This is a genomic window from Rhodovulum imhoffii, assembly GCF_003046545.1.
Lineage (GTDB): Bacteria > Pseudomonadota > Alphaproteobacteria > Rhodobacterales > Rhodobacteraceae > Rhodovulum > Rhodovulum imhoffii.
This window is the reverse complement of the sequence record NZ_QAAA01000016.1, coordinates 1-50,897: the sequence shown is the minus strand read 5'-3', so window position 1 is coordinate 50,897 and position 50,897 is coordinate 1. Positions and strand designations below refer to the sequence as shown.

General features: G+C 62.6%; 51 protein-coding genes and 4 pseudogenes. 26 read left to right on the top strand and 29 right to left on the bottom strand.

Annotated elements, in window-relative coordinates; all coding sequences use genetic code 11:
• Positions 1 to 83 precede the first annotated feature (83 nt).
• The 3 genes and pseudogenes from trbG to C8N32_RS15550 all read left to right on the top strand — a co-directional run bounded on the left by trbG (position 84) and on the right by C8N32_RS15550 (position 1,961).
• Positions 84 to 1,040: a P-type conjugative transfer protein TrbG gene (trbG, locus tag C8N32_RS11780; protein WP_107893184.1), complete on the top strand. Its 957-nt coding sequence runs from the start codon at positions 84 to 86 to the stop codon at positions 1,038 to 1,040.
• Positions 1,037 to 1,891: pseudogene (locus tag C8N32_RS11775) on the top strand (TraB/TrbI/VirB10 family type IV secretion system protein); the annotation flags it as partial. The gene trbG and the pseudogene C8N32_RS11775, both read left to right, overlap by 4 nt.
• A gap of 1 nt (position 1,892) precedes the next feature.
• Positions 1,893 to 1,961: a DUF2274 domain-containing protein gene (locus tag C8N32_RS15550; protein WP_420853807.1), complete on the top strand. Its 69-nt coding sequence runs from the start codon at positions 1,893 to 1,895 to the stop codon at positions 1,959 to 1,961.
• 104 nt (positions 1,962 to 2,065) lie between these two features.
• On the opposite strand, the gene C8N32_RS11765 is transcribed toward C8N32_RS15550, so the two are convergent.
• The 5 genes and pseudogenes from C8N32_RS11765 to C8N32_RS11745 all read right to left on the bottom strand — a co-directional run.
• Complete coding sequence (locus C8N32_RS11765) at positions 2,066 to 2,620, bottom strand: L,D-transpeptidase (protein WP_107893182.1); 555 nt, start codon at positions 2,618 to 2,620, stop codon at positions 2,066 to 2,068.
• A 74-nt stretch (positions 2,621 to 2,694) separates the two neighbouring features.
• A complete protein-coding gene (locus C8N32_RS11760) occupies positions 2,695 to 3,321 on the bottom strand; it encodes a DsbA family protein (protein ID WP_107893181.1) in 627 nt (208 codons plus the stop codon).
• The gene (locus tag C8N32_RS11755; protein ID WP_107893180.1) at positions 3,318 to 4,190 is read right to left on the bottom strand and encodes a TlpA disulfide reductase family protein; all 873 of its coding nucleotides are present in this window, start codon (positions 4,188 to 4,190) and stop codon (positions 3,318 to 3,320) included. The genes C8N32_RS11760 and C8N32_RS11755 overlap by 4 nt, the downstream gene beginning before the upstream one ends.
• Entirely contained in the window at positions 4,187 to 4,999 is an 813-nt protein-coding gene (locus C8N32_RS11750) for a cytochrome c biogenesis protein CcdA (RefSeq protein WP_244905919.1), read from the bottom strand. The genes C8N32_RS11755 and C8N32_RS11750 overlap by 4 nt, the downstream gene beginning before the upstream one ends.
• A 29-nt stretch (positions 5,000 to 5,028) precedes the next feature.
• Positions 5,029 to 5,469 (bottom strand): annotated as a pseudogene (locus tag C8N32_RS11745) (MOSC domain-containing protein); the annotation flags it as partial.
• A 91-nt stretch (positions 5,470 to 5,560) separates the two neighbouring features.
• Here C8N32_RS11745 and pdxR point away from each other — a divergent pair.
• Positions 5,561 to 6,973 (top strand): MocR-like pyridoxine biosynthesis transcription factor PdxR, encoded by a 1,413-nt coding sequence (pdxR, locus tag C8N32_RS11740; RefSeq protein WP_107893179.1) that lies wholly within the window; start codon positions 5,561 to 5,563, stop codon positions 6,971 to 6,973.
• A gap of 423 nt (positions 6,974 to 7,396) precedes the next feature.
• Here the strand turns inward: pdxR and C8N32_RS11735 are convergent, their stop codons facing one another.
• On the bottom strand, positions 7,397 to 8,401 hold the full coding sequence (locus C8N32_RS11735) for a site-specific integrase (protein WP_201132386.1): 1,005 nt from the start codon (positions 8,399 to 8,401) through the stop codon (positions 7,397 to 7,399).
• 246 nt (positions 8,402 to 8,647) lie between these two features.
• On the opposite strand from C8N32_RS11735, the gene dusA reads away from it, so the two are divergent.
• Positions 8,648 to 9,592 (top strand): tRNA dihydrouridine(20/20a) synthase DusA, encoded by a 945-nt coding sequence (gene dusA, locus C8N32_RS11730; protein WP_242509528.1) that lies wholly within the window; start codon positions 8,648 to 8,650, stop codon positions 9,590 to 9,592.
• A 59-nt stretch (positions 9,593 to 9,651) separates the two neighbouring features.
• Positions 9,652 to 10,476, top strand: coding sequence for a sulfite exporter TauE/SafE family protein (locus tag C8N32_RS11725; RefSeq protein WP_107893188.1), 825 nt, complete (start codon positions 9,652 to 9,654; stop codon positions 10,474 to 10,476).
• Here C8N32_RS11725 and C8N32_RS11720 read toward each other — a convergent pair.
• Genes C8N32_RS11720 through ccmI form a run of 3 tightly spaced genes read right to left on the bottom strand, consistent with a single transcriptional unit; the run spans position 10,473 to position 12,354 of the window.
• The gene (locus C8N32_RS11720) at positions 10,473 to 10,652 is read right to left on the bottom strand and encodes a DUF1289 domain-containing protein (RefSeq protein WP_107893176.1); all 180 of its coding nucleotides are present in this window, start codon (positions 10,650 to 10,652) and stop codon (positions 10,473 to 10,475) included. The genes C8N32_RS11725 and C8N32_RS11720 overlap by 4 nt on opposite strands.
• Positions 10,649 to 11,128: a Holliday junction resolvase RuvX gene (gene ruvX / locus C8N32_RS11715; protein ID WP_107893175.1), complete on the bottom strand. Its 480-nt coding sequence runs from the start codon at positions 11,126 to 11,128 to the stop codon at positions 10,649 to 10,651. Before ruvX ends, C8N32_RS11720 begins: the two co-directional genes overlap by 4 nt.
• Positions 11,125 to 12,354 (bottom strand): c-type cytochrome biogenesis protein CcmI, encoded by a 1,230-nt coding sequence (gene ccmI, locus C8N32_RS11710; RefSeq protein WP_107893174.1) that lies wholly within the window; start codon positions 12,352 to 12,354, stop codon positions 11,125 to 11,127. The genes ruvX and ccmI overlap by 4 nt, the downstream gene beginning before the upstream one ends.
• A 191-nt stretch (positions 12,355 to 12,545) precedes the next feature.
• On the opposite strand from ccmI, the gene C8N32_RS11705 reads away from it, so the two are divergent.
• From C8N32_RS11705 to rarD, 9 genes are all read left to right on the top strand, one after another.
• Positions 12,546 to 13,799, top strand: coding sequence for a sarcosine oxidase subunit beta family protein (locus C8N32_RS11705; protein WP_107893173.1), 1,254 nt, complete (start codon positions 12,546 to 12,548; stop codon positions 13,797 to 13,799).
• A 136-nt stretch (positions 13,800 to 13,935) separates the two neighbouring features.
• Positions 13,936 to 14,118, top strand: a complete 183-nt coding sequence (locus C8N32_RS11700) for a hypothetical protein (RefSeq protein WP_107893172.1) — start codon at positions 13,936 to 13,938, stop codon at positions 14,116 to 14,118.
• A gap of 54 nt (positions 14,119 to 14,172) precedes the next feature.
• Positions 14,173 to 14,487: a sarcosine oxidase subunit delta gene (locus tag C8N32_RS11695; protein WP_107893171.1), complete on the top strand. Its 315-nt coding sequence runs from the start codon at positions 14,173 to 14,175 to the stop codon at positions 14,485 to 14,487.
• Positions 14,484 to 17,471, top strand: coding sequence for a sarcosine oxidase subunit alpha family protein (locus tag C8N32_RS11690; RefSeq protein ID WP_107893170.1), 2,988 nt, complete (start codon positions 14,484 to 14,486; stop codon positions 17,469 to 17,471). The genes C8N32_RS11695 and C8N32_RS11690 overlap by 4 nt, the downstream gene beginning before the upstream one ends.
• On the top strand, positions 17,464 to 17,994 hold the full coding sequence (locus C8N32_RS11685; protein WP_107893169.1) for a sarcosine oxidase subunit gamma: 531 nt from the start codon (positions 17,464 to 17,466) through the stop codon (positions 17,992 to 17,994). Before C8N32_RS11690 ends, C8N32_RS11685 begins: the two co-directional genes overlap by 8 nt.
• Before the next feature lie 98 nt (positions 17,995 to 18,092).
• A complete protein-coding gene (locus C8N32_RS11680) occupies positions 18,093 to 18,698 on the top strand; it encodes a superoxide dismutase (protein ID WP_107893168.1) in 606 nt (201 codons plus the stop codon).
• An 87-nt stretch (positions 18,699 to 18,785) separates the two neighbouring features.
• Positions 18,786 to 19,241 (top strand): ester cyclase, encoded by a 456-nt coding sequence (locus C8N32_RS11675; RefSeq protein WP_107893167.1) that lies wholly within the window; start codon positions 18,786 to 18,788, stop codon positions 19,239 to 19,241.
• A 48-nt stretch (positions 19,242 to 19,289) separates the two neighbouring features.
• On the top strand, positions 19,290 to 19,727 hold the full coding sequence (locus C8N32_RS11670; RefSeq protein ID WP_170106795.1) for an ester cyclase: 438 nt from the start codon (positions 19,290 to 19,292) through the stop codon (positions 19,725 to 19,727).
• A 53-nt stretch (positions 19,728 to 19,780) separates the two neighbouring features.
• The gene (gene rarD, locus C8N32_RS11665) at positions 19,781 to 20,689 is read left to right on the top strand and encodes an EamA family transporter RarD (RefSeq protein WP_107893165.1); all 909 of its coding nucleotides are present in this window, start codon (positions 19,781 to 19,783) and stop codon (positions 20,687 to 20,689) included.
• Here the strand turns inward: rarD and C8N32_RS11660 are convergent.
• Positions 20,626 to 21,183, bottom strand: a complete 558-nt coding sequence (locus tag C8N32_RS11660) for an LOG family protein (protein ID WP_107893164.1) — start codon at positions 21,181 to 21,183, stop codon at positions 20,626 to 20,628. The two genes, rarD and C8N32_RS11660, sit on opposite strands and share 64 nt — an antisense overlap.
• A gap of 129 nt (positions 21,184 to 21,312) precedes the next feature.
• On the opposite strand from C8N32_RS11660, the gene C8N32_RS11655 reads away from it, so the two are divergent.
• On the top strand, positions 21,313 to 23,139 hold the full coding sequence (locus C8N32_RS11655; protein WP_107893163.1) for an ABCB family ABC transporter ATP-binding protein/permease: 1,827 nt from the start codon (positions 21,313 to 21,315) through the stop codon (positions 23,137 to 23,139).
• A 10-nt stretch (positions 23,140 to 23,149) separates the two neighbouring features.
• Here the strand turns inward: C8N32_RS11655 and C8N32_RS11650 are convergent, their stop codons facing one another.
• Positions 23,150 to 26,665, bottom strand: a complete 3,516-nt coding sequence (locus C8N32_RS11650; protein WP_107893162.1) for an efflux RND transporter permease subunit — start codon at positions 26,663 to 26,665, stop codon at positions 23,150 to 23,152.
• Positions 26,662 to 27,786, bottom strand: a complete 1,125-nt coding sequence (locus tag C8N32_RS11645; RefSeq protein ID WP_107893161.1) for an efflux RND transporter periplasmic adaptor subunit — start codon at positions 27,784 to 27,786, stop codon at positions 26,662 to 26,664. Before C8N32_RS11645 ends, C8N32_RS11650 begins: the two co-directional genes overlap by 4 nt.
• Before the next feature lie 161 nt (positions 27,787 to 27,947).
• On the opposite strand from C8N32_RS11645, the gene C8N32_RS11640 reads away from it, so the two are divergent.
• From C8N32_RS11640 to der, 3 genes are read left to right on the top strand one after another with little or no spacing between them, the layout of a single operon-like run.
• Entirely contained in the window at positions 27,948 to 28,589 is a 642-nt protein-coding gene (locus C8N32_RS11640; protein WP_107893187.1) for a hypothetical protein, read from the top strand.
• 22 nt (positions 28,590 to 28,611) lie between these two features.
• Positions 28,612 to 29,937, top strand: a complete 1,326-nt coding sequence (locus tag C8N32_RS11635; protein WP_107893160.1) for a PQQ-like beta-propeller repeat protein — start codon at positions 28,612 to 28,614, stop codon at positions 29,935 to 29,937.
• Between the two features lie 43 nt (positions 29,938 to 29,980).
• On the top strand, positions 29,981 to 31,441 hold the full coding sequence (gene der / locus C8N32_RS11630; RefSeq protein WP_107893159.1) for a ribosome biogenesis GTPase Der: 1,461 nt from the start codon (positions 29,981 to 29,983) through the stop codon (positions 31,439 to 31,441).
• On the opposite strand, the gene C8N32_RS11625 is transcribed toward der, so the two are convergent.
• Positions 31,432 to 32,157, bottom strand: coding sequence for a DUF3488 domain-containing protein (locus tag C8N32_RS11625; RefSeq protein WP_242509462.1), 726 nt, complete (start codon positions 32,155 to 32,157; stop codon positions 31,432 to 31,434). The genes der and C8N32_RS11625 overlap by 10 nt on opposite strands.
• Positions 32,158 to 32,349: 192 nt before the next feature.
• Here C8N32_RS11625 and C8N32_RS11620 point away from each other — a divergent pair, with 192 nt between their 5' ends.
• A complete protein-coding gene (locus C8N32_RS11620; RefSeq protein ID WP_107893158.1) occupies positions 32,350 to 32,577 on the top strand; it encodes an EF-hand domain-containing protein in 228 nt (75 codons plus the stop codon).
• A 51-nt stretch (positions 32,578 to 32,628) separates the two neighbouring features.
• Here C8N32_RS11620 and serS read toward each other — a convergent pair whose 3' ends face one another.
• The 16 genes from serS to C8N32_RS11540 all read right to left on the bottom strand — a co-directional run bounded on the left by serS (position 32,629) and on the right by C8N32_RS11540 (position 46,644).
• The gene (gene serS / locus C8N32_RS11615; RefSeq protein ID WP_107893157.1) at positions 32,629 to 33,921 is read right to left on the bottom strand and encodes a serine--tRNA ligase; all 1,293 of its coding nucleotides are present in this window, start codon (positions 33,919 to 33,921) and stop codon (positions 32,629 to 32,631) included.
• Positions 33,922 to 33,988: 67 nt separating this feature from the next.
• Complete coding sequence (locus C8N32_RS11610; protein ID WP_107893185.1) at positions 33,989 to 34,504, bottom strand: DsbE family thiol:disulfide interchange protein; 516 nt, start codon at positions 34,502 to 34,504, stop codon at positions 33,989 to 33,991.
• Between the two features lie 19 nt (positions 34,505 to 34,523).
• Complete coding sequence (ccmD, locus tag C8N32_RS11605; RefSeq protein WP_107893156.1) at positions 34,524 to 34,679, bottom strand: heme exporter protein CcmD; 156 nt, start codon at positions 34,677 to 34,679, stop codon at positions 34,524 to 34,526.
• A complete protein-coding gene (locus C8N32_RS11600; RefSeq protein ID WP_170106794.1) occupies positions 34,676 to 35,404 on the bottom strand; it encodes a heme ABC transporter permease in 729 nt (242 codons plus the stop codon). The genes ccmD and C8N32_RS11600 overlap by 4 nt, the downstream gene beginning before the upstream one ends.
• A gap of 55 nt (positions 35,405 to 35,459) precedes the next feature.
• Complete coding sequence (gene ccmB, locus C8N32_RS11595) at positions 35,460 to 36,116, bottom strand: heme exporter protein CcmB (protein ID WP_107893154.1); 657 nt, start codon at positions 36,114 to 36,116, stop codon at positions 35,460 to 35,462.
• A complete protein-coding gene (gene ccmA / locus C8N32_RS11590) occupies positions 36,113 to 36,727 on the bottom strand; it encodes a heme ABC exporter ATP-binding protein CcmA (protein ID WP_107893153.1) in 615 nt (204 codons plus the stop codon). Before ccmA ends, ccmB begins: the two co-directional genes overlap by 4 nt.
• A gap of 46 nt (positions 36,728 to 36,773) precedes the next feature.
• The gene (locus C8N32_RS11585) at positions 36,774 to 37,127 is read right to left on the bottom strand and encodes an Mth938-like domain-containing protein (RefSeq protein ID WP_107893152.1); all 354 of its coding nucleotides are present in this window, start codon (positions 37,125 to 37,127) and stop codon (positions 36,774 to 36,776) included.
• A gap of 5 nt (positions 37,128 to 37,132) precedes the next feature.
• Positions 37,133 to 38,104: a protein translocase subunit SecF gene (gene secF, locus C8N32_RS11580; RefSeq protein WP_107893151.1), complete on the bottom strand. Its 972-nt coding sequence runs from the start codon at positions 38,102 to 38,104 to the stop codon at positions 37,133 to 37,135.
• A gap of 3 nt (positions 38,105 to 38,107) precedes the next feature.
• A complete protein-coding gene (secD, locus tag C8N32_RS11575; RefSeq protein ID WP_107893150.1) occupies positions 38,108 to 39,772 on the bottom strand; it encodes a protein translocase subunit SecD in 1,665 nt (554 codons plus the stop codon).
• An 8-nt stretch (positions 39,773 to 39,780) separates the two neighbouring features.
• A complete protein-coding gene (gene yajC, locus C8N32_RS11570; RefSeq protein WP_107893149.1) occupies positions 39,781 to 40,110 on the bottom strand; it encodes a preprotein translocase subunit YajC in 330 nt (109 codons plus the stop codon).
• A gap of 125 nt (positions 40,111 to 40,235) precedes the next feature.
• Positions 40,236 to 41,513, bottom strand: a complete 1,278-nt coding sequence (locus tag C8N32_RS11565; protein WP_107893148.1) for a pyruvate dehydrogenase complex dihydrolipoamide acetyltransferase — start codon at positions 41,511 to 41,513, stop codon at positions 40,236 to 40,238.
• Between the two features lie 12 nt (positions 41,514 to 41,525).
• Positions 41,526 to 42,875: a pyruvate dehydrogenase complex E1 component subunit beta gene (locus tag C8N32_RS11560; RefSeq protein WP_107893147.1), complete on the bottom strand. Its 1,350-nt coding sequence runs from the start codon at positions 42,873 to 42,875 to the stop codon at positions 41,526 to 41,528.
• A gap of 14 nt (positions 42,876 to 42,889) precedes the next feature.
• Entirely contained in the window at positions 42,890 to 43,894 is a 1,005-nt protein-coding gene (pdhA, locus tag C8N32_RS11555; RefSeq protein WP_107893146.1) for a pyruvate dehydrogenase (acetyl-transferring) E1 component subunit alpha, read from the bottom strand.
• Between the two features lie 83 nt (positions 43,895 to 43,977).
• Entirely contained in the window at positions 43,978 to 44,280 is a 303-nt protein-coding gene (locus C8N32_RS11550) for an FtsB family cell division protein (RefSeq protein WP_107893145.1), read from the bottom strand.
• 112 nt (positions 44,281 to 44,392) lie between these two features.
• The gene (locus tag C8N32_RS11545; protein WP_107893144.1) at positions 44,393 to 45,322 is read right to left on the bottom strand and encodes a class I fructose-bisphosphate aldolase; all 930 of its coding nucleotides are present in this window, start codon (positions 45,320 to 45,322) and stop codon (positions 44,393 to 44,395) included.
• Between the two features lie 128 nt (positions 45,323 to 45,450).
• On the bottom strand, positions 45,451 to 46,644 hold the full coding sequence (locus C8N32_RS11540) for a phosphoglycerate kinase (protein WP_107893143.1): 1,194 nt from the start codon (positions 46,642 to 46,644) through the stop codon (positions 45,451 to 45,453).
• Between the two features lie 149 nt (positions 46,645 to 46,793).
• On the opposite strand from C8N32_RS11540, the gene C8N32_RS11535 reads away from it, so the two are divergent.
• The 6 genes and pseudogenes from C8N32_RS11535 to C8N32_RS15140 all read left to right on the top strand — a co-directional run.
• Positions 46,794 to 47,300: a peptidylprolyl isomerase gene (locus tag C8N32_RS11535; RefSeq protein WP_107893142.1), complete on the top strand. Its 507-nt coding sequence runs from the start codon at positions 46,794 to 46,796 to the stop codon at positions 47,298 to 47,300.
• Positions 47,293 to 47,838, top strand: a complete 546-nt coding sequence (locus C8N32_RS11530; protein WP_107893141.1) for a peptidylprolyl isomerase — start codon at positions 47,293 to 47,295, stop codon at positions 47,836 to 47,838. Before C8N32_RS11535 ends, C8N32_RS11530 begins: the two co-directional genes overlap by 8 nt.
• A 108-nt stretch (positions 47,839 to 47,946) precedes the next feature.
• The gene (locus tag C8N32_RS11525; RefSeq protein WP_107893140.1) at positions 47,947 to 48,357 is read left to right on the top strand and encodes a hypothetical protein; all 411 of its coding nucleotides are present in this window, start codon (positions 47,947 to 47,949) and stop codon (positions 48,355 to 48,357) included.
• Positions 48,358 to 48,430: 73 nt separating this feature from the next.
• A pseudogene (locus tag C8N32_RS11520) lies at positions 48,431 to 49,765 on the top strand (IS1380 family transposase).
• Positions 49,766 to 49,959: 194 nt separating this feature from the next.
• Positions 49,960 to 50,604, top strand: coding sequence for a hypothetical protein (locus C8N32_RS14870; RefSeq protein WP_170106793.1), 645 nt, complete (start codon positions 49,960 to 49,962; stop codon positions 50,602 to 50,604).
• 90 nt (positions 50,605 to 50,694) lie between these two features.
• Positions 50,695 to 50,897, top strand: a pseudogene (locus tag C8N32_RS15140) (IS66-like element accessory protein TnpA); the annotation flags it as partial.

Here is a 50,897-nt window from a genome sequence, read left to right as displayed (position 1 = left end):
TCAAGGATCTGCGTCGGGAGGCCCGCGATCTGAAGGAGGTCGTGGCCGAGCAGGCCCTCGAATTGCGGCTGCTCAAAAAAAGCATGATCGCGGATGGGGGCGACGACGAATGCGCCACCAACCGGGTGCCGCAATTCAGCTATGACGACACCGTGCCGCCGCTGCCGGCGCCGCCCGCGGCCTCTGCCGAGGATCGTCCCCGACCGCTGCATGTTCCACCCACCTGGACCGTGGCGCGCGGCGGCGAGAGGGCGGGCACACCCATTGGCCGCGTCGAGAACGCCAATGCCGCCGCGCGGGTCGAGCCGCGCCGCGAGGGCTATTACAACGCCATTCAGATCTATCCCTGGTCGGAAGGCGCGCTCTATCAGGTCTATGCCGCCCCTGGTCAGATCACCAATATCGCATTGGAACCGGGCGAGCGCCTGACATGCGCGGGACCGATCGCGGCCGGCGATACGACGCGCTGGATCATTGGCGGTACCGAAAGCGGTTCGGGCGCGAACACACGCGTCCATATCCTTGTCAAACCGACCCGCGATGACATCTCGACCAATCTCGTGATCACCACCGACCGGCGGGTCTATACGATCGAGCTGCGTGCCCGCGAGGCACTCTACATGCCCTCGGTCGCCTGGGCCTATCCGGCACCGCCCGCCGGGCAGCGGCGGTCGGTGACCGCCTCGCCGATCCTTCCCGCACCGTCTGCGCGCAATCATCGCTATGGCTTGCAGATACAAGGGGACAGCCCGCCCTGGCGTCCCGTCTCGGTCTTCGACGATGGGCGCCGCGTCTATGTAGTCTTCCCTGCGGGCATCGCTCAGGGCGAGATGCCGCCGCTCTTCGTCCTGGATGCCGATGGCGAGCCGCAGATCGTGAACAGCCGCATCCACCGCAACGTGCTGATCGTGGATCGCCTCTTCGGTGCGGCGGAACTGCGCCTCGGGTCCGGGAGACGTCAACAGGTCGTGCGGATCGCACGTATGGAGGCAAGGCAGGCAGCTGCCGAGCCGGCAGCCGGAAGGGGAGGCGCGTCATGAGCGAAACCGATACCGCAGCCCCCATGCGCCTGCGCGCCGATCCGCCCCGCGTCACGCGCCTGTCCCGCAGGTTTCTGGCCGGCGTCGGCGCGGTCGCCTTGCTCGGCATCGGCGGGACGCTCATCTACGCGCTCCAGACCCGTGAGGCCGGGCCGGGAGGGGGAGTCTACTCCATCGAAAACCGACCGGCAGCGGACGGGCTCGAAGGGCTTCCCTCCGACTATACCGGCCCCGCCCTGGGGCCGGAACTGCCCGGCGATCTCGACCGACCCATCCTCGACGCGCAGGAGCGGGGGCTGCCGGTGGCGCCACCACCAATCACCGACCCCGCCGTCGATCCTGAGGAGGAACGCCGCCGCGCCGAGGAAGAAGCCGCGCGCTTGAGCAACGTGTTCTTCCAGACCGGCCCGCGCCCCGGATCGGCGCCGGGAACGACCATGCCCAGCCTTGCCGATCTCGGGGGGCAACCAGAGGGAACGGCCGGTCAGAACCGTCATGCCGCCTTTCTGGGTGGCCCGGTGGACCGCCAAACCGTCGCCCCGGATCGTGTCATGCCGCCGGCATCACCTTATATCCTTCAGGCCGGGGCCGTGATCCCGGCCGCGCTCATCACCGGCATCCGCTCCGACCTACCGGGTCAGATCACGGCTCAAGTGACCGAGAACGTCTATGACAGCCCGACCGGCTCGCTGCTCCTGATCCCGCAGGGCACCCGCATCATCGGCCAATATGATGACGGCGTGAGTTTCGGCCAACGCCGCGTGTTGCTGGTGTGGAACCGCCTGATCCTGCCGGGCGGCCGTTCCATCGTCCTTGAGCGCCTGCCCGGCGCGGACGCCAGCGGCTATTCCGATGTTGGAGAGGTTCATTGCGACTGATCGCGGTTTTGCGAAGGGGCGGAGACGGGGAAACTCTGCATAAGCATCGCCATCGGGAGCCTCGTCGGTGAGGGCATGATCAGCGATGCCGGGACGGCCCCAAGGGCCAACCCGTTCAGGATGAAATTTCTGCGTTGCATGGCTGTTTCAGACCAGGCGGACCTGTGTTCCGACGGGGCACAGGCTGTAAAGTTCCTCGATCATCTCGTTGTACAACCCGATGCAGCCGTCCGAAGATTTCCGTCCGATCTTTCGCGTGTCATGGGTGCCGTGAATAAGATAGGCAGGCCAGGACAGGTACAACGCATGTGTCCCGAGCGGATTGTCCGGTCCCGGAGGCATATAGTGCAGGTCCGGATTACGCTCCATCATGGATTGGGTGGGCGTCCAGTCAGGGCCAATGCGCTTCCGCACGATACGTGTGTAGCCGCGTTTGGTGAGTTCTTCGGTCATCGGCACCGATGTGGGGAAGATACGATAATCTGTTCCGTCATGGTTCCAGTAGTGGAGCGCGCGCGACACGGTGTCCGCGACGATCGTCGCCTTGCCCAGACTGTCGAAATGATCGCGCCAGTCCTGCATCTCGAAGCTTGACGTATTCCGGATGGTCGTCCGTGCAAGAGCCAGCGACGGAGCTGCGAGCCCCGCTCCCGTGGCGAGGCCGAGCGCGAGCGCGCGACGACGTGTCAGGAGATGTTTCATCGGGATTTCCTTTTCCTGTCAGTGCGTGTTTCGTGTGGACGCGTGTCACCTGACAGTTGCAGCTTAAGTGACGCTTAAGACTCGGCGCGGGCTTTTGCGATGGCGTTGACCAGGGTCTGACGCCCTTGCGCGCCGCTGTAGAGCGTCTTTTCGATGGCAAAGCCGGGTGTTCCTCGGAAACCAAGCGCAATGGCCTGATAGTCATTGCGGCTCAGCAGGCCATCCCAGGTATCGCGCTCGGCCCTATAGGTTTCGTCGGCCTTGTCCACGTCGATAATTGCTCCAACCGTGGATTCCACGTCTTCGATGCTGAGACGAGCCTCGGTGGCCATGAGTGCCCCGTGTACTTCCTCGTAGGCACCCAACGAAACGGCGCCAAGAGAAAGCTGGGCTGCCCTGACCGAAGGAGCGCCGAACAGCGGCCAGTCTTTCATAATGAGGCGCAGATTTCCGTCCTCGGCCACAAGATCCTTCAACATGGGGTGCATCCGTTTGCAGAAGGGGCACTGATAGTCGAAGTATTCGACCAGCGTGACATCGCCATCAGGGTTGCCCTGCACCGGTGCATCAGGGTCGTCTAGGACGGCATCAACCGTTAGCTTTTGCGCCTGGCCAGTCTGGGGCCAGAAGGCAATGGCACCGGCCCCCATAATCAGGCTGCCGGTACCGGCCATGATCAGGTTGCGTCGTGTTAGGATCATTTTGTGTCTCCTATCTGATGGGTTTCTGAGATGCCGCTGTCGCCCATGCCGGGCGCGGCAGTCTTGATCGCGGCGATCTGCGACGTCAGCGCGGCCCGCGAGATTTCCCCGAAATGCACGTATTGAAGGCTTCCAGAGGCATCGAAGAACAAGGTTGAGGGCAACCCCATTGCGTCGAAGCGGGACATAAGGCTGGAGGTCGGGTCGAGAGAGACATGGCGGTTGCCAAGTTCAAGTGTGTCGAGGAATCTGGTCACCTGCAGGCGCGTTTCGCCCTGGTTGGCAAAGATCAGTTCTGCGCCTTCAACGGTGTTTGCCACGTCCATCATCATCGGCATCTCTCGTCGGCAAGGCGGGCACCAACTGGCCCAGAGGTTCAGAACCAGGGGCGTGCCGTTGCGTCGATCCAGTTGAACGGTGCCGCCGGCCATGGTGGGAAAGCCGGTTTGCGGCAGGTGGGCGGTTTCTCCCGGATTCTTTAGGGCGAGTACACCGAGGCTTGTCATCCAGCCGGCAATGGCCGCCGCAAGCATGGGCGCCATGGCCGCCCGTCGGCGCAAAAGCGCCACGGCGGCGACGGCGGCCAGGCCGAAGAAGCCAGCGCCGACCGATACGCCGCCTTGCCAAAGCTTCAGGATATCAAGCGGATGTTGAGAGAACACATCCCATTCTTGCACGACGTATCCCGCACGGGCGGCCAGCAGCCATGAGACCGCCGCTGGAAACGCCCAACTGCGCAGTTGTTCCGCGGTCTCGGGGCTGCGCCGGATTGTCGCCAGATGAAACACCGCGAAAAAGACCAGCGCAGCGATCAAGAAGGCGAAACGCTCTGTTGCGAAGACGAAGGGGCCGAGTTCGATGGCATTCATCTTGTCACCATGCGCAACGAGCGCAGCATTTCCTCACGCCCGGTGTCGCCGACGATCCGGCTGCCGGGGGCTTCGGCGCGGTCTGCATCGAAGAAAACCATGGTCGGAGGGCCCGCTGCGCCAAGTTGATCAAGCAGCGCCTGGCTTTCCGGGCCAAAATCGGTGACGTCAACCTTAAACAGCGTGAGTTCATCGAGCGCGCCACGCACCTCGGCGTCAGCCATTGGGCCGCGTTCGATGCTTCGGCATGTGGTACACCAGTCTGCAGTGACGTATGCCAGAGCAGGCTTGTCGGTATCTGCGAGGGCAGAGTGCAAAGCTTCGGTCGTAAGAATTTCGGCAAACCCGCCATCGGTCTCGGCCGGGGCGACCGCCCGTCCGGCAAAGGGAGCCAGCGGGCGCAGGGGATCGTTTGCACCGACCGCTGCGCCGATCCCCTGAAGAGAACCGGCGAAAAGGATAATCACGCCGACCGCGCGACCCAGACGTCCCGCCATTCCTTCCGATGTTATCTGTGTCAACATAACACCGAGGCCGATCAGCAGGACAGCCCATAGCGCCAGCGTCAACGGACCTGGCAGGACACGCGCGGCGAGCCAGATTGCGAAACCGAGGAAGAGTACACCAAAGAGCGTTTTGGCGGATTCCATCCACGGCCCCGATTTAGGCAGAACGCGGGGGCCGAAGGCTCCGATTGCAAGAAGCGGGACGCCCTGACCAAGGCCAAGCGCGAAGAGGGCCCAGGCGCCCAGGGCCACGTCACCGGTCTGCGCGATGTAAAGCAAAGCGCCCGCCAGAGGTGCAGTCACGCAGGGACCTACGATGAGGGCGGAGGTGAATACCAGCCGGTACGCCCGCTTTTCTGTACACGCTGCGCCATATCGGGCACATCGAACCGCAGATTGAGCTTCCAGCAGGGTTGCCGGCCCTGCGAGACCTGAAGCAGCGCGCCCCCCAGCCGAAAAATATCCCCGACTGCCACGGTGGTTTCGGTCAAGCCGGTGGAGGACAGGTTTTCGCCGAACGCACCGGGTGGCGTGAGGGGCGCCAAATCGCCCAATTCCTTGCGCCATGTTGCGTAATGCTCGAAGGGATAGTGGTGCACAGCCTTCTCGACCCCGCCATGCACCCGCCGGTCGGCCTGCTCATCGCCCTCAAAGCCCTCGAGACCAAGAGCCAGCGGGCGGGTCACTGGCGTCTTGTCGATGCCGCTATGTGCATCGCCGCCGGGCAGGGGGGCAATTGAACCAGTCAGCAGGACAATCGGAGAAGGGTGCATCGGGACCTCTTGTGCTTTTCGCCTCATTGGCAAATTACTGGTCTAGGTAAAAGTGCCAGTATTAAAGAGACAGATAGGCCGGTTTGATAGGATGCGCGCGCTACTCGCCCTTGAACTTGAGCCGGGTCATGGGGGTCCGCTCTTCCTTGCGATTGCTGAGGCGATCGCCGGTGACATCATGCGCGGGCGGTTGCGGCCCGGTGTCCGACTCCCTGGCACCCGTGCGCTGGCGCAAGAGCTTGGCGTGCATCGCAATACGGTGGATTCTGCCTATCAGGAGTTGATTACGCAGGGCTGGCTTCGGGCCGAACCAGCACGGGGCACCTTCGTCGCGCAGGATCTGCCGCAAGGGTTGATGGCGCGAACGGTGCGTCCTGCGCCCGTAGAGCCGGTCGTGCCACCGCCGGTGTTGACCTTCTCCGAGGGCGCTCCCGATCCCAAGCTGGTGCCTGCCAAGGCGCTTGCGAGGGCCTTTGGCCGAGCACTTATGTCACCGGCATTTCGAGCCGGTGCTGATTACGGTGACCCGCGCGGCATGCTATCGCTACGCCAGACGTTGACCACCTATCTTGGGTCTGACCGTGGCGTCGTTACCGATCCGGCGCGGTTAGTGATCACGAGAGGCAGCCAGATGGCGCTGTTCCTCGCGGCAAAGGCGGCGCTCTCTCCTGGTGAGGTTATCGCCGTAGAGAACCCTGGCTATCCACTCGCTTGGGGTGCATTCCGTGCGGCCGGCGCCGTATTGCGCGGGGTGGCTGTCGATGCAGGTGGGTTGAACATAGACGCGCTGGAGGCTGCACTATCCTGCGACCCGCGCATCCGGGCCGTTTATGTGACGCCACATCACCAGTACCCGACGACAGTGACCATGGGGGCGGCACGGCGGCTTCAATTACTGGAGCTGATGAAGCGTCATGGCCTCACGCTGATCGAGGATGACTATGACCACGAATACCGTTTCGAAGGCCGCCCGGTGCTGCCGCTTGCCGCCCGCGCACCGGTGGATCTACCGCTGATCTATGTTGGTTCGCTGTCCAAGCTACTCTCTCCCGGTATCCGGATAGGTTATGCCTTGGCACCGGAGCCTCTACTCTCCCGGATGGCCGAGGCGCGGGCTGCCATCGATCGGCAAGGTGATGCGCCGCTGGAGGCAGCGTTGGCGGAACTCATCCGCGATGGCGACCTCGGGCGCCATGCCCGCAAGGCGCGCAGGGTCTATCGCGCCCGCCGTGACCTGCTGGTGGAGATGTTGTCGGCGCATCTGGGTGACCGGGTCTCCTTTGATCTGCCTGCAGGGGGGCTCGCGCTCTGGCTGCGTTGCGAAGGGGTGTCGGCTGAAGTCTGGGCCAAGCGTGCGGAACAGGCAGGGCTAGCCCTCTTGCCCGGTACGCGCTTTGCCTTTGACCTCTCGGAGACGCAGGCCTTTCGGCTGGGTTATGGGGCTCTGGAAGAGGGACAAATCGCCAGGGCGGTGACAATCCTCGCCCGAAGCTGGCCGGGCTGAGCTACTACGCTGCGATCTGCGCAACTCGACAAAGGCACTACGCATTCCGAGGCGCGCCAAAGAGATTCGATTAGTTCTGACAGGGGGGCATTGTCGAACGACGCGGGAACCAGAATGTCCCCGCGATACAACAGCGGGCTGGGATCAGAACTCGTACGTTCTCATATGCTGCGCGCTCGAGTGTTCCAGATGCGCATCAGCACGGCTTCCAGGGAGGGCGCCCAGCTTAGTCAGATTTCTCTGCCATCGCCCGTGTCGTGGCGATCTAACGCATTCTTCTAGCGAGGCGACGGTGTTGTGGGTGTGTAGAGCGCGCGCCTGACCAGGAGAAGACGCCGCGCCAGAAATTGTTCCATGAGACGTCAATTGCCGCCTCTCATCACTTAAGCATATGGGCCTGAACTGGTGCGAAACGCTCTGGGGTCAAACGGTGTCAATGGTTATCTGGAAGCCCGGCCAGTCTGCATACTTGTCACCAGTTTCGCGGATGTGGGTGTAGCGTTTCAGACTGACCCAGGAACTGTGCCCGCTTACGGCCGCAACGTGGGGAATATTCCAACCCATCTCGAACAGACGTGAGATGCCTTCATGGCGCAGGTCATGAAAGTGGAGATCTTCAATTCCAAGGAGCTTGCAGGCGCGGGTAAAGTTGGCTGTTATTGCATCAGGAGAGTAAGGAAAAATCTCTGACTTGCGCCTAGGCATGCTATCTATGATCCGAATGGCTTCCATCGGAAGGTCGACCCATTTATCGTTACCATGCTTTTCGCCCGGGTGCTTCATGTCACGAACCAGCACCCGATTGTACTCTTTCTGAAAACCGTCCCATGTGAGCCTTGTGATCTCCGCTTGTCGACGTGTCGAGAAGAGCGCGAACATGATAACCTTGTGCATGGGAAGAGCTTGAGGCGTTCTTTTGCGGCGTTCGATGAAGTGCGCGAGCAGGCGGCTGAGTTCATCCAGAGTAGGTCTGCGATTCCGCTGCGCTGAACGCGCTATAATACCCATACGGCGCGCCACCGTGATTGCGTCTCTCATCTCCCGGTCGTCCAGCCGGAAGTCCCACATTGGTCGTGCAATGGCGAATATGGAGGCAAGGTGGCTCGCATAGTTCCCGACGGTTTGAGGTTGTCCGGGCAGAGACTGAAGGAACTCAATGATGTCCTTCGACTTGATGGTGGAGCACGGCAGATCGGCGATAGGGTGGGTTTTGATGGCCCTGAGGACCTGTGCTTTCGTGCGGCCGATCTCCTTCACGGATTCTTCGGTGTAGCGCTCGATCGCTTTGGATAGCGGAGGGTCGGACGCGTTCAGTTTCTCCAACGCCCCAGGTTTGGCAAGCTCTTTCTCGCGCTTCTTTATCCATGCTGTTGCGGCGGGGCGTCTGTCAAAGGTCTTTGTCTCATGATAGGAAGTTCCATCACGCATCACCCGCACGCGTGCAAGGTAGCTGCTGCTGCCATCCTTTCGTTTGCGTGTACTGATTGATCCCGCGACGACCTCCTGATTTGGTACATGGGAATCCTATTTGGTACATTGTGCCAAGTCCAGCGTCGGAAACGGCGTATTTGGTACAGAACGAGCTGGAATGAGACGAAGATGAGATTTTGGTAAGTGACTGAAAAAAATAAAAAACAAGAATTATCAACCGCCTCCCGCCTGTCGATTGCACCCATGATGGATTGGACGGATCGCCATTGCAGGTATTTCCACCGGCTGATGTCCCGGCATGTTCTTCTTTATACGGAGATGGTCACCGCACCTGCGCTGGTGCGCGGGGGGGCTGGGTATTTGCTGACATTCGATCCGGCGGAGCATCCGGTCGCGGTACAGCTTGGCGGATCCGACCCGAAGGAACTGGGGCGCGCCGCGCGGATGTGCTGCGCGGAAGGCTACGATGAGGTGAACCTGAATGTCGGTTGCCCGTCCGACAGGGTACAGTCCGGAACTTTCGGGGCGGTTCTGATGCGCCAGCCGGAACTTGTTGCAGACTGCGTGGATGCCATGATCGCGGCATCCTCGGCGGAGGTCACGGTGAAGTGCCGCATTGGCGTGGACGATCAGACCCCGCAGGAGGTCTTGCCCGCGTTTCTCGAAACTGTCGCCAAAGCCGGTGTGCGCCGGTTCACGATCCATGCGCGCAAGGCGTGGTTGCAGGGGCTTTCCCCGAAGGAAAACCGGGACGTTCCGCCGCTCGACTACGATCTCGTGCTTGCCATGAAACGCGCCTTCCCGCAGCTTCATCTGTCGATCAACGGCGGTATCGCATCGCTGGAGCAAGCGAAGGCGTTGCTGGAGGCGGGGATGGATGGCGTGATGATCGGGCGCGCGGCCTATCATCGACCCGCGGACATTTTGCTCAGGGCGGATGCGGAAATCTTTGCCCGGCCCGGTGCCAGGACCGCCCGGCAGGTGGTGGCAGAGATGAAACCCTATATCGCCCGCCATCTGGCCGACGGGGGGCGCCTGCACAATGTGACCCGCCACATGCTGGGGCTGTTCTCCGGACAACCCGGAGCACGCAAGTGGCGGCGGGTTCTTTCCGAGGGGGCGACACGCCCGGGCGCCGGCCTCGAACTCCTGGATGCTGCACTGGATCAGATACCTGCGGCGGCCTGAAGGTACTGGCCCCCTTGGCGTGGCTGCGCTATGGCTGCCAGAAACTGACGGAGCCTTCGATGCCCGAGACCGCACTACTTTTGCAACTTACGGCCCTTCTCATGTCGATTGGCGCTTTCGCCGGCATTCTGGCGGGGCTTCTTGGCGTGGGGGGCGGCATCGTTCTGGTCGCGGCTTTCTTCTACAGCTTTGGCGCGTTGGGATATGACAGCCCGTCTCTGATGCAGATCTGCCTTGCGACATCTCTGGCCACGATTGTCGTCACCTCTGTGCGGTCGGTTCTCAGCCACAACAGGAAAGGTGCTGTGGACTGGGCGGTTCTGCGGGGTTGGGCGCCGGGGATCGGGGCCGGAGCGATGATCGGGGTGGTTGTGGCCTCGATGCTGGATTCGGTCGTATTGCAGGGCATCTTTGGCGTGCTTGGCGCAATGGTCGGGCTTTACATGGCCTTCGGTCGCGATGGCTGGCGGCTGGGTGCGGTCATGCCCACCGGGCTTCGGCGGGCACTGATTTCTCCGGGTATCGGGTTTCTGTCGGTGCTGATGGGAATCGGAGGCGGGTCGTTCGGGGTGCCGTTGATGTCACTTTACGGCAAACCCATCCATCAGGCGGTGGCGACGGCGTCGGGTTTCGGTGTTCTGATCGCGTTGCCTTCGGTTTTGGGGTTCTTGCTCGTGCAGATCCCGCCGGAGGTTCGTCCACCGCTGACCATGGGGGCGGTGAACCTGCCGGCTTTTGCGATCGTCATCGCCATGACGCTGCTGACCACGCCCCTGGGTGTGCGGATGGCACATGCGATGGACCCGAAACCGCTCAAACGCGTCTTCGCGCTCTTCTTGGTTCTGGTGGCGCTGAACATGCTGCGCAAGGCGGTGGGGGGCTAGGCGTTTGCAATCCGGACCGCGCGGGCAGGCAGGGTTGCCATGATATCGGCGCGTTCGGCGTTGCTCAGGCGTGACCACGCGGCGATTTCGTCGATGGAGCGGTAGCAGCCTTCGCACAGCCGGCTTTCCCGGTCGATTTTACAGATGTCGATACAGGGGGTCAGGGGGGCGGTCATTTCGGGCCTTCCAGATGGCGCATTCGGTCCAGAACCCCCTGAAGGATATATCCGGCGGCGACGTGGTCAATGACCTCTGCCCGCCGACGGCGGGAGGTGTCGGCCTCCAGCAGGGCGCGTTCGGCGGCGACGGTGGAAAGTCGCTCATCCCAGAAGGTGATGGGCAACTCCGTCAGACGGGACAGGTTGCGGGCAAACGCCCGGGTGGACTGGCAGCGCGTTCCCTCGGTGCCATCCATATTGCGCGGCAGGCCCAGGACCAGCCCGCCCGCCATGCGCCCGCCGGCGATTTGCAGCACCGCCTGCGCATCCTGTGTGAATTTCGTGCGGCGGATGGTTTTCAGGGGGGAGGCCACCGTCCAGAACGTATCCGACGCTGCGACGCCGATGGTTTTGGTGCCGAGGTCCAGGCCCAGAAGCGGGCGGGTCCGGGGCAGGGCGGCGGCGAATTCCGCGATGTCTCCGAAAACGCTCATTCAAGAAGACCGGCGGCGCGGGCGGCGTTGCGCAGCGTTTCCATCGCCTCGGGGCTGGCGGAGAAGACCTGCTGCGCCTCCATCCAGATGCCGTTGGCGCGCGCGGTATCGTTCAGGGTCCCCAGTGCGCGGATCAGTTGTGCCCATTCCTGCGGGGTGCCCCCCTGGGTCGCAAGCCGGTCCGACAGGCTGGCAACCATGCCTGCGATCATCTGCTGGCGCTGCTCGGGGGTCATGTCCCCGGCGTTCTCGATATCCGCCGCGCTGGGGCCGCGCAGCGTGGGTTCGGGCGGGAGGGTATAGTTTACGCCAGCGCGCAGGGCGAGATCCTCGATCTGACCGCGGATCGGGCGCACCCACGGATCATCCGGTCCGGAGTTCTGCAAGAGTTGCCGCCAGACGCGGAAGGTGACGTCGGGCCGCCCTGTCTGGGCATGCATAAGGCCCCAGTAATAAAGCGCCGTGCCGTTGTTCGGGTTGCGGTTGAGCGCGTTTGACAACGCCCCTTCCGCCTCGGGAGAAACATAACCCCCGGCTGCCAGTACCATCATGTCCGCCAGGGTGGCGTAATCCATTGCCGTGGCCTCATCCCCCTTGAGCGCGATCACGCGGGCCTGCGCCGCATGGGCGCGGGCGAAATGACCCAGTGCGGCCTCGTTGCGGGCCAGCAACTCGAAGCCGCGCTGATCCTGCGGGCGCTCTGCCACGATGGCACGCAGGCGTTCCAGCATCTCGACATGCTTGGGGTCGGGCCGTTCGGGGGCGGGGGCGGGATCGTTTTCGGCTTCTGCCTCGGTTTGCGAGGGGCGGGAGGCACGCATTTCCTTCGCCATCTCGATGCGCTTGGCCAGTGGCAGGTCCGGGTAGCCCGGCGCGCCCTGATGGGTATAGCCCCAGTAACCGACACCCAAAATCGTAGCCACAACCACGCCCACCGCGCCCAGCGTCAGCGCGGCAGGAGCATCCTGTGAGATTTTTTGCGTTTTCAGGGCGCGGTCGGCTTCCAGAACCCGGCGCGAAACCTCCACCCGCGTACGCTGGGCCTCGTCCCCGGCAATGACACCGCGGGCGAGGTCTTTCTCTATCTCGCGCAACTGTTCGCGATAAACCCGGAGGTCATAGGCTGCCGCTGGCTGTGCCGGCATCCGTCCGCCCCGCAGCAGTGCCAGCACCACGAGCACGGCCACCAGTACCGCAAGCCCCATTGCAACAGCCCAGAACACCATTTTCCGCCCTCTTTCATGCCTTGCCCGTCGATTTATTACGCCAGAGCCTCCGGCGAAAGGGCAAAGCCCGCTTTTCCCTTGCGGCGAGGCGGGTATGTCGCGTTCCCTTTGTGATATGCCGCTGTCGGTCATGGGGGCGTTCCGGTCGCGGCGCATGAATCGGGAAAGCCCGTCAGAGAAGGGGATTCGCCGTGCCGACGAAAAGATACTCGGCCTTTGCCATCGCGCGGGAGGCGTTGCGCCATCACGCCGGATGGGCGCGGGCGTGGGGCAATCCGGTACCGAAGTCTCACTATGATGTGATTGTTGTCGGGGGCGGCGGGCATGGGTTGGCGACCGCCTATTACCTGGGCCGGACCTTCGGCATCGGCAATGTCGCGGTGCTGGAAAAGGGCTGGCTGGGGGGGGGCAATACCGGGCGAAACACCACGATCATCCGGTCGAACTATTTGCAGGATCCTTCGGCCGCGATCTACGAGAAAGCGCGGACGCTTTATGAGACTCTCAGCCAGGAGTTGAACATGAATGTCATGTTCAGCCCCCGCGGTGTGATGATGCTGGCCCAGACCGAACACGAACTGCGCGGCTATATCCGCACCGCCCAGGCCAACGCCCTGCAAGGGGTGGAAACGAAAATGATCCCGCCCGAGCGGGTACGGCAACTGTGCCCGATCCTGAATACCGACGGCCCGCGCTACCCGGTTCTGGGGGCGCTCTGGCAGCCGCGCGCGGGGACGGCGCGCCATGACGCCGTGGCCTGGGGCTATGCGCGGGGCTGTAGCGGGATGGGGATCGACATTCTCCAGAATTGCGAGGTCACCGCGATCCGGCAAAAGGGCGGGCAGGTCACCGGTGTGGAGACCTCGCGCGGCGCGATCACATGCAAAAAGCTGGCGATCGTGGTGGCCGGCCATTCCGGTGTGCTGGCCCGGATGGCGGGGTTCCGTCTGCCGGTGGAATCGGTCGCCCTTCAGGCGATGGTCAGCGAGCCGGTCAAACCCTGCATGAATGTCGTGGTGATGGCCAACACCGTGCACGGCTACATGAGCCAGTCCGACAAGGGAGAGATGGTGATCGGTGGCGGGGCGGATGGGTTCAACAACTACACTCAGCGCGGCAGCTTCCACCATATCGAGGAAACCGTGCGTGCGCTGTGCGAAACTTTTCCGATCATCAGCCGTCTCAAGATGCTGCGCCAGTGGGGCGGTATTGTGGACATGACCGGGGACCGGTCGCCGATCATTTCGAAAACGCCCCTTGGGGGCTGTTTCGTCAATTGCGGCTGGGGGACAGGCGGATTCAAGTCGATCCCCGGTTCCGGCTGGGCCATGGCGCAGATGATTGCCCGTGGAGAACCGGGGCCCCTTGCCGCGGAGTTCGGGCTGGAACGTTTCCGGGAGGGGCGCTTCGTCGACGAAAGCGTGGCCGCGGGGGTGGCCCATTGATACGGACGCCTGGGATATCCACATTTAGGCACGGCATGGGGTCCAGTGTCGCAGCAGGGCCCCTGGCACGTTTCGTCGTCTTGACCCGGGATGCCTATCGCCTAAGTTGCCGCAAGCCAAGTGTGGAGATTTGCAAATGTCTGAACAGGATTCGACCGAATTCGAGCTTCTGCCGAAGAATGCCCCCATCTATCTGGGTCTGGCCTTCGGGCTGCTGGTTCCGCTGCTGCTGGGCCTCTTTGGCGGTGTACTTTACAGCGGCCATGGCGTCGGGTCTGATCCGGCCAGCAGTGTGGCTGTCTACCCGCAGCCGGAGTAACGGCGCCTTTCCGGCCCTCCTCCGGCGGTTTTTCGATCCGGCCGGAGGGGTGCGATGCTTTACCTGAAATGCCCGTATTGCGGCCAGATGGCCGATGAGACGGAGCTTGCCTCCGGCGGGCAGGCCCATCTGCGCCGCGAGGGGCCGGACAGCTCCGACAGCGCGTTCGAGGCGTATCTTTTCCTCAGAGACAATCCCAGAGGCGTTCATTTCGAGCGTTGGCGCCACGCCTATGGGTGCGGGAAGTGGTTTCATGCTGCCCGCTGTACCCGCACGCTGGAGGTCTTTGGCACCTATCGTGCACAGATGGGTGCCCCCCCGCAGGATATCCTGGCCGCCATCGCCGCCCGCCGGGGAGAGACAGCATGAGCCTGCGACTGGATACGGGCGGGCGGTTTATCGACCGCGCCACGCCCGTGCGCTTTACCTTCAACGGCCAGCCCCATGAGGGCTTCGCGGGCGATACGCTGGCCTCCGCCCTGATGGGCGCGGGGCGGCTGATGGTTGGACGGTCGTTCAAGTATCACCGCCCGCGCGGGGTCGTGGCCTCCGGTGTGGAAGAACCGAACGCGCTTTTCGCCCTGGGGGCGGGTGGGCGTCATGAACCGAACCAGCGCGCCACGACCACCGATCTGGCCGCGGGGATGCAGATCCGAAGCCAGAACCACTGGCCTGGCCTCGGGTTCGACATCGGCGCGCTGAACGCGCGGTTGGCCCGGTTCTTGCCTGCCGGGTTCTATTACAAGACGTTCCTTAGCCCGCCTGCCTTCTGGAAGCATGTCTATGAGCCGCTGATCCGGCAGAGCGCGGGGCTGGGCCGTGCCCCGCAGGCCGCCGACCCGGACGGGTATGAACACTTCCATATCCATGTCGATGTACTGATCGCCGGCGGTGGCGTGGCTGGCATACAGGCGGCGTTGCTGGCCGGGGAGGCCGGTGCGCGTGTGCTGATGATGGAGCAGACCGCCCATTGGGGCGGGCGGGCCCCGGTCGATTCCGTAACGGTGGCGGGCCAGCCCGCGCAAGACTGGCTGCGTGCCGCGCTGGCCCGTCTTGACGCGATGAAGAACGTCACCCTGCGGACGCGCTGTGGCGTGGTGGGGGTTTATGACCATGGCTATGTTCTGGCGGATGAGCAGCCGCCCCCCCCCGGACCGCGCCACCGTTTGTGGAAGATCCGCGCCCGTCAGGTCATTGCCGCCACCGGCGCGCTGGAGCGCCCCCTGGCCTTTCCCGGCAACGATGTGCCGGGGGTTCTGCTGGCCTCTGCGGTGCGGGATTACGTGGTGAACTGGGCCGTTGCGCCCGGTCGGCGCACGGTGATCGTCACCAACAACGACGATGCCTACCGCACCGCGATCGCGCTGGTCGAGGCAGGCCTGGAGGTGCCCGCCATTCTCGATGCCCGCGGGCAGGCCAACGGCCCCTTGCCGGAGCGCGCCCGCGCGCTGGGTCTTCGGGTGGAAACGGGAAAGGGGATCGGAAAGGTGCGGGGCAAGACCCGCGTCACCGGCGCGGGCCTGTGCAATCAGAGGGGCTCGGGGTTGGTGACGGAGGTCATTCCCTGCGATGCCGTGGCAATGTCGGGGGGCTGGTCGCCGGTGGTTCACTTGTGGTCCCATTGCGGGGGCAAGCTGATCTGGGATGAAACGCAGGCCCATTTCCGCCCCGATCCGGCGCTTGGGCCGGTCTCTCATGATGGCGTGGCCTTCGTTCATTGCGCCGGTGCCGCGGCGGGTGCATTGCAGGCCGGCCCGTGCCAGACGACGGCGGGGCAGGCCGCCGGGGCCGTGCTGAAGCTGTTGGGCTGCAAGGCCGGCGCCCCCGACCACGCGACGGCCGAGGCCGAGGCCCCCCTTGCCCCGGTCTGGGTCATGCCGCAGCGCGCGGGGCCGGCGTTGCGGGCGAAGATGTGGCTGGATTTTCAGAACGACGTCAAGGTCAGCGACGTTCAGCTTGCCGCCCGTGAGGGCTACGAAAGCGTCGAACATACCAAACGGTATACGACGCTGGGCATGGCAACGGATCAGGGAAAGCTTTCCAACATCAACGGGCTGGCGGTGCTGGCCGAAAGCCTTGGCGCCGGGATCCCGCAGGTGGGCACCACGACCTTCCGTCCGCCTTATACGCCGGTTCCCCTTGGGGCCATCGCGGGACAGGCCCGGGGCAAGACGTTTCAGCCCCTGCGCCGGACCCCGATGCAGGACTGGCACGAGGCCGAAGGCGCGCGGTTCGAGCCCGTCGGCCAGTGGCGGCGCCCCTATGCTTATCCGAAGGGTGAAAGCCTGGCGCAGGCCGTTCGGCGCGAGGTACGCAACACCCGTGAAAATGTCGGGCTTCTGGATGCCTCGACCCTGGGCAAACTGCTGGTGAAAGGGCCGGATGCGGGCCGGTTTCTCGATCTTCTTTATACCAACATGATGTCCAGCCTTAAGGTGGGGCGTTGCCGATACGGGCTGATGTGCAACGAGAACGGGTTTCTCATGGAGGACGGCGTCGTTGCCCGGCTGGGAGAGGACAGCTTCCTGTGCCATACCACCAGCGGCGGGGCTGAGCACATTCACCAACATATGGAGGAATGGCTGCAAACCGAGTGGTGGGACATGCGTGTCTACGTGGCCAACCTGACCGAGCAATATGCCCAGATCGCGGTTGTCGGGCCGAAGGCCCGGCAGCTTCTGGAGCGCCTTGGCGGCATGGATGTTTCGCCCGAAAGAGTGCCGTTCATGGGCTGGGCGGAGGGGGTGCTTGCCACCATTCCCGCGCGGGTGTTCCGCATCTCGTTTTCGGGGGAGTTGAGCTTTGAGGTCGCCGTGCCCGCCAAGCGGGGGATGGCATTCTGGCAGGCCTGCCTTGAAGCCGGGGCGGATCTGGGCATCGCACCCTATGGCACTGAGGCGTTGCACGTCATGCGGGCCGAAAAGGGCTTTATCATGATCGGGGATGAGACCGACGGCACCGTCACTCCGCAGGATCTCGGGCTGGACTGGGCCGTTTCAAAGAAAAAGGACGATTTCATCGGGAAGCGCGGGCAGGCCCGTTTGCATCTGTCCGGCCCCGACCGCTGGAGGCTGGTTGGCCTGGAAACGACGGATGGCAGCGTGCTGCCCGAAGGGGCCTATGCGCTTGCGCCGGGGCGGAACGCGAACGGGCAACGCAATGTACAGGGGCGCGTGACCTCGACCTATCATTCCCCGACTTTGGGGCGGGGAATCGCGATGGGTCTGGTCCGCCGCGGGCCGGAGCGCATGGGCGAGGTGTTGGAGTTTTCCAGCCTCGATGGCCCGCCGGTTCCCGCGCGCATCGTCAGCCCGGTATTTTATGACCCGGACGGGGAGAAACAGAATGTCTGAACCCGGCTTCGTATCCGTTTCCGAACTGGGTGCCGGGATGATCGCCCTGCGTGGGGATTTGCGCTCCAAAGTCTTCCGCAAGGCCGCCGAGGCCGGGACCGGTCTGAAGCTGCCTGCGCCCTGTACGATTGTATGGGATGGCGCGCGGGCGCTGGGCTGGATGGCGCCGGACGAACTGCTCCTTGTGGTGCCGGAGGGGGAGGGGGCCGTCACTGTCGCGGCACTGGAGCATGCGCTGGCCGGCCAGCATGCGCTGGTGGCGGATGTGTCGGACGCGCGGGCGATGTTCCATATTTCCGGCCCCGGTGCGCGAGAGGCGCTTGCCAAGCTGACGCCTGCCGATCTGTCCCCCGCCGCGTTTCCTGTCGGAACGTTGCGCCGTACCCGGCTGGGGCAGGTGGCGGGGGCGCTCTGGGCGGAAGAGAGGGGACTGACCGTGTTATGCTTTCGTTCTGTCGCGGTGTACATGCGTGATCTTCTTGCGGACGCGTCCCACCCGGATGCCGCGTTGCGTGTGTTCTGAGGGGAATTTGCCCCGATCGGGTATCCAACTCTTGACGTTTTGTCGCAGGGCTATCACTTCTGCCCCATCAATCCATTCCAAGAGACGAGGTGCTGACAATGGCATTCGAACTTCCCGAGCTTCCCTATGCCCATGATGCTTTGGCCGATTTGGGCATGTCGAAGGAGACGCTGGAATACCACCATGACCTGCACCACAAGGCGTATGTCGACAACGGAAACAAGCTGATCGAGGGGACGGAGTGGGCCGGCAAATCTCTCGAAGATATCGTCCGCGGTACCTACCAGCCCGGGACCGTGGCCCAGAACGGGATTTTCAACAACGCCAGCCAACACTGGAACCATACCCAGTTCTGGGAAATGATGGGGCCCGGAAAATCCGCCATGCCGGCAGAGCTTGAAGCCCGGTTGAAAGATGCCTTCGGTTCGGTCGAGAAGTTCAAGGAAGAGTTTGCCGCCGCCGGGGCGGGGCAGTTCGGATCCGGGTGGTGCTGGCTGGTGGCGGAAAGCGACGGTACGCTGAAAGTGACCAAGACCGAAAACGGCGTGAACCCGTTATGTTTCGATCAGGCCGCACTTTTGGGATGTGACGTGTGGGAGCATTCCTATTACATCGACTTCCGGAACAAACGCCCGGCCTATCTGACCAATTTCCTGGAAAATCTCGTGAACTGGGAAAACGTGGCCAGTCGCTTGCCGGGGTGAGAAAAAAAACAGGCTCGCCCTTTGGGCGATCCGATGACAATGTAATCACCTCCTGTTATAAGTCTCCCAGCAACAGCTGGGGGACATATGACCGGGAAACTTTCTGAAATCGTGGCATCTTTTCTCTACCGGGCGATCACGCTGGGGGAAGTGGACGTTGTGGAAGAGGCTTTTGGAGATTTTGCCAGATTGACCGGCTTGCAGGCGGAAGCCCTGCACGGCAAGCGCGAAATGCTGCGGTTTCAGCGCCTGCTTCTTTCGCAATACAAGAACATCGGTTTCGAAGTGCAGAAAAGTATCGAAGAGGGGGATTGGGTTGCCTTGCGGTGCGTCTTTACCGGCACCTATCGGGAGAGTCCCTACCAAATGGAAGCGCAGTGCATGGCACGGATCGTGGCGGGAAAAATTGCCGAGATGCATTTCCAGGGCGATTACATGCGCCTTTTCGAACAAACCGGCCATCTGCCCCATAATAGTCGGGACATGTGCCTTTTGGGGGCGCAGTTCCGCCTTGCCGGCTTCGTCGATCAGAAGGCGAACTGACGGGGGTGTACTTTTGTGTTATCGCTGATAATGCAAAAGGAGGCCTCAATGAAAAACCTTGCTGAAGTTGTCGAGAAATTCCTGCATCGCGCGTGGTATTTAAAGGACTCTTCGGCGATTTCCGAAATGTTCATCGAATTTGCCAAGGTTTCACGGCTGGAAGACGGAACGGCCGAAAAGATGCAGGAATTTCTGCGATTGCAGCAGATGGTGACCGCGCAGTTCGATGAAATTCGTCATGTCACCCTGCGCAGCATACAGGAGGGGGAGTGGGTCGCGATGCGCGTGCTGATCACGGCGCGGCACCAGGCCACGGGGGTTTCGGTTCGGACCCGGACCCATATCATGGCGCGTGTCGTCGGTGGCCGCATGGTCGAAGGACACGACCAGACAGATTTCCTTTCACTTTTTGAGCAAGTCGGCCTGATACCCCCCCGCGCGCGTGAGCATTGCCTTCTGGGGCGGGCTCTCATACCCGCTCCCTGATCTGGTTTTCGTCTCCGCCACGCGCTAAGCCGGACCGAAAATGGAGATTCCTCATGTCAGATCCGGCCCGGGGCGTTCTGGCGATTGTCGCAGCCTGTGTCATCTGGGGGCTGTCTTCGATCTATTACAAGCTTCTTTCTCATGTGCCCGCGCCGGAGGTTCTGGCCCACCGCACGCTTTGGTCATTGGTTTTCTTCGGGTTCGTGCTGTCGGTGCAGGGACGGTTGGGACAGGTGTGGGGGCTGGTGCGCTCGCACCGGGTGGGGTGGGTGGTTCTGGCGGCGCTGGCGATCTCCTTCAACTGGTTCCTGTTCATTTCTGCGGTTCAGACGGGCAAGGCGATGCAGGCCAGTCTTGGCTACTACATCTTTCCGCTGGTCGCAGTGGTGTTCGGGGTCCTGTTCCGTGGGGAACGGCTGACCCCGGTGCAATGGCTGGCGGTCGGATTGGCGGCGCTGGCGGTTCTGGGGCTGACGCTGGGGTTGGGGGTGGTGCCGGTGATCTCTTTGGCGCTGGCGCTCAGTTTCGGGGCCTATGGCTTGCTGAAAGGGCGGGTGGAGGCCGGGCCGGTTCTTTCCGTGACGGGGGAGGTGCTTTTGCTCACCCCTCTGGCCCTGATATGGCTGTGGGCCGGCCCGGCGGAGACTTTCGGCCAGGACTGGCGTGACAGCTTGCTGTTGGTCTGTTCCGGTCCCCTGACGGCAACGCCGCTGATCCTGTTCTCCTATGCCGCGCGGCGGATCAGCTACGCCTCCGTAGGGTTGATCCAATACATCAACCCGACCCTCCAGTTCCTTGTTGCAACTTTTGTTTTCGGAGAGATCTTTACCCAATGGCACGGGTTGGCATTCGGGGGAATCTGGACGGCGCTGGCGCTCTATTCGGTCTCTGCGCTGCGTCAGGAAAGGGCGCTGCGCAGGGCGGCCTCCAGCGCGTCGACGGTGGGGATCACGCGGATGTAATCGCGCAGGTCTGCCTCTGCAAAGCCTTCGGCGATGAAATGATCGACCAGATCCACCAGAGGGGTCCAGAAACCGTCGGTGTTCAGCAGGAATATCGGTTTGGCGTGCAGGCCAAGCTGGCGCCAGGTCAGAACCTCGAAAAACTCATCCAGCGACCCGGCGCCGCCCGGAAGTACCACGACGGCATCGGAGTTTACGTACATCACCGTTTTGCGTTCGTGCATGTTGGAGGTCATCACGAAGTGGGACAAATCGCGTTTGCCGACTTCACGCTCACACAGGTGGCCGGGGATGACACCGAAGGTTTCCCCGCCCTCTTCCTGGGCGCTGCGCGCCACGCGCCCCATCAGGCCGACATCGCCCGCCCCGTAAACCAGCCGCCAGCCGCGGATGGCGATCATGCGCCCGGTGGCCTCGGCCGCCTCGGCATAGGCGGGGTTTCCCCCATCGCGGGAACCGCAAAAGACGCAAACGGAAGACTTGAAACGAGTCATGGCTGTCCCCTGATCAAAACTTTTCCAGTTTTGTTAGCCCCCCTGTCCGAGTCCCGCAAGCGGTGCGGTTCTGGTGTTTCCCTCCCGAACGGATTAGGCTGAGACGTTCAGCAAAATCCAGGCCGTTTCATGCCGCCCAGACCAACCACCGCCGACCTTTCCCGCCTTGACCGCGAAAAAGCCCTGCGCACCATCCGGCGGGTGGGGCCCTACCTGTGGCCCAAGGGCGAAAGCTGGGTAAAGCGGCGGGTGGTTCTGGCGCTTCTGGCGCTGGTGCTGGCCAAGGTGGTTTCCGTCCTGACCCCGTTTCTCTACAAGGCTGCGGTCGATCGCCTGACCGGGCAGGACGACCCGGCCACCATGCTGGCCGTTGGGGCGATCGGGCTGACGGTGGCTTATGGAATGGCGCGCCTGATGAATGTCGGCTTTCAGCAGTTGCGCGATGCCATCTTCGCCCGCGTCGCCCAAAGGGCGCTGCGGCGTCTTGCACTGGTGACGTTCACTCATATCCACAACCTGTCCCTGCGGTATCACATGACCCGCAAGACCGGGGGCCTGTCCCGTATCATCGAACGTGGCGTGAAAGGGGTGGAATTCCTGCTCCGCTTTCTGCTGTTCAGTATCGGCCCGTTGGTGCTGGAACTTACGCTTGTCGCCGGGATCTTCTTCTTCGTGTTCGATATACGGTATCTGGCCATCGTGGTGGTGACGATTGCGCTTTATGTCTGGTTCACCTTCAAGGTGACCGAATGGCGTGTGCAGATTCGCCGTGAGATGAACACGCAGGATACCGACGCCAACCAGAAGGCCGTCGACAGCCTGCTCAATTTCGAAACCGTCAAGTATTTCGGCGCCGAAGCCCGCGAAGCCGCCCGCTACGACCGGGCCATGGAAGGCTACGAGAGGGCGGCGCTGAAAACGTCCTACTCACTGGCATTTCTTAACTTCGGTCAGTCCTTCCTGATTACCGCGGGGCTGGTAGGGGTCATGGTGCTGGCCGCGCGCGGGGTGGAGGCGGGGGCTTTGACCGTCGGGGATTTTGTGATGGTCAACGCCTATATGATCCAGATCACCATGCCGCTGAATTTTCTGGGGACGGTATACCGCGAGATCCGCCAGTCGCTGGTGGACATGGCAGAGATGTTTGACCTGCTTGAACAACCCGCCGAGGTCACCGACAAGCCGGGCGCCCGCGATTTGCAGGTCAGGGGCGGCCGGGTGGATTTGCGCGACGTGTGCTTTGGGTACGATCCCGAACGCCCCATTCTGCGGGGCATCAGCCTGAGTGTCCCGGCCGGGCGGAAGGTGGCCATCGTCGGGCCTTCGGGCGCGGGGAAGTCCACCATCGGGCGGCTGTTGTTCCGGTTTTACGATGTCACCGACGGCGCACTTCTGATCGACGGGCAGGATCTGCGTGATGTGACACAGGACAGCCTGCATGCCGCTATCGGTGTGGTGCCCCAGGACACGGTGCTGTTCAACGATACGATCCTCTACAACATCGCCTACGGTCGCCCCGATGCCACCCGGGCCGAGATCGAGGCGGCGGCGAAGGCGGCCAAGATCCATGATTTCATCGTCTCGCTTCCGCAAGGCTATGACACGGCCGTCGGTGAGCGTGGCCTCAAATTGTCGGGGGGTGAGAAACAGCGCGTCGGAATCGCGCGGACCTTGCTGAAAAACCCGCCGATCCTTGTTCTGGACGAAGCCACCAGCGCCCTTGACAGCGAAACCGAGTCCGTCATCCAGGATGAGTTGAAGGCGATGGGCGAAGGGCGCACGGTGATTGCCATCGCGCATCGCCTTTCGACCATCGTGGATGCCGATGAAATCGTCGTTCTGGAAGCCGGGCGCGTGGTGGAAAGCGGCACCCACGATGCGTTGATTGCACTCAACGGACGCTACGCGGCGATGTGGGCGCGCCAGCTTCGCGGAGAAGACCTGGAGGCGGCCTGATCATGCCCGATCATTCCGCCGCGCGCACGGGGGAGGTTGCCGGGCGCGGGGCTTCGTCTGTCCAGATCATCTCCGGTGAGTCGTGGCGACGCGCCGCGATTTCAAGGTCAAGATCGCGCCTGGTTCGCCCCTGCGGCCCTTCCAGCCAGATCAGAATCCGCCTCAGCCCCCCATAGGCGCCCTTGGTTGCCCAGACCCGTAACGCCAGCAGGGACGGCGTGACCAACAGCGTCAGGACCGTCGCCAGCCCCAGGCCGAACACCACCGCCGTGGCCAACTGCTTCCACCACAGCGCCGAGGGGCTGTCTATGGTATAGCCGCCGTTGAAATAATCGACGCTCAGCCCCAGCATCATCGAGGACAGGCCTGCGATCGTGGTGACCGTGGTCAGCAGGACCGGGCGCAGCCGGGCCTCTGCCGTGCGGGTAATGGCCTCAAGCTTTGGCATGTAAGAACTGTATTCCTGGTATGTGTCGATCAGGACGATATTGTTGTTCACCACGATTCCCGCCAGCGCGACGATGCCCGTCCCCGTCATGATGATGGAGAACGGCTGCCCCATCGCCATCATGCCGATCAGAACGCCTGTCACCGACAGGACAACCGCCAAAAGCACCAATACTGCGTTATAGAAGCTGTTGAACTGCGCCAGAAGAATAAGGAACATCAGCGCCAGGGCCGCCCCGAATGCCTGTTTCAGGAAGGCCCCGGATTCTTCCTGGTCCTCCTGGTCGCCGGTCCATTCCCAGGTGACGTCCGGCGGCAGGGGGCCGGTTTCCAGCCACTCTGTCAGGGTTTCGATACGCTCGGTCGCGGTGATGCGCACGCCGTCCTCGCGGTACAGGCCGTCGCTTACGGCGGCCTTGATGTCGAAATAGCGGTCGCCGTCGACACGGTTGATGCGCCCGATCTGTGCCACCGGCGTGCGGGTGATGAAGTTGGCCAGCGGTACAAGCCCCTGCTCGGTGCGCACCTTCATTGTATCCAACGTGGACAGCACGCGATCCTTTTGCGGCAGGCGCACCCGGATATCGATTTCCTCATCCGAACTGGGAACGCGCATCGTGTCCAGCAGGATTCCACGGGTTACAAGCTGCACCATCGCGCCCACGGTTGCCACGTCGGCGCCGTAGCGCCCGGCCTGTTCGACATCCACGTCGATCTGCCAGTCGATGCCGGGCAGGGGCATGGTATCCTCGATATCGGTCAGCCCCTCGGTTTGCGCGAATTGCCCGAGCGCCGTTTGCGCAGCCTTTTTCAGGCTGTCCCAGTCGTCTCCGCGCAGGCGTAAATGGACCGGCTTTGCCGAGGCCGGCCCCCGCGCCTGGACGAGGATTTCCGTCTTGATCCCGTGCAGGGTGGAAAGCCGTTCCTCAATCTCGGCCAGGATAACGTCCCCGTCCAGTTCCGCGATTCCGGCACGATCTTCCCACGGGATCAGTTCAAGTTGCACCTGCCCGATCGTATCCAGCGGCGGTTGCGCGCCGCCGGTGTTTTGCGTCAGGCCGCCTTCGCCGGCAAAGGCGAACACGTTCATGACCCCCCGGTAGCCGATTGCGATGTCTTCGACCTGCCGTACCAGCGTGTCCTTTTCTTCCAGCGAAAGATTCCCGCGCGCCCGTACGAAGATGATGGCCTGTTCCGGTTCGCCCTCCACGAAAAATTCGACACCGTTGTTGTTCTTGCCGTAAATCATGAAAACAGAGAACACGAAGGCGATGACCACACCTATCGTGACAACCGGCATCACAGGGTTTGCGGTAAGCATCCGAATAAACCGCCCGAAGGCACGCAGGGGCCGCCCGGCCTGAACCGGCGCGGGCATCGGTTCCGGTTTGAGCGCATTGACCGCGATCGATGCCCCGACCGCCCCAAACCCGAACAGAATCGCCCCAAGGAAAACGCCCCCGACGGGGAGCAGGTAAGCGGGGTTAAGGATTTTCATCATCCCGACGAACATGGTCCCCAGCGCCAGCGCGAACATCCCCGCGCGCAGGCTGACCGGCAGGGGCCGGACCCATGCCGTGGCCCGCCACAGGATGCGTGAGAAGCGCCCGGCAAGCCCCCCGATCACCGGCAGGTAGATCAGGGCCACCAGCAGGCTGGCGGACAGTACGAAAATCAGCGTTACCGGGAGCATGCCCATGAATTCTCCGGGGACGCCCGGCCAGAAAAGCATCGGCAGAAAGGCACAAAGCGTAGTGGCTGTCGAACTGACGATGGGCCAGAACATGCGCTTGGCGGCCTCGGTGAAGGCGTGCATCGGGCCGGTGCCTTCGCCAATGCGCTTGTCGGCGTATTCAACCACGACGATGGCCCCGTCCACCAGCATGCCGACCGCGAGGATCAGCCCGAACATCACGATGTTCGAAACCGCCACATCCATCAGCCCCAGCAACACGAAACACAGCAGAAAAGATGTCGGGATCGCGAATCCGACCAGCAGCGCCGAACGCGTTCCCAGAAAGGCGAGCACCACGACCATCACCAGTGAGATTGCCGTCAGGACCGACCCTTCCAGCTGGCGGACCATCGAATCGACCGTGGTGGACTGGTCCAGAGAGAAGTCCACCCGCACCGCCTGCCGCAACTCCTCAGGCCAGCGGTCGCGTTCCTCTCCGACAAGGGCGCGCACGGCGGTTGAGGTGTCGATAATGTTGAAGCCCTTCCGCTTGACCACCTGCACCGCCACGGATTTGTGACCGTTGAACCGGGCGGTGGAGGCCCGATCTTCGAAGGTCAGGCGGATTTCAGCCAGTTCGCCCAGTGTAACGACCCGGTCGCCATTGGTCTTCACCGGCAATGCGTAGACATCCTGCGCGGAACTGAAGGAAGACGGAATCTTGACCGCGAAGGCCCCGGTGGCGGTTTCCACCTCTCCCGCGGCGATAAGCTGGTTGTTGCGGGTCACGATGCCGATCAGCTCTGCGGCGGTGACGTTATAGGATTCCAGCCGCAGCGGGTCGATAACCACTTCCACCATCTCGTCCCGGTGCCCGGCAAGCGGGGCTTCCAGGACCGCTTCCATGCCCTCCAGCCGGTCTTGCAGATCCTTCGCCAGCCGCAGCAACGTGCGTTCCGGCACATCGCCCGAAAGCGTCGCCACGATAATCGGAAACTCGGAAAAATTGATTTCGTTGACCGAGTATTTCTCATACCCCTCCGGGAACTTGCCTTCGGCTGCATTCATGCGGTCGCGGACATCGGCCATGATCTTGGTCTTGTCCCAGCCGAATTCGAATTCCAGCGCCACCCCGGCATAGCCTTCGCGTGCGGTTGCGGTGATATCCTTGAGACCTTCGAGATCGGAAAGCTCCGTCTCCATCGTCTTGATGAGCAGCTTCTCCGCATCCTCGGCCGAAATGCCGGGGAAGGGGACCGACACGAAGAGCGCGGGAATCTCGATGTCCGGCTCCCCTTCCTTCGGCAGGCTCGTGTAAGCCGTCCACCCCGCGACAAGCGAGAGCACGACAAACGCCAGAACCATCCGCGCGCGGGCGGCGGCCCAGTCTATCAGACCGGTCATCTGGCCGCCTCTCGCAGGCTTACGCTGACCGGCACGCCATCGGTCACGAATTCCTGCCCGACGACGATGACCTGCACGCTGTCGGGCAGTCCGCTCAGCCAGATACCCTCTGCGGTGTCGTGCAGGATTCGCACGGGGGCAAAGCGGGCCAACCCCCCCCGCACCAACCGGACGCCCATGCGGCCGTCATCGTCGATCGTCAATGCCGACTGGGGCAGCAGATGGGCCGTTTGGCCGGGGGCGGAGATGGTCATTTCCACGGTTTGCCCGTCGCGCAGGGTCAGGTCGGGGTTGGGAATCTCGGCCTCCACCCGGAATGTGCGTGTCACGGGATCGGCGGAGCGGCCGATGAAGCCGATCCGCCCGGTAACCTCGTCGCCGGTGGACAGCCGCGCGGCAACGAACGCCCCGGTTTCGACCTTGGCAACCTCGGTTTCAGGAACGTATCCGACCAGCCTGACCGGATCGAGCTGGATCAGCGTGGCGCAAAGCCCGCCGTTTTGCATGAGACTTCCCAGCTCCGCGGCATCGGTTTCCAAAAGCCCGTCAAAGGGGGCGGCGATGGTCAGGTTTTCTACCTCCCGGCGTGCGGCGGCCATTGCGGCTTCGGCGCTGCGCAGCGCGGCTTGCGCGCGCTCCAGCGCAGCGGCGGTTGCGGCGATGCGGGTCTGCGAGGCGAACCCCTCCTTGGACAACTCACGCGCGGCGATGTCGTTGATCCGAGCCTCGGCAAGGGTCGCTCGCGCACCGCTGACATTGGCCTCGGCCTCGGCCAGGCGCGCGTCGCGGGTGCCCGGATCGAGCCGGCACAACGGATCCCCCGCCTTGACGAAACTTCCCTTGCGCAGGGGTTCGGAAATCACCTGTCCGGCAGTCTCGGCGCGGATTTCGACGCTGCGGGCGGCTTCGGTCTGGCCGCGCACCCGCAGGGCTTCCCGTACGGTCTGGGCCTGGCTTTGCAGGGCGACCACCGGGATCTGCGCCCCGGCCCGCGGTTCGGCAGGCGGCTTGGGGGCGGGCGGTTCCGCCCCTGCGACGGCCATGACCAGATCGCGCTGCATAACCATCAGGTACAGCACGGCGAGCACGGTCAGGGCGGTCAGCATCGGAATCTTGCGCATGGGGCCTCGTGTCGCTTTGGACAGAACGTATGTCAAATGTTCCGTCCTGCAAAGATACACAAGGGATGCACGGATTTTTCTTCTGTCGCAAGTCGGCACCGGCGGGGCTTGGCATTTGCATATTCCTTGCGTTACATGGGGCAAATCCCGAAGAGGCCGATATGAGCAACCCTGACAGTTTCATCGAGGAAGTTACCCAGGAGGTGCGCCGGGATCGCCTGTTTGCCCTGTTCCGCCGCTATGGCTGGATCGGTATCTTGCTGGTGGTGGCCCTGGTTGGGGGGGCGGCCTACAACGAATGGCGCAAAGCCGGCGATACCGCGCAGGCACAGGCGTTCGGCAATGCCCTGGGGGCCGCGTTGCAATCCGCGGATCCGGTGGCCGCGCTGACGGCCGTGCAGCCCCCGCCGGACGGTGCCGCCCTCAAGGTGCTGCTGCTTGCGGGGGAGCAGGCCGGGGCAGGGGAGGAGGACAGCGCCCGCGCCACGCTTTCGGCGCTGGCGCAGGATATGGGTGTGCCCGAGGTTTATCGCCATCTTGCGTCGCTCAAGCAGGTGTTGCTGATGGACGGAACGCCGCCGCAGGACCGGCGTGCGCTGCTTGCGCCTCTTGCGCGGCCCGGTGCGCCGTTCCGGCTGCTGGCGGAAGAGCAGCTTGCCCTCATCGACATAGAGACCGGTGACGCCGGGGCCGCCCGTACCCGGCTGGAGGCGTTGGCGCAGGATGCGGAAGCCACGGCAGGCTTGCGTCAGCGCGCCGCGCAGTTGATGTTGGCGCTGGGACAGGCTCCCGACGCCCGCTGACGTAAAAACTGGGGGACGATACGTGAATTTCAAGAAAAGCGCCCTGGTCTTCACCGCCCTTGCACTGCTTGGCGCATGCACGGAGAAAGAGCTCATCCTGCCGGGGGAGCGGGTCGGCGTGCGCGAGGCGCTGGCAGGGGTTTCGGGTGAGGCGGACGCCCCCCTTGCCGCCCGGTCCGCCCCGGCGGTCGTGCTGCCCGCGGCACGGAATGTGACGGATTGGCCGCAACTCAACGCAACCGCTGAAAATCTGTCGCCTCACGCGGCCCTTGGCAGCAGCCTGACGCAGATCTGGGCCGCCGATATCGGCGCGGGGAACACTCGACGCAACCGCATCACCGCGGCCCCGGTTGTCGTTGGGGGGCGGGTTTTCGCCATGGATGCGCAGGCCACGGTGACGGCGATTTCGATCTCCGGCGCACGGCTTTGGGCCACTGACCTGACCCCCGCGCTGGAACGCGGGAAGGAAGCCAGCGGGGGTGGTCTTGCCCATGGAGAGGGCAAGCTTTTTGTCTCCACGGGCTTTGGGGCCCTGGTTGCGCTTGACCCGGCCACGGGGCGCGAGATCTGGCGTCAACGCACCGGTGCCGCCGTGACCGGTGCGCCCACCTATCGGGACGGGCTTGTCTATGTCGTCAGCCGCGACAACACCGCATGGGCGATACGGGCCGGCGACGGGCGCATCCAGTGGCAACTTCCGGGCGCGCCGTCGCCCTCGGGGGTGATCGGTGGCGCGGCCCCCGCGATTTCGGACCGCTTGGCGGTATTTCCCTTCGGCTCCGCCGAACTGGCCGCCACGCTCCGGCAAAGCGGGGTGCGCGTGTGGGCCGCCACCATTTCCGGCCAGAGACGCGGGACCGTTTACGCAAAAGTCATGGACATCACGGCGGACCCGGTGATCGACGGGCAGGTCATCTATACCGGCACCCAAAGCGGGCGCGTCGTGGCACTCCGGGCCAATTCGGGAGAACGGATCTGGACTGCCGAGGAAGGCGCGCTTGGCCCGGTGCTGCCGGTCGGGGGGGCGGTGTATCTCATCTCCGACCAGGCGCGGCTGGTGCGGCTCGATGCGCAGACCGGTGCGATCGTCTGGGCGAAGGAGATGCCTTACTACACCAAGGAGCGTGTCCGGCGGCGCAAGGCGGTTTATCCCCATTACGGCCCGGTTCTGGCGGGGGGGCGGCTGGTCGTGGCGTCGGGAGATGGGGTGATCCGCAGCTTCAGCCCGCAAAGCGGCGCGCTTCTTTCCACAGTGGACCTGCCCGGCGGGGCGGCTTCGCGCCCGGTGGTGGCGGGGCGGATTCTTTATGTCGTGACGGCGAAGGGACAACTGCTGGCGTTCCGCTGAGCACGCGTGTACGGCAGGGGTCTTATCGAAGGCGGAGTCGCATATGAGTTTCACCCTTGCCATCGTGGGGCGGCCGAATGTCGGTAAATCCACGCTGTTCAACCGGCTTGTGGGCAAGCGTCTTGCGCTGGTCGATGACCAGCCGGGCGTGACCCGGGACCTGCGCGAGGGTGTGGGGCGGCTGGGGGATTTGCGTTTTACCGTAATCGATACCGCCGGATTGGAGGACGCCACCGACGAAAGTCTTCAGGGACGGATGCGCGCCCTGACGGAGCGCGCCGTGGAAATGGCCGATATCTGTCTGTTCGTGATCGATGCGCGTGCCGGGGTTCTTCCTGCTGACGAAGTCTTTGCCGATATCCTGCGCCGCAAATCCGCCCATGTCATCCTTGCCGCCAACAAGGCCGAGGGCGCGGCAGCCGATCCCGGCGTGCTGGAGGCTTACAGCCTTGGTCTTGGCGAACCTGTTCGCCTTTCTGCCGAGCATGGGGAGGGCATGGCAGACCTGCATGCCGTTCTGATGCCGCTGGCGGATATGTTCGAAGCCCGTGCCGCCGACGCCGAGGCCCCGGAAACCGATGTCGCGGTGGATGAGGAAGGGGAAACAGACGGTCCCCGTCTTCCCACGCGGGAACGCCCCTTGCAGGTGGCGGTTGTGGGGCGCCCCAATGCAGGAAAATCGACCCTGATCAACACCGTCCTTGGTGAGGACCGTCTGTTGACCGGCCCGGAGGCCGGGATTACCCGCGACGCGATTTCGCTGAGCATGGACTGGCTGGGAACGCCGGTGCGCCTTTTCGATACCGCCGGGATGCGCAAGAAAGCCAAGGTCCAGGACAAGGTGGAGAAGCTTTCCGTTGCCGATGGGCTGCGCGCGGTAAAATTCGCCGAGGTCGTCGTTGTTCTTCTGGATGGCCAGATCCCTTTCGAACAGCAGGATCTGCGCATTGCCGATCTGGCCGAGCGTGAGGGCCGCGCGGTTGTCGTGGCCGTAAACAAGTGGGATCTGGAAACGGACCGTCAGGGAAAACTGCGCGAACTGAAAGAGGAATTCGCCCGCCTGCTGCCGCAATTGCGCGGTGCACCGCTGGTGACCGTATCGGCAAAAACGGGTCGGGGGCTCGATCGCCTGCACGGGGCCGTGTTACGGGCGCATGAGGTCTGGAACCGCCGCGTCTCCACCGCGCGGCTGAACCGTTGGTTGGCGGGGATGCTGGAGATGCACCCGCCTCCGGCACCGGGCGGACGCCGGATCAAACTGCGCTATATCACGCAGGTCAAGACCCGGCCGCCGGGCTTTGTCGTCATGTGTTCAAACCCGGAAAAACTCCCGGAAAGTTACCGCCGGTATCTCATCAACGGTTTGCGGGAGGATTTCGACATGCCGGGGACGCCGATCCGGCTGACCTTCCGCAGCCAGGCGGACCAGAACCCTTACAAGGGGCGGACGAAATCAACGCCTTCGCGGCTGCGCAAGCATCTGGGCAAGAAGCCCTATGCCTGACGGCGCAGGATCACGGCGACCATCATCCCGATGCCCGCCGTGGCGAGCGCCGCCAGCGGCATATGAGTGGGTGTGTTGGCAACGACGATTGCGAGCAGGGCCCAGATCACCGTAAGCCCGTATTCCGGTGTGCGCCGCAGCACCGATTGTATCGCCGCTGCACAGATCAGCACCCCGGCCAGTGCGATCAGTGCCCAGCCGTTTTTCCCTGGCCCAATGTCATATCCCGCGCCGAGAAACCCGACGGAGATCCAGCTTGCTGCGGTCAGCCAGCCGGCGTAAATCGCCAAAGGCGCGCGTAACAGCCAGCGGTCTTGTGCGGGGCTTTGCAAAAGGGCCAGAAGAGCGAAAGCGAACATCCACCATAGCAGAACTGTTGCCCAGACAGGGGAGAGCGCGGCGACCGCTATCCAGACCGCACCGGGCACAAGCGATGATATCAGCGGCACGCGAACCCTGTTCCAGCCTCTATCTGTGCTGCGCGCGACCAACCCGTAAAGGGCTGAGGCCAGCAAGGTGGCATGGATCAGCCCCCAAATCGCAAAGGCGTATCCGGCGGGCTGAACCGGGGGGGCGATCCGGAAATTTGGAAACAGATCATGTGCAAAGCCACCAAGGCCGCCCGAGAACAGCGGCGCCAAAGCGAAGGCGATCGCGGCAGTGACCAGAAGAATGGCCTTCATGCGCATCGAATCGATATCTTGAGCGGGACTCATCTGGACTCCTTTTCCGTTGAGGATAGACACCGCGCGCGGTTCAACAACGGCGTTTTTCAGCCGGTCAGGTCTGGCGGAAAGAAAAGATCTTTTCCCCCTCTTGCAGTTGCCGCGTCTTGAGATCAAATCAGCGATCGAAAGCAATTACGCTTTCGATTCGGCGGTCGCGTGCCGCCATTGGAGTGAGCAAACATGAAGAAGTTCGTTCCCGCCCTCGCCGCGGTTGTTCTGGCTGCCGGCGCAGCCGTTGCCCAGGTGGAAGACGTTGACGGTGATGGCGTCTATTCTCTGGACGAGATCCTGGCCGTCTATCCCGACCTGACCGAGGAAACTTTCGCCGAGATCGATACGAACGCCGATGGCGTTGTCGACGCTGACGAAATGGCCGCCGCGGTTGAGGCTGGCCTTCTGGGCGCCTGAGTGCCCGCTTTGCGAAACGCAGGGCCCCCGGAAAATCCGGGGGCTTCTTGATCAGCCGAACATGCCTTCAGCGGTGATACGCCCCGCCCCGCCAAGATAGGGGGCCAGACATGCCGGCAAGCTGACCGAGCCGTCTTCTTCCTGCCCGTTTTCCAGGACTGCGATCAGGCACCGCCCCACTGCCAGCCCGGACCCGTTCAGAGTATGCACGAATTCCGGTTTTCCACCGTCCGCGGGGCGGAAACGGGCATTCATGCGCCGCGCCTGGAAATCGCCGCACAGCGAAACCGAGGATATTTCACGGTAGCTATTCTGTCCGGGCAGCCAGACCTCAAGATCGTGGGTACGCCGTGCGGCAAAGCCGATATCCCCCGTGCACAATACCATCGTACGATAGGGCAGGCCCAGCTTTTCCAGGATTCCCTCGGCGCAGCGGGTCATGCGTTCCAGTTCCGTCCGGCCCTGTTCGGGGGTGGTGATCGATACCATCTCGACCTTCTCGAACTGGTGCTGGCGTAGCATCCCGGCTGTGTCACGCCCTGCGCTGCCGGCTTCGGAGCGAAAGCACAGCGAATGCGCCGTCATCCGCCGGGGCAGGGCGGTGGCGTCAAGGATCGTGTCCGCCACGATATTGGTCAGGCTGACCTCGGAGGTCGGGATCAGCCACCAGCCTTCGCGGGTCTGGTAGCTGTCCTCACCGAATTTCGGCAGTTGCGCGGTCCCGTACATGGCCTCTTCGCGCACCAGGACGGGGGCGTTGACCTCCGTCAGGCCGTTCTCGGTGATATGCGTATCGAGCATGAATTGGGCCAGGGCCCGGTGCACCCGCGCGACCGCCCCCCTGAGCACCACGAAGCGTGATCCCGAGAGCCTGGCCGCGGTTTCGAAATCCATGCCGGCCTGTACGGCGGGCAACTCATAATGTTCCTTCGCAGCAAAGGCGAAGCTGCGCGGGGTGCCCCAGCGGCGCAACTCCACGTTCCCGGTTTCATCCGCACCGTCCGGCACGTCGTCCAGCGGAGTGTTGGGCAGGGTCATCAACAAATCACGCAGGCGCGCATCCTCGGCTTTTGCCTCTTCGTTGAGGCGCGCGATTTCGATTTTCTTTTCGGCTACCAGTGTCCGCAGGCGCTCGAACCCGTCCGTGTCGCCCGAGGCTTTCGCCTTGCCGATATCCTTGGACGCACGGTTCTGCTCCGCCTGCGCGGTTTCAGCGGCAAGGATCTTTGCGCGTCGTGCCTCGTCGACCGCCAGAATCTCCGACGACATGGGGGCCACACCCCGGCGGGTGAGAGTGGCGTCGAACGCCTGCGGGTTTTCGCGGATGGCGCGGATGTCGTGCATGGTTTTCGTCCCTGAGGTTTCGGAGTCTCGGGCCGGTTATGCCTGATCTTTCCCGCAGGTAGAAGGGTCAGCGCGCGGCGTTTTCCATTGCGGGGCGCAGTTTTTCGGCCACGATCTGTTGGGTCAGCGGGCCGGCATGGCGCAAGACGATGGTTCCGTCTTCGGCCACGACATAGGTTTCCGGTACGCCGTAAACGCCCCATTCGATCCCGGTGCGCCCGGTTTCATCCGCCGCCAGCGCGGCGAACGGGTTGCCAAGCTCGGCCAGGAATTTCAGAGAATCGGTGGCTTTGTCCTTGTAGGCGATGCCGTAGATCGTGAGACCTTCGGCCGCCAGATCGCTCAGGACCGCGTGTTCGATCCGGCAGGGGACGCACCAGCTGGCCCAGAAATTGACCAGGACCACCTTCCCGCTGCGCAGATCGGCATCGGTGAAGGGTGCGTTTTCACCAAGCTGTGTCACCATCAGGGCCGGGGCCGGTTTGCCCTCCAGGGTGGAAGGCAGGGCCTCCGGGTCTTCGCGCATCACGCCGATGTAAAAAACCGCCGCCAATGCCGCGAAAATCAGCGGAGGCAAAGCCATGAGCAGAGAAAAACGTTTTTCAGCCATTGCGGGTCCTGCGGGCCTCCAACTGGTCGAGATGACGGCGCACACGCGCGCCACGGATCAGGGTCAGAGCGATCAGACCGGCCAGCAGCAGGAGCGTGATCCCGTAGGAAGACAACACAGCCGCCGCATATTTTCCAAGGTCGATCATGCCATTCTCTCCCGCGTGATCAGGGCCCTGACGCGACGGGCGCGAACCTCTGTCCGGGTGCGCAGCAAGACCAGTGTGATGAAAAGCAGCACGAAGCCCGCGATGCAGACAAGCAATGGCAGATAGAAGACATCCGCCACATTCTCTTCCTTGTCGAGGCTGAGGGACGCCCCCTGGTGCAGTCCCTGGTTCCAGAAGTTGACCGCGTAGCGGCTGAGCAGGGCGAAAACAGACCCCACAAGGCACAATACACTGGTCAGGTCGGCCGCGGCATCCGGATTTTCGATGGCTTCCCAAAGGGCGATATAGCCGAGGTAAAACAGGAACAGGATCAGAAACGAGGTCAGGCGCGGGTCCCAGGCCCAGTATGTGCCCCACATCGGCTGCCCCCAGATCGCCCCGGTGATCAGCGCGATCAGAGTCATCGTCAGCCCGACCGGCGCCGCGGCGCGGGCGGCCAGTGCACTGACATGGTGGCGGCGTACGAGCCAGATCAGGCTGGTGACCAGCATCATCAGCCATGCGTTGATCGCCATCAGCGCAGCCGGGACATGGATATAGATGATCTTGACGGTTGAGCCGAAATTCACCGCCTCGGGCGTCAGGAAGAACCCCCAAAGAAGGCCTGCGGTCAGGCAAAGCACCGTCAGGACCGTCAGCACGGGCAGCACCATCTGAGAGGTGCGCATGAATTTCTGCGGATTGGCGTATTCCCAAAGAGACATGATCATTACCTAGACAGCTTTTCGGGGGGTCTCAAATGAACTGCATGTGAAAACCCTACCGCAGATTGACACGAATTGCCGCAGCCGCCGCGAAGGGCAACAGCGCCACCGATGCCAGCGTCAGACCGGCCAGCAGCAGCAGCGGCGTGGTGGTGGCCATGCCTTGCGCGCCGCGCCTGACGCTTTCGGCCCCGAAGATCAGCGTGGGCACGTAAAGCGGCAGAACCAGCAGCGACAGAAGTAATCCGCCCCGCTTGAGCCCGACGGTCAGTGCCGCACCGAACGCCCCGATCATCGATAATGCCGGAGTTCCCAGCAGCAGGCTCAGGACAAGCCAGCCAAAGCCTGCTCCCTGGAGGTTCAGCAAAACCGCCAGGACAGGCGCGGCCAGCGTCAGCGGCAAACCCGTTGTAACCCAATGCGCCAGGGCTTTCATCGCAACGACCGCCTCCAGCGGGATCGGCGCCGTTGCCAGAAGGTCCAGGGAGCCATCCTCGTAATCCAGCGCGAAAATCCGGTCGAGCGACAGAAGACAGGCCAGCAGCGCGCCGACCCACAGAATGCCCGGTGCGATCAGGCGCAGCGTGTCGCTTTGCGGGCCGACGCCAAAAGGAACCAGGATCGTCACGATCAGAAAAAATGCCAACCCCAGGCCGAAACCGCCGCCCGCCCGGATCGACAGTGACAGATCGCGTTTCAGAAGCGCAATCACAAGAATGCCTCGTCGAAATCGTTGAGCTTTTGCGGTGCTGCGCGGAAGGGCGTCAGATCCAGAGACTGTGCCGAAAAGCCGAGATCGATATGAGTTGCGATCACCGCCGCGCCGCCGGTCTTCAGATGTGCCGCCACCGCCCGTCCGAAAAGAGCCACGGATGCCGTGTCGAGCGACACGGTCGGTTCATCGAGCATCCAGATCGGGCGGCCGGTCACCAAAAGCCGTGCCAGCCCCAGCCGTCGTTTTTGTCCGGCAGAAAGGTTTTGCGCCTGACGACCGGCCAGGTCCACCAGATCAAACCCTTCCAGCGCGGGCGTGATATCATTAGTGTCGAAGATGCGTGCCCAGAACAAAAGGTTCTCGGCTACGCTCAGGGTGGCTTTCAGGCCGTCTGCATGGGCGGCGTAAGCAATGCTTTCGGGCGGAGATGAAATCTGCCCCTCCAGTGCCGGTTGCAGACCCGCCAGGGTGCGCAACAGGGTTGTTTTGCCGATCCCGTTCGGGCCACGCAACATCAGCGCCTGACCGGCGGTCAAGCGAAAGCCGACCCGCTCCAGCACCGGCACGCCGCCCCGCGCGCATGACAGGTTGTTCACCACCAGTTCCATTGCGGTTCCGAATAGCCCATTGCACCCCGACCCGAAAGGCAAAACGCTACACCGGCAGCAAAGCAACGGCCACGCGCCGTTTTTCGGACAAAAGCACGTTGTAGGTTCGTGCCGCGGGCGGGGTGGCCATCGCCTCCACCCCCAGCCCTGCCGCTTCCAGCCGGTCGCGCAGTTCCGTGGGTAACGGCGATATCTCGGCCCCGGTCCCGATCAGAAGCACATCGATCTGCCCGGCCAGCGCCATCAGTGCGGCCCCGTCGGACAGGCCTTCCCACGGAAGAACCCGGTCGCCCGCCACCAGGACAGGTCCGTGATGCACCTGCCCGGCAACGCGGAAAAATCCGGGCCCGTAGCCGTCGACCGGCAGGCTGCTGGAAAAGGTCAGTTCCGTGATCTGCATGGGTGTCAGGCATCCACATTGGCAAATTGCGTACCGGCACCGCCATCGTCGTTTTTCGACCAGTCGCGCTTGACGCCCAGCATCAGCAGGATGTTCGACGCGACAAAGACCGACGAGTAGGTCCCGACGAGAATGCCCCAGATCATTGCGAATACGAAGCCCCGGATCACGTCGCCGCCCAGAACGAACAGCGCAAACAGTGCCAGGAGCGTGGTCAAAGAGGTCATGACCGTGCGGCTGAGGGTTTCGTTGATCGACAGGTTGAGAACCTTTTTCAAAGCGGGTTTCTTGTACTTGCGCAGGTTTTCCCGCACCCGGTCGAACACGACGACGGTGTCGTTGAGACTGTACCCGACGATGGTCAGCAGGGCGGCGATGATGGCAAGGTCAAACCTGATCTGAAATGCGGCGAAAACCCCGATCGTCAGGATCACGTCATGCACAAGTGCGGCCACCGCGCCCAGGGCAAACTGCCATTCGAACCGCAGCCAGATATAGAACAGTACCGCCGCCAGTGCCAAGGTCACGGCCATGATGGCGGTGCGCACCAGTTCGCCGGAGACCTTCGGCCCCACGCTTTCGATCGAGGGAAAACTGATGGAGGGGTCTATCTGCTGCAACGCGGCTGCGACCGCGGCGATCGTTTCGGGGGTAACGCTTTCCTCCCCCGTCTGCGCCTGGATGCGCACCTGTGCAACGTTCTTGTCGGGGCCGAAGCCCGGATCGAACACCTCGGAAATCGACACGTCGCCAAGATCGAGTGCGGCAAGCGCATTGCGGTAGGCGCCCACATCCACCGGCCGGATGCTTTCCGTGCGGATGGTCGTGCCGCCCCGGAAGTCGATCCCGAAGTTCAGGCCCATCACGAAAAACAGGGCCACAGACAGCACCATTGCGACCAGCGAAGCGCCGAATGTCACCCTGGCGGCGGCAAAGAAGTTCCAGTCGGTTTCGGAGGGAACAAGTTTCAATCGCATTTTCTACACCTCCAGCGTCCGCGGGCGGCGGCGCTCCATCCACATCACGATCATTATCCGTGTCACGAAGATCGCCGTGAAGACCGAAGTGAGAATCCCCAGCCCCAGCGTCACCGCGAACCCCCGTACCGGCCCTGCGCCCAGCATGAACAGGATGGTTGCGGTAATGAAGGTGGTGATATTCGCGTCCAGGATGGCCGAAAGTGCCTTTTCGTAGCCAAGTTCGATGGCGCGGGCCGGGCCTCGGGCGGTTTTCAGTTCCTCGCGGATGCGCTCGAACACCAGCACGTTCGCATCCACCGCCATGCCGATGGTCAGCACGATCCCGGCGATGCCCGGCAGAGTCAGCGTGGCCCCGATGGCCGAAAGCAACCCGAAGATCAGCCCCACATTGATGAGCAGCGCGATATTCGCCAAAATCCCGAACCAGCCATAGCTGAGCGCCATGAACACCAGAACCGCGGAAAAGGCGACGAGGCTGGCGATTTTTCCGGCCTCGATACTGTCGGCGCCCAATTCCGGGCCGATGGTGCGTTCTTCGAGGAAAACCAGTTCGGCGGGCAGGGCGCCGGCGCGCAACAGCACCGCAAGCTCGGTGCTTTCCTCGATGGTGAAGTTTCCGGTGATCTGACCGGAACCGCCCGGTATCGCCTCTTGAATGACGGGGGCGGAAATGACCTCGTCATCCAGCATGATCGCGAAGGGCGATCCGACGTTTTCTGCCGTGTACTGGCCAAATTTCCGGGCGCCCGTGGGGTTGAAGCGGAACGTGACCGAGGGGCGACCGTTCTGGTCGAAGGCGGGCTGGGCGTCGGTCAGTTCCTCGCCCGAGACGACTGCCGTCTTTTCCAGAATATAGAATACGCCTGTGTCGGTCATGTCCGGCAGGATGAAATTGTTCGGTCCGGCCGGCTGATCCGCGCTGTCGGCGCGTCCGACAACCGGGTGAAAGGTCAGCCGCGCGGTGGTGCCGATCAGGGATTTCAGTTCATCCGCCGACCCGATGCCCGGTACCTGGATGAGAATCCGGTCATTTCCCTGCCGCAGGATCGTGGGTTCTCGGGTGCCGACCTCGTCCACCCGGCGGCGTACGATTTCCAGAGACTGCTGGAGCGTGCGGGAATCCGTTGCGGCGCGCTCCGCCTCGGACAGGGTGATGACGACCTCGTCGCCCTCCCCGCGCACTTCGATATCCGAAGACCCTACTCCGGTCAGTGTTGTGATCGGCCGGGCCAGCGCCCGCACGGTGACAAGCGCCGTCTCCATCCCTTCGGGGCGGGAGATGCGGACACGCAATTCATCCGGGGCGTCGCTGTCCTGGCGGCGAATGGTGCCGATGGAGGCGCGCACCTCTCGCAGCGCGTCGCGCATTTCGGGCCAGAGCGCATCCATCCGCTCGGCATAGACATCCTCGACCTGTACCTCGGCCAGCAGGTGCGCCCCCCCGCGCAGATCCAGCCCGAGATTCACCAGCCCGGAGGGTAACCACTCCGGCCAGGCGGCTTTCGCGGACAGGCGGTCGGGTGTTTCCCCCGCAAGCTCAATCGCTTTTACGGCGTCGTTATGGCCCTCAACCCGCGAATAAAACGCGTTGGGCATGGCCAGCAGCAGCCCCAGGACGCAAAGCGCCCAGATGACCACCCGCTTCCAGGTCGGGATGTTCAGCATTGGCGCGCTCAGGCTTTCTCGGCCGGCTCGGTCTTGTTGAGGACCTGCGAAATGGTGTGGCGAACGACGCGCACTTTCACGCCTTCGGTCAGTTCGATCTCCAGTTCGTTGTCTTCCTTGATCTTGCTGACCTTGCCGATCAGCCCACCCGCGGTCACGACCTGGTCCCCACGGCGGAGGCTATCGACCATCGCCTTGTGTTCCTTCAGTTTCTTCTGCTGAGGACGGATGAGAATAAAGTACATGATCGCAAAGATCAGGATCAACGGAATGAAGCTGGTGAAGGCGCCCGCGGCGCCCCCGCCGGCCGCTTGCGCGTAGGCAGGCGTGACAAACATGGTGATTTCCCCGTGTTAAAGGGCGGGACTCCGCCCAATTCGCGCCGCACCCTAGCGACGGCCCCGTTTCTTGGCAAGGCGAAGCAGGCGCGATGAATTGACGGTCCACGCCTGCGTCCCCCGCCTCAGGCCAGCATGGCCATCGGGCTTTCCAGATTGTCGACGATGGCCTGCAGAAGTTCCGCCCCAAGCGCCCCGTCGATCACCCGGTGATCGACGGAGAGCGTCACGGACATCACCGTCGCCACGCCGAGGGTGCCGTCTTCCCGTACGACGGGTTTCTTCACGCCCGCGCCCACCGCGAGGATCGCCCCGTGCGGGGGGTTGATGACCGCGTCGAAATTGTCGATCCCGAACATCCCAAGATTCGAAATCGCGAAACTGCCGCCCTGGTATTCATGCGGGGCGAGCTTGCGCCCCCGCGCGCGGGCGGCGAGGTCTTTCATTTCCGCCGAGAGACAGGAGAGCGATTTTGTCTCCGCATCCTTCAGGACGGGGGTGAAGAGGCCCCCTTCCACGGCCACGGCCACCGCGACGTCCGAAGGGGTGAGCTGGAGCACCCGGTCGCCTGCCCAGACGGCATTTGCCGCAGGCACCTTTTGCAGGGCCAGAGCGCAGGCCTTGATGATGAAATCGTTGACCGAAAGCTTGACCTCCCGCGTGGCGAGCTGCGTGTTCAATTCCGACCGGAAGGACAAAAGCGCATCCAGCCGGATCTCGCGCCGCAGGTAGAAATGGGGAATCGTCTGTTTGGCCTCGGTCAGGCGCGCGGCGATGGTCTTGCGCATCCCGTCGAGCGCAATCTCCGTATAGTCCCGGTTTGCATAAAGTGCGGCGACGGAATCCGCGGACGGCCCGGATGCCGCTGCCGGGGCAGGGGCCGTTGGCGCCGCCTGGGGGCGTGGCGCGGCACGCGCGGTCTCCACATCGGCTTTCACGATGCGTCCGCGCGGACCGGACCCGGCGATCTGTGTGAGATCCAGCCCCTTTTCCGCCGCGATTCGCCGCGCCAGAGGCGAGGCGAAAAGGCGCTCTCCCGCCGCTTTTGCGGGGGCGGGCGGGGCGGCGGGCGCCGCCGGGATGTCCCGGGGGGTCTCCGGGGTGGGGGCTTGCGGCGCGGCTGCGGAGGCGGCGGGGGCGACGATGTCACCGGCGCTTTCGCCCTCTTCCAGCAGCACGGCGATGGGGGTGTTGACTTTCACCCCCGCCGTGCCCTCGGCCACAAGGATCTTGCCGATCGTGCCGTCATCGGTGGCCTCGAATTCCATCGTGGCCTTGTCGGTTTCGATTTCGGCGATCAGATCGCCGGCGGCGACGGTATCGCCCTCTTTCACCAACCACTTTGCGAGGGTGCCTTCCTCCATCGTGGGGGAGAGCGCGGGCATCAGGATTTCAGTGGGCATGCGCGGGCCTCCTCAGCGATAGGTGACGGATTTGACGGCTTCGACGACCTCTTGCGTAGTCAGCAGGGCCAGGCGTTCAAGGTTGGCGGCGTAGGGCATGGGCACATCCCTGCCGGTGCAGTTCAGGACCGGCGCATCCAGATAATCGAACGCGTGAGTCATGATGTAGGCCGACAGGTGGTTGCCGATAGAGGCAACGGGGAACCCTTCTTCGACGGTGACGCAGCGGTTGGTCTTCTTCACGGATCCGATCACCGTGTCATAATCCAGCGGGCGCAGGGTGCGCAGGTCGATCACCTCGGCGCTGATGCCGTCCCCGGCCAGCGCCTCCGCGGCCTCCAGTGCGTAGGTCATGCCGATCCCGAAGCTGACCAGGGTGACATCGCTCCCCTCGCGCCGGATCCGGGCCTTGCCGAAGGGAACCGTGTAATCATCCATGACCGGAACATCGAAGGTCTTTCCGTAGAGGATTTCGTTTTCCAGGAAGATCACCGGGTTCGGGTCGCGGATGGCGGTTTTCATCAGGCCCTTCGCATCGTCGGCGGAATAGGGCTGGACCACCTTGAGCCCCGGAACATGGGCGTACCATGCGGCGTAATCCTGGCTGTGCTGGGCCGCGACGCGTGCCGCCGCGCCGTTGGGGCCGCGAAAGACGATGGGGCATCCCATCTGTCCGCCGGACATGTAAAGCGTCTTCGCCGCCGAATTGATGATGTGGTCTATCGCCTGCATGGCGAAGTTGAAGGTCATGAATTCCACGACCGGTCGCAGGCCGCCAAAGGCCGCCCCGACACCGATGCCGGCAAAGCCGTGTTCGGTGATCGGGGTGTCGATGATCCGGCGGGCGCCGAACTCATCCAGAAGACCCTGGCTGATCTTGTAGGCGCCCTGATACTCGGCCACTTCTTCCCCCATCAGGAACACGGTGTCGTCGCGGCGCATTTCCTCTGCCATCGCGTCGCGCAGGGCCTCGCGCACGGTGGTGGCGCGCATCTCCGTGCCTGCGGGAATGTCCGGAGCGGAGGGGGCCGGGGTCCGGGGCGCAGACGGCGCGGCCGGCGCTGTCTCTTGCGGCGGTGGTGCGGCCTTGGGGGAATCGGCGATGGCATCGGTGCTCTCGCCTTCGGCGACCAGCACGGCGATGGGAGTGTTGACCTTCACCCCCGCCGTGCCCTCGGCCACAAGAATCTTGCCGATCGTCCCGTCATCGACGGCCTCGAATTCCATCGTGGCCTTGTCGGTTTCGATTTCGGCGAGGATATCGCCCGAAGCGACGGTGTCGCCCTCTTTTACCAGCCACTTGGCGAGGGTCCCTTCCTCCATCGTCGGGGACAGGGCGGGCATAAGGATATCAATTGCCATTCTCGTTTCTCCCCTCAGGCGGTGTGCGCGTCGGCGTAGATGTCGGTGTAGAGCTCATCGACGGAGGGTTCGGGGCTTTCTCTGGCAAATTCGGCGGCCTCGTTGACGATACTCTTGATTTCCTTGTCGATGGCTTTCAGCTCATCTTCGGTGGCATGCTTGCCCTGCAAAAGAAGCTCCCGCACATGTTCGATGGCGTCACGCTCCTCGCGGATCTTCTGAACCTCCTCGCGGGAACGGTACTTGGCCGGGTCCGACATGGAATGCCCCCGGTAACGATAGGTCTTGATTTCGAGAATATAGGGCCCCTTGCCGGAGCGGCAGTGGGCGACGGCCTTCTCACCGGCCGCCTTGACCGCCAGCACATCCATGCCGTCAACCTCTTCGCCCTTGATGCCGTAGGCGGCACCGCGTTCCCAGAGATTCGGCGATTTGGTTGACCGGGCCACCGCAGTGCCCATGGCGTATTGGTTGTTCTCTATCACGAAAACGACGGGCAGATCCCACAGCTCGGCCATGTTGTAGGTCTCGTACACCTGGCCCTGGTTGGCGGCGCCATCACCGAAATAGGTGAAGGTCACGCGGCCGTTGCCAAGATATTTGTCGGCAAAGGCCAGCCCCGCGCCAAGGGGAACCTGTGCGCCGACGATGCCGTGCCCGCCATAAAAGTGTTTCTCCCTGGAGAACATGTGCATGGAGCCGCCCTTGCCCTTGGAATATCCCCCCGCGCGGCCCGTCAGTTCCGCCATCACGCCCTTCGGGTCCATCCCGCAGGCCAGCATGTGCCCATGATCCCGGTAAGAGGTGATGCGCTTGTCGCCGTCCTCGGCCACCGCCTCCAGCCCGACGACGACGGCCTCCTGGCCGATATAGAGGTGACAGAAGCCGCCGATCAGCCCCATGCCGTAAAGCTGGCCGGCCTTTTCCTCGAACCTGCGGATCAACAGCATCTCGCGGTAAAAGGACAGCAATTCCTCTTTCGAGGTGTTGGGGGTCTTGGCTGTGCGTCTCGTGGCCATCTTCGCCCTCCCGGCTTCGAGGATAGTTTAACGTTAAACTATCCATAGCAAAACAAGGCCCGGATTGCGAGACCAAAATCGGATCAGCGGATCACCACCTCGTCGGCGCGTACGAGGCCAAGAACCTTGCGCGCCTGTTCGTCAACGAGATCGAGGTCGAGATACCCGTCGGACATGCGGCGGGTCTTGTTGCGCATCTCCTTCAGGTCCGCCGAAAGTTTCGTGTGGCGGACGCGCAGGGTATCGATTTCCGCCTCGATCTGGATGCGGCGGAAAAGCCCGTAATCCCCCTGCACGGCGGCGAAGGTGAAATACATCCCCAAAAGAAATACCACCGCAACGTAGAGCACGGCGCCGAAGGGGGGGGAATTGCGCGATGATGCCATTATCTTGCCTGATCTGCGCCTCTGCGGGCGTTTGGCGGATCATGGCACAGGTGATTCGTCTTGTGAATCCCCTTTGTGGAAAAAGGCCCGCGCGGTGACGCGGGCCGGGATGTCAGGCCTTGCCCTTGTAGATGTCCACCAGTTTGTCGAGCATCGCCAGGGCCTCTTCGCGCGGGCGCTGGAAGGTGTTGCGCCCGATGATGGAACCGTTGCCCCCGCCATCGAGGATGGCGCGGGCATCGTCGTAGACGCTGTTCTCGCCCTTCTTCGCGCCGCCGGAAAAGACCACGATCCGCCGTCCGTTGAAGGCCGCTTGCATGCAATGGTGTACCCGTGCAGCCTGACTGGCGATATCGATCTGGCGATTTTCGTAAACCTTCTTTGCCTCGGGCAGTTCAAGATGGTCGGTGGACAGCTTGATCTTGATCACATGTGCCCCCAAAAGCGCAGCGATCTGAGCGGCATAGGCGGCGATGTCGATGGCGGTTTCGCCATCCTTCGTCAAGGCCTCGCCACGCGGATAGGACCAGATCACCGTGGCAACGCCTTTTGCGGCGGCTTCTTCGCGCATGGCGCTGATTTCCTCGAACATCTCCAGCCCCGCCGAGGACCCCGGATAGATCGTGAACCCGATCGCCGAACAGCCCAGCCGCAGCGCATCGTCGACGCTGGCGGTGATGGCCTGATCCTTTGCTGCCTCCGCCGGAATCAGTGCGTTGGCGGAGTTTGCCTTCAGAATCGTCGGAATCTGCCCGGCGAAAGTGTCGGCCCCGGCCTCCAGCATGCCCAATGGGGCGGCATAGGCGTTCAGTCCGGCGTCGATCGCAAGCTGGTAATGGTAATGCGGGTCATAGGCGGGCGGGTTGGGGGCAAAGCTGCGGGCCGGGCCGTGCTCAAACCCCTGATCCACGGGCAGGATGATCATCTTGCCGGTGCCGCCCAGTTTGCCGTTCATCAGCATGCGGCACAGGTTGCCTTTCACGCCGGGGGTGTCGGCTTCGTAGCCCGAAAGAATTTTCTGGACGATTCGCGTCGGCTTCATGACCCTCGCTCCCAACTTACATAAACGTTAACGTCATGGGCTTAGAGGGGCGGGCGGCGGGGCGCAATGTCGTTCGCGCTAACAGCCCGGGGAAATGGCGCAGGCGATGTTCGCCCGCGCCGGTCAGGTCATTGTGCTTGCAGGACCGCGACGCCGGGGAGCGTCTTGCCTTCCATCCATTCCAGGAATGCACCGCCCGCGGTCGAGATATAACTGAAATCATCGGCCACACCGGCCACATTCAGTGCCGCGACGGTATCGCCGCCCCCGGCCACGGTGATCAGGCTGCCGGCTTTGGTCAGGGCCGCGGCCTTCGCTGCGGCGGCTTTTGTGGCGGCGTCGAAGGGGGGCAGTTCAAACGCGCCCAGCGGACCGTTCCAGATCAGGGTCTTGCAGGTTTCGAACACCTCCTCGATCAGCGTCACTGTTTCCGGTCCGGCGTCTAGGATCATGGCGTCGGCCGGACAGGCGTCTGCCGCAACGGTTTCATTCTCGGCGTTCGCCTTGAATTCGCGCGCCACAACCACGTCGGTGGGCAGGATGATGCGGCAGCCGGCATCGTTGGCCTTGGCCATGATGTCGCGGGCGGTACCGGTCATGTCGTGCTCGGCCAGGGATTTGCCCACATTGATTCCCTGCGCGGCGAGGAAGGTGTTTGCCATCCCGCCGCCGATGACAAGGTTGTCCACCCGGCTTACCAGGTTTCCGAGAAGGTCCAGCTTGGTCGAGACCTTCGCGCCGCCGACGACGGCCACGACCGGGCGCTCAGGGTGGGCCAGCGCGCCTTCAAGGGCCTTCAGTTCGGCTTCCATCAGGCGCCCTGCGGCGGAAGGCAGAAGCAGCGCGATGCCCTCGGTCGAGGCATGGGCCCGGTGGGCGGCGGAAAACGCATCATTCACATAGACGTTGCCCAGCGCCGCCATTCCGGCCGCCAGTGCGGGGTCGTTCTTTTCTTCACCCGCGTGAAAGCGGGTGTTTTCCAGCAACAGCACATCGCCATCCGACAGCGCCGAGACGGCCTGTTTGGCAGGCAGGCCGATACAATCCTCGGCAAAGATCACGCCCCGCCCCAGCGCGGCTTCCAGCGCGGGCAGGGTGATCTTGAGGCTCATTTCCGGCACGACCTGTCCTTTCGGGCGACCGAAATGGGCCAGCAAAACGGGCTTGCCGCCCTTTTTGAGGATATCCCTGACTGTCGGTACGATGCGTTCGATCCGGGTGGCGTCGGTCACCTTGCCGTTTTCAACCGGCACGTTGATATCCACCCGCACCAGCACCACCTTCCCGGCAATATCGAGGTCGTCGAGCGTTTTCCAGGCCATGTATTATCCTTCTTCGAAGAAATTGGAGCGTTGGGTGATAATTCGCCTGAACCATGGGGTCAGGTCAATGGCGTTCGCAAGGCCCTCTTTCCTTCGGGCGTGCGTCGCACTAGTGTCCGCCCGAACCGGATATCGACAAGGAGCCTCAGATGGCCGAAATCAAGGACCCCGAAAATACGATCCTGATGGACCTCAAGGATGGTCAGGTTGTGATCGAACTTCTGCCCGATGTCGCCCCCCGGCACGCGGAGCGGATGAAGACCCTGACCCGTTCGGGCGCCTATGACAACGTAGTTTTCCACCGGGTGATCGACGGCTTCATGGCCCAGACGGGCGATGTGGCGCACGGCAATGCCGAAAACGGCTTTGACCTGCGCCGGGCGGGCACGGGCGGGTCCGACCTGCCCGATCTGCCGGCTGAGTTCTCGCGCCTGCCGCATGACCGGGGCACGCTGGGTGCGGCGCGGTCGCAGAACCCAAATTCGGCCAACTCGCAGTTCTTCATCAACTTCACCGACAATCACTTTCTTAACGGGCAATACACCGTTTATGGCCGTGTGATTTCCGGGATGGAACATGTCGATGCCGTCACCCGTGGCGAACCGCCCGCACAACCCGACCGGATGCTCAGCGTCAAGGTGGCCGCCGATGTATAAATCCGCACTGGCCTTTTGTCTGCTGGCCGGCCCCGCACTGGCCACGGGGCTGGAGATCCAGGTTGCGGGCGAGGCCAATGGTACCATCACCCTCGACCTGTTTGAGGATGTCGCCCCCGAACACGCCGCCCGCCTGACGGATCTGGCTGGGCGTGGCGCCTACGATGACGTGGTGTTTCACCGGGTGATCGACGGATTCATGGCGCAGACGGGAGATGTGCAATACGGCAAGATCGGGCAGGACATGCGGCGCGCCGGGATGGGCGGGTCCGACTTGCCGGACCTGAAGGCCGAATTCTCCGACCGGCTTTTCACGCGCGGGACTGTCGGCATGGCCCGTTCCGCGAGCCCGGATTCGGCGAATTCCCAGTTTTTCATCATGTTCGCACCCGCTCCGCATCTGAACGGCCAATACACCGTTGTGGGCCAGGTGACAGACGGAATGGATGTTGTCGACGCCATCAAGCGGGGGGAGGGGCGCAACGGTGCCGTCCTGGGCCAGCCCGATCGCATCGTAAAGGTGACTCTCACCGAATGAAGAAGGGACCGGACGGTCCGGCCGTATTTGGTCGTGGCCGCGACGTTCGCGTCGCGGCTGAATTTCATTGTCAGGCCGTAAGGTCAGCGGGAAAAGTGATGTTGAGGAATGGCCAGCGGTAAAAGCCGCAGGCCGGGCCCCCGGGTTTCCTTTTTGGGGCCTGTTGGCAGGGCAGTGTCCTTGGCATGCCTGTCGCCGGGAGAGGTCGCGGCTCCAAAATATGAATGCCGTCATTTCGGCGCCATGGGCGTGAAACGTGACGGGCCACTGGAAAGCAGCGCCCTGATGCGTCTGATCGGCATGCGGCGGCTCCTCTCCTTGACCTTCCCGAAGGGAATCCCCGTCTTGAGGAGTGGAAATTTTCCCGATCATCTTTGCCATTCTGATGCTGGCCGCCGAACCCGTCATATCCGCGCGCCCGACCGGTTGTTCGGGAGTGGTTTTGGCCTGCCGGAGGGCTTTCATGTCAATTCCGCTTATACCCTCATCCCGGATTTCCCAGGTGATTGCATGATTTAGCTTCGCCTGATTTGCTTTCGGTTTATATTTCAGGGTGTTGAGTGGTGATGGAGGTTGGAATTATGATCACCCTATGGGTCGGTTTTCGAGGGCGATTTTCGGCTCGATTTTGACCGTCGCGTTCGACTTGAGTTCATGGCTCCAGGATCAGCTCTGACGGTGGCTTGTTGCTCTTTCGAGAGTTGGATGACACCCTCGGCTTACACGATCTGGCGGGGCGGGTTCTGCAGGATACACGGCACGGGAAGAATGGTTTTCACACGCTCATTGGCCTTTTGCGTCAATCCACCTTCGGCGGCTGGCAGGATACCCGGATGTCAATGATGCAGAGCGATTGGCCCATGATCCTGTCATGCGCCAGATTGTCGGGGGTCGCGCGGTTGATGGTCAAGCCGCCTCAACCAGCCAGATGGCGCGGTTCGAGACGGACATTCTGACGTCACCGCATAATCTTGCCGCCTTGGCTGACCTGCCCGGCCAGTGGATCGACGCCATGCACGATGCGCACCCACCCAAGTGGATCACCTTGGATATGGACAGCTCGGTCAGCCTCACCCACGGCGATCAGGAAGGCACGGCCTGGAACGGCCACTTTTGCTGCAAGTGCTACCACCCGCTCTTCGTGTTCAACCAGTTCAGCGATCTTGAGCGCCGCGCCATTCGCAAGGGCAATGTTCACAGTGCCGATGGCTGGAAAGAGGTTCTGACCCCGGTCATCGCCCACTACAGAAAGCGTGATCTGATGCGCTTCTTCCGCGCCGATGCTGCCTTTGCCATCCCCGAACTGTACGAGATGTTGGAAAAGGAAGGGTATTTCTACACCATCCGCCTCAGGGGCAATGCCGTGCTGCAACAAGCCGTTGCACACCTGCTCAAGCGCCCCGTGGGTCGCCCTCCCAATTATGTTCGCCGCTTCTATCATGACTTCGAGTATCAAGCCACGTCATGGAGCAAGGCGCGTCGTGTCATCGCCAAGGTCGAATGGCATCCCGGTGATCTGTTCCCCCGTGTGGAGTTTGTCGTCACCAACCTGCCGATGGACCCGGACTGGGTCATCCGCGTCTACAATCAGCGCGGCACCGCCGAACAGCACATCAAGGAAGGCAAATACGCGGTCAACTGGACACGGCTCTCCTGCAAGCGCTTCCGTGACAATGAAGTCAGGCTCCAGCTTCATGCGCTGGCCTACAACCTTGGCAGCTTTCTTAAGCGCGCCGACCTACCGGAAGAGGTTACCGACTGGTCGCTCACCAGCATCCAGAGCCGCCTGATCAAGATCGGGGCGCGTGTCGTGCGCCACGCCCACAAGATCACCTTCCAACTGGCCGAGGTCGCCGTATCAGGCAATATCTTCGGACAAATCCTTGCTGCCATCCGCGCCCTCAGGCCACCGCCGAGGCCAGCGTGACGGCCATCGCGGTCAAAACCAACAAAAGCGGCTCGACACCTGTGTCTTGAGACAGCCAAAATCATCCCATCTGCCCGCAAATTCTCGCTCCCGGCGCTTCCACCGCCGAAAATCGCCTCGACACTCACCCTGCGAGCAAGAACACGCTTGAGAACCGGGAGGAACCGTCCAAACTCGCCTCAAGACAACGTCACTTGGAAAATGTCGGGTCAGATCAACGGCTCAGAGCGCAAGGGGGTATGGGCGAGATTAAAGGGTTGAGTGTGTTGAATTTTGTAAAAATATCGTTAGCTGTCGCGCTTTCATTTTTCACTATGTTCGTGCCAGCAAAGGCAGAAACTCTTTTTGATACTTTTGTAAAAGTATGTGCCGATGATCTGCATCATAGACAGGCTGCTTCCGAATACCTTCATCGGCTTGGCTGGCAGGAGAAGCCATTCAAAAGTTTTAAAGATATTTCTATTTTGGGAAATATCTTAGATCATGGATTAGTTGAAGATGAGGCCCATCTTTTTGTTTCCAGGGATGGGAAATCAGCATTTCTCTTTGGTCGCAAAGATAACGACTTAAACCCAAATAATGTCTGCCTTTTATCTACGACCGAACAAAGATACCGTGACTTCGTGAACTGGATGGAAAGCCAGTTTGAAGGGCAGGAGTATAGCGAGATAAAGGGTAAGAGATTTGGAAATACTAAGATGTCGTGGAGATCGAGGAGCTTTCCACGGAACCTATCAATTAGCCAACCATATACTGCCGGAAACATGCATATTGGCTTAAGGCATACGCCATTTACAAATGCCCGATTTCAAGTGTCTGTTACAGGCTTGATACCTTAAACTTTGTAAGCGGTGTCGCCGCCCCACATTGCCGACGGGATCAGCCATTGCGAGTTGATACGCATCCGAAGAGAAGGAGTGCGTTTCGCAATGTTCGCAAAGAGTTCGTTCCTCACGGCGCTTGGTGTTGAAGTCTTCGCCTCGGGGCAGAGGCGTTGGCCGGATCATGTGAAGGCCCAGGCTGTCGCCGAGACCTTGGTAAGCGGTGTCGCCGCCCCACATTGCCGACGGGATCAGCCATTGCGAGTTGATACGCATCCGAAGAGAAGGAGTGCGTTTCGCAATGTTCGCAA

Excerpts from the sequence above, each read along its gene's own strand:
- C8N32_RS11610 (WP_107893185.1), bottom strand. The coding sequence starts at position 34,504 with ATGGCTTTGCCTCCGCTGATTTTCGCGGCATTGGCGGCGGTTTTTTAC.
- C8N32_RS11550 (WP_107893145.1), bottom strand. The coding sequence starts at position 44,280 with ATGGCATCATCGCGCAATTCCCCCCCCTTCGGCGCCGTGCTCTACGTT.
- C8N32_RS11700 (WP_107893172.1), top strand. The coding sequence starts at position 13,936 with ATGTCTGAACAGGATTCGACCGAATTCGAGCTTCTGCCGAAGAATGCC.
- C8N32_RS11735 (WP_201132386.1), bottom strand. The coding sequence starts at position 8,401 with ATGCGTGATGGAACTTCCTATCATGAGACAAAGACCTTTGACAGACGC.
- C8N32_RS11645 (WP_107893161.1), bottom strand. The coding sequence starts at position 27,786 with ATGCGCAAGATTCCGATGCTGACCGCCCTGACCGTGCTCGCCGTGCTG.
- C8N32_RS11650 (WP_107893162.1), bottom strand. The coding sequence starts at position 26,665 with ATGACCGGTCTGATAGACTGGGCCGCCGCCCGCGCGCGGATGGTTCTG.
- ccmI (WP_107893174.1), bottom strand. The coding sequence starts at position 12,354 with ATGGTGTTCTGGGCTGTTGCAATGGGGCTTGCGGTACTGGTGGCCGTG.
- C8N32_RS11755 (WP_107893180.1), bottom strand. The coding sequence starts at position 4,190 with ATGAATGCCATCGAACTCGGCCCCTTCGTCTTCGCAACAGAGCGTTTC.
- C8N32_RS11540 (WP_107893143.1), bottom strand. The coding sequence starts at position 46,644 with ATGGCCTGGAAAACGCTCGACGACCTCGATATTGCCGGGAAGGTGGTG.
- C8N32_RS11560 (WP_107893147.1), bottom strand. The coding sequence starts at position 42,875 with ATGGCAATTGATATCCTTATGCCCGCCCTGTCCCCGACGATGGAGGAA.
- trbG (WP_107893184.1), top strand. The coding sequence starts at position 84 with ATGATCGCGGATGGGGGCGACGACGAATGCGCCACCAACCGGGTGCCG.
- pdxR (WP_107893179.1), top strand. The coding sequence starts at position 5,561 with ATGCGCGCGCTACTCGCCCTTGAACTTGAGCCGGGTCATGGGGGTCCG.
- der (WP_107893159.1), top strand. The coding sequence starts at position 29,981 with ATGAGTTTCACCCTTGCCATCGTGGGGCGGCCGAATGTCGGTAAATCC.
- serS (WP_107893157.1), bottom strand. The coding sequence starts at position 33,921 with ATGCACGACATCCGCGCCATCCGCGAAAACCCGCAGGCGTTCGACGCC.
- C8N32_RS11535 (WP_107893142.1), top strand. The coding sequence starts at position 46,794 with ATGGCCGAAATCAAGGACCCCGAAAATACGATCCTGATGGACCTCAAG.
- C8N32_RS11655 (WP_107893163.1), top strand. The coding sequence starts at position 21,313 with ATGCCGCCCAGACCAACCACCGCCGACCTTTCCCGCCTTGACCGCGAA.
- C8N32_RS11760 (WP_107893181.1), bottom strand. The coding sequence starts at position 3,321 with ATGATCCTAACACGACGCAACCTGATCATGGCCGGTACCGGCAGCCTG.
- C8N32_RS11585 (WP_107893152.1), bottom strand. The coding sequence starts at position 37,127 with ATGCAGATCACGGAACTGACCTTTTCCAGCAGCCTGCCGGTCGACGGC.
- C8N32_RS11725 (WP_107893188.1), top strand. The coding sequence starts at position 9,652 with ATGCCCGAGACCGCACTACTTTTGCAACTTACGGCCCTTCTCATGTCG.
- secD (WP_107893150.1), bottom strand. The coding sequence starts at position 39,772 with ATGCTGAACATCCCGACCTGGAAGCGGGTGGTCATCTGGGCGCTTTGC.
- ccmA (WP_107893153.1), bottom strand. The coding sequence starts at position 36,727 with ATGGAACTGGTGGTGAACAACCTGTCATGCGCGCGGGGCGGCGTGCCG.
- C8N32_RS11690 (WP_107893170.1), top strand. The coding sequence starts at position 14,484 with ATGAGCCTGCGACTGGATACGGGCGGGCGGTTTATCGACCGCGCCACG.
- C8N32_RS11685 (WP_107893169.1), top strand. The coding sequence starts at position 17,464 with ATGTCTGAACCCGGCTTCGTATCCGTTTCCGAACTGGGTGCCGGGATG.
- dusA (WP_242509528.1), top strand. The coding sequence starts at position 8,648 with ATGATGGATTGGACGGATCGCCATTGCAGGTATTTCCACCGGCTGATG.
- C8N32_RS11680 (WP_107893168.1), top strand. The coding sequence starts at position 18,093 with ATGGCATTCGAACTTCCCGAGCTTCCCTATGCCCATGATGCTTTGGCC.
- rarD (WP_107893165.1), top strand. The coding sequence starts at position 19,781 with ATGTCAGATCCGGCCCGGGGCGTTCTGGCGATTGTCGCAGCCTGTGTC.
- secF (WP_107893151.1), bottom strand. The coding sequence starts at position 38,104 with ATGCGATTGAAACTTGTTCCCTCCGAAACCGACTGGAACTTCTTTGCC.
- C8N32_RS11545 (WP_107893144.1), bottom strand. The coding sequence starts at position 45,322 with ATGAAGCCGACGCGAATCGTCCAGAAAATTCTTTCGGGCTACGAAGCC.
- C8N32_RS11530 (WP_107893141.1), top strand. The coding sequence starts at position 47,293 with ATGTATAAATCCGCACTGGCCTTTTGTCTGCTGGCCGGCCCCGCACTG.
- C8N32_RS11620 (WP_107893158.1), top strand. The coding sequence starts at position 32,350 with ATGAAGAAGTTCGTTCCCGCCCTCGCCGCGGTTGTTCTGGCTGCCGGC.
- C8N32_RS11720 (WP_107893176.1), bottom strand. The coding sequence starts at position 10,652 with ATGACCGCCCCCCTGACCCCCTGTATCGACATCTGTAAAATCGACCGG.
- C8N32_RS11660 (WP_107893164.1), bottom strand. The coding sequence starts at position 21,183 with ATGACTCGTTTCAAGTCTTCCGTTTGCGTCTTTTGCGGTTCCCGCGAT.
- C8N32_RS11565 (WP_107893148.1), bottom strand. The coding sequence starts at position 41,513 with ATGCCCACTGAAATCCTGATGCCCGCGCTCTCCCCCACGATGGAGGAA.
- C8N32_RS11670 (WP_170106795.1), top strand. The coding sequence starts at position 19,290 with ATGAAAAACCTTGCTGAAGTTGTCGAGAAATTCCTGCATCGCGCGTGG.
- C8N32_RS11625 (WP_242509462.1), bottom strand. The coding sequence starts at position 32,157 with ATGAGTCCCGCTCAAGATATCGATTCGATGCGCATGAAGGCCATTCTT.
- C8N32_RS11765 (WP_107893182.1), bottom strand. The coding sequence starts at position 2,620 with ATGAAACATCTCCTGACACGTCGTCGCGCGCTCGCGCTCGGCCTCGCC.
- yajC (WP_107893149.1), bottom strand. The coding sequence starts at position 40,110 with ATGTTTGTCACGCCTGCCTACGCGCAAGCGGCCGGCGGGGGCGCCGCG.
- C8N32_RS11640 (WP_107893187.1), top strand. The coding sequence starts at position 27,948 with ATGAGCAACCCTGACAGTTTCATCGAGGAAGTTACCCAGGAGGTGCGC.
- C8N32_RS11695 (WP_107893171.1), top strand. The coding sequence starts at position 14,173 with ATGCTTTACCTGAAATGCCCGTATTGCGGCCAGATGGCCGATGAGACG.
- C8N32_RS11600 (WP_170106794.1), bottom strand. The coding sequence starts at position 35,404 with ATGTCTCTTTGGGAATACGCCAATCCGCAGAAATTCATGCGCACCTCT.
- C8N32_RS11525 (WP_107893140.1), top strand. The coding sequence starts at position 47,947 with ATGGCCAGCGGTAAAAGCCGCAGGCCGGGCCCCCGGGTTTCCTTTTTG.
- C8N32_RS11675 (WP_107893167.1), top strand. The coding sequence starts at position 18,786 with ATGACCGGGAAACTTTCTGAAATCGTGGCATCTTTTCTCTACCGGGCG.
- ccmD (WP_107893156.1), bottom strand. The coding sequence starts at position 34,679 with ATGATCGACCTTGGAAAATATGCGGCGGCTGTGTTGTCTTCCTACGGG.
- ruvX (WP_107893175.1), bottom strand. The coding sequence starts at position 11,128 with ATGAGCGTTTTCGGAGACATCGCGGAATTCGCCGCCGCCCTGCCCCGG.
- pdhA (WP_107893146.1), bottom strand. The coding sequence starts at position 43,894 with ATGGCCACGAGACGCACAGCCAAGACCCCCAACACCTCGAAAGAGGAA.